General features: G+C 72.2%; 62 protein-coding genes and 3 pseudogenes. 13 read left to right on the plus strand and 52 right to left on the minus strand.

Annotation, left to right across the window (positions count from 1 at the left end):
* Positions 1–133 precede the first annotated feature (133 nt).
* On the minus strand, positions 134–295 hold the full coding sequence (locus tag ACIF6L_RS34025) for a hypothetical protein (RefSeq protein WP_396491533.1): 162 nt from the start codon (positions 293–295) through the stop codon (positions 134–136).
* Positions 296–677: 382 nt separating this feature from the next.
* Here ACIF6L_RS34025 and ACIF6L_RS34030 point away from each other — a divergent pair, with 382 nt between their 5' ends.
* Positions 678–1,688 carry a hypothetical protein gene (locus ACIF6L_RS34030; RefSeq protein ID WP_396491532.1) on the plus strand — a complete coding sequence of 337 codons (1,011 nt, stop codon included), beginning with the start codon at positions 678–680 and terminating at the stop codon, positions 1,686–1,688.
* Positions 1,689–1,959: 271 nt separating this feature from the next.
* On the opposite strand, the gene ACIF6L_RS34035 is transcribed toward ACIF6L_RS34030, so the two are convergent.
* The 8 genes and pseudogenes from ACIF6L_RS34035 to ACIF6L_RS34070 all read right to left on the minus strand — a co-directional run bounded on the left by ACIF6L_RS34035 (position 1,960) and on the right by ACIF6L_RS34070 (position 10,818).
* On the minus strand, positions 1,960–2,145 hold the full coding sequence (locus ACIF6L_RS34035; RefSeq protein WP_396491531.1) for a hypothetical protein: 186 nt from the start codon (positions 2,143–2,145) through the stop codon (positions 1,960–1,962).
* A gap of 326 nt (positions 2,146–2,471) precedes the next feature.
* A complete protein-coding gene (locus tag ACIF6L_RS34040) occupies positions 2,472–3,185 on the minus strand; it encodes a hypothetical protein (protein WP_396491530.1) in 714 nt (237 codons plus the stop codon).
* A gap of 64 nt (positions 3,186–3,249) precedes the next feature.
* Complete coding sequence (locus ACIF6L_RS34045; RefSeq protein WP_396491529.1) at positions 3,250–3,804, minus strand: hypothetical protein; 555 nt, start codon at positions 3,802–3,804, stop codon at positions 3,250–3,252.
* On the minus strand, positions 3,804–6,293 hold the full coding sequence (locus tag ACIF6L_RS34050) for a hypothetical protein (RefSeq protein ID WP_396491528.1): 2,490 nt from the start codon (positions 6,291–6,293) through the stop codon (positions 3,804–3,806). The genes ACIF6L_RS34045 and ACIF6L_RS34050 overlap by 1 nt, the downstream gene beginning before the upstream one ends.
* Before the next feature lie 13 nt (positions 6,294–6,306).
* Positions 6,307–6,945 carry a hypothetical protein gene (locus ACIF6L_RS34055; protein ID WP_396491527.1) on the minus strand — a complete coding sequence of 213 codons (639 nt, stop codon included), beginning with the start codon at positions 6,943–6,945 and terminating at the stop codon, positions 6,307–6,309.
* A gap of 255 nt (positions 6,946–7,200) precedes the next feature.
* Positions 7,201–7,437, minus strand: a complete 237-nt coding sequence (locus ACIF6L_RS34060; protein ID WP_396491526.1) for an endonuclease domain-containing protein — start codon at positions 7,435–7,437, stop codon at positions 7,201–7,203.
* Positions 7,438–8,483: 1,046 nt separating this feature from the next.
* Positions 8,484–9,041 (minus strand): annotated as a pseudogene (locus ACIF6L_RS34065) (IS5 family transposase); the annotation flags it as partial.
* 340 nt (positions 9,042–9,381) lie between these two features.
* Complete coding sequence (locus tag ACIF6L_RS34070; protein ID WP_396491525.1) at positions 9,382–10,818, minus strand: hypothetical protein; 1,437 nt, start codon at positions 10,816–10,818, stop codon at positions 9,382–9,384.
* A gap of 526 nt (positions 10,819–11,344) precedes the next feature.
* On the opposite strand from ACIF6L_RS34070, the gene ACIF6L_RS34075 reads away from it, so the two are divergent.
* Both ACIF6L_RS34075 and ACIF6L_RS34080 read left to right on the plus strand, forming a co-directional pair.
* Positions 11,345–11,953: a hypothetical protein gene (locus tag ACIF6L_RS34075; protein WP_396491524.1), complete on the plus strand. Its 609-nt coding sequence runs from the start codon at positions 11,345–11,347 to the stop codon at positions 11,951–11,953.
* A 261-nt stretch (positions 11,954–12,214) separates the two neighbouring features.
* Positions 12,215–12,337 (plus strand): hypothetical protein, encoded by a 123-nt coding sequence (locus ACIF6L_RS34080; protein ID WP_396491523.1) that lies wholly within the window; start codon positions 12,215–12,217, stop codon positions 12,335–12,337.
* Positions 12,338–12,416: 79 nt separating this feature from the next.
* Here the strand turns inward: ACIF6L_RS34080 and ACIF6L_RS34085 are convergent, their stop codons facing one another.
* On the minus strand, positions 12,417–12,809 hold the full coding sequence (locus ACIF6L_RS34085; protein ID WP_396491522.1) for a winged helix-turn-helix transcriptional regulator: 393 nt from the start codon (positions 12,807–12,809) through the stop codon (positions 12,417–12,419).
* 68 nt (positions 12,810–12,877) lie between these two features.
* Between ACIF6L_RS34085 and ACIF6L_RS34090 the strand changes: the two genes are divergently transcribed.
* The 4 genes from ACIF6L_RS34090 to ACIF6L_RS34105 all read left to right on the plus strand — a co-directional run bounded on the left by ACIF6L_RS34090 (position 12,878) and on the right by ACIF6L_RS34105 (position 15,479).
* A complete protein-coding gene (locus tag ACIF6L_RS34090; protein ID WP_396491521.1) occupies positions 12,878–13,549 on the plus strand; it encodes a nitroreductase family protein in 672 nt (223 codons plus the stop codon).
* Between the two features lie 55 nt (positions 13,550–13,604).
* The gene (locus ACIF6L_RS34095) at positions 13,605–13,796 is read left to right on the plus strand and encodes a hypothetical protein (RefSeq protein ID WP_396491520.1); all 192 of its coding nucleotides are present in this window, start codon (positions 13,605–13,607) and stop codon (positions 13,794–13,796) included.
* 475 nt (positions 13,797–14,271) lie between these two features.
* Positions 14,272–14,934 carry an HNH endonuclease family protein gene (locus ACIF6L_RS34100; protein WP_396491519.1) on the plus strand — a complete coding sequence of 221 codons (663 nt, stop codon included), beginning with the start codon at positions 14,272–14,274 and terminating at the stop codon, positions 14,932–14,934.
* Positions 14,935–15,272: 338 nt separating this feature from the next.
* Entirely contained in the window at positions 15,273–15,479 is a 207-nt protein-coding gene (locus tag ACIF6L_RS34105; protein ID WP_396491518.1) for a hypothetical protein, read from the plus strand.
* 124 nt (positions 15,480–15,603) lie between these two features.
* Here the strand turns inward: ACIF6L_RS34105 and ACIF6L_RS34110 are convergent, their stop codons facing one another.
* The 7 genes from ACIF6L_RS34110 to ACIF6L_RS34140 all read right to left on the minus strand — a co-directional run bounded on the left by ACIF6L_RS34110 (position 15,604) and on the right by ACIF6L_RS34140 (position 21,169).
* Positions 15,604–15,873 carry a hypothetical protein gene (locus ACIF6L_RS34110; protein ID WP_396491517.1) on the minus strand — a complete coding sequence of 90 codons (270 nt, stop codon included), beginning with the start codon at positions 15,871–15,873 and terminating at the stop codon, positions 15,604–15,606.
* Between the two features lie 196 nt (positions 15,874–16,069).
* Complete coding sequence (locus tag ACIF6L_RS34115) at positions 16,070–16,894, minus strand: pentapeptide repeat-containing protein (RefSeq protein WP_396491516.1); 825 nt, start codon at positions 16,892–16,894, stop codon at positions 16,070–16,072.
* The gene (locus tag ACIF6L_RS34120; RefSeq protein WP_396491515.1) at positions 16,891–17,241 is read right to left on the minus strand and encodes a hypothetical protein; all 351 of its coding nucleotides are present in this window, start codon (positions 17,239–17,241) and stop codon (positions 16,891–16,893) included. Before ACIF6L_RS34120 ends, ACIF6L_RS34115 begins: the two co-directional genes overlap by 4 nt.
* Before the next feature lie 674 nt (positions 17,242–17,915).
* Positions 17,916–18,638 carry a hypothetical protein gene (locus ACIF6L_RS34125; RefSeq protein ID WP_396491514.1) on the minus strand — a complete coding sequence of 241 codons (723 nt, stop codon included), beginning with the start codon at positions 18,636–18,638 and terminating at the stop codon, positions 17,916–17,918.
* Positions 18,639–18,643: 5 nt separating this feature from the next.
* Complete coding sequence (locus ACIF6L_RS34130; protein ID WP_396491513.1) at positions 18,644–19,270, minus strand: RNA polymerase sigma factor; 627 nt, start codon at positions 19,268–19,270, stop codon at positions 18,644–18,646.
* Between the two features lie 442 nt (positions 19,271–19,712).
* Positions 19,713–20,444 (minus strand): hypothetical protein, encoded by a 732-nt coding sequence (locus tag ACIF6L_RS34135; RefSeq protein WP_396491512.1) that lies wholly within the window; start codon positions 20,442–20,444, stop codon positions 19,713–19,715.
* Positions 20,441–21,169 (minus strand): hypothetical protein, encoded by a 729-nt coding sequence (locus ACIF6L_RS34140; protein ID WP_396491511.1) that lies wholly within the window; start codon positions 21,167–21,169, stop codon positions 20,441–20,443. Before ACIF6L_RS34140 ends, ACIF6L_RS34135 begins: the two co-directional genes overlap by 4 nt.
* Before the next feature lie 115 nt (positions 21,170–21,284).
* Between ACIF6L_RS34140 and ACIF6L_RS34145 the strand changes: the two genes are divergently transcribed.
* Positions 21,285–21,710 carry a hypothetical protein gene (locus ACIF6L_RS34145; protein ID WP_396491510.1) on the plus strand — a complete coding sequence of 142 codons (426 nt, stop codon included), beginning with the start codon at positions 21,285–21,287 and terminating at the stop codon, positions 21,708–21,710.
* Positions 21,711–21,837: 127 nt separating this feature from the next.
* Here the strand turns inward: ACIF6L_RS34145 and ACIF6L_RS34150 are convergent, their stop codons facing one another.
* The 5 genes from ACIF6L_RS34150 to ACIF6L_RS34170 all read right to left on the minus strand — a co-directional run bounded on the left by ACIF6L_RS34150 (position 21,838) and on the right by ACIF6L_RS34170 (position 24,970).
* On the minus strand, positions 21,838–22,197 hold the full coding sequence (locus ACIF6L_RS34150) for an STAS domain-containing protein (protein ID WP_396491509.1): 360 nt from the start codon (positions 22,195–22,197) through the stop codon (positions 21,838–21,840).
* 198 nt (positions 22,198–22,395) lie between these two features.
* Positions 22,396–22,641: a hypothetical protein gene (locus tag ACIF6L_RS34155; protein ID WP_396491508.1), complete on the minus strand. Its 246-nt coding sequence runs from the start codon at positions 22,639–22,641 to the stop codon at positions 22,396–22,398.
* Between the two features lie 224 nt (positions 22,642–22,865).
* Complete coding sequence (locus ACIF6L_RS34160; RefSeq protein WP_396491507.1) at positions 22,866–23,549, minus strand: hypothetical protein; 684 nt, start codon at positions 23,547–23,549, stop codon at positions 22,866–22,868.
* Positions 23,550–23,882 carry a PadR family transcriptional regulator gene (locus ACIF6L_RS34165; RefSeq protein WP_396491506.1) on the minus strand — a complete coding sequence of 111 codons (333 nt, stop codon included), beginning with the start codon at positions 23,880–23,882 and terminating at the stop codon, positions 23,550–23,552.
* 842 nt (positions 23,883–24,724) lie between these two features.
* Positions 24,725–24,970 carry a hypothetical protein gene (locus ACIF6L_RS34170; RefSeq protein ID WP_396491505.1) on the minus strand — a complete coding sequence of 82 codons (246 nt, stop codon included), beginning with the start codon at positions 24,968–24,970 and terminating at the stop codon, positions 24,725–24,727.
* Positions 24,971–25,137: 167 nt separating this feature from the next.
* Between ACIF6L_RS34170 and ACIF6L_RS34175 the strand changes: the two genes are divergently transcribed.
* The gene (locus ACIF6L_RS34175) at positions 25,138–26,238 is read left to right on the plus strand and encodes a Ku protein (protein ID WP_396491504.1); all 1,101 of its coding nucleotides are present in this window, start codon (positions 25,138–25,140) and stop codon (positions 26,236–26,238) included.
* Positions 26,239–26,456: 218 nt separating this feature from the next.
* On the opposite strand, the gene ACIF6L_RS34180 is transcribed toward ACIF6L_RS34175, so the two are convergent.
* The 16 genes from ACIF6L_RS34180 to ACIF6L_RS34255 form a co-directional block, all read right to left on the minus strand.
* Positions 26,457–27,371 (minus strand): hypothetical protein, encoded by a 915-nt coding sequence (locus ACIF6L_RS34180; protein WP_396491503.1) that lies wholly within the window; start codon positions 27,369–27,371, stop codon positions 26,457–26,459.
* Entirely contained in the window at positions 27,368–28,216 is an 849-nt protein-coding gene (locus ACIF6L_RS34185) for a ParA family protein (RefSeq protein ID WP_396491502.1), read from the minus strand. The genes ACIF6L_RS34180 and ACIF6L_RS34185 overlap by 4 nt, the downstream gene beginning before the upstream one ends.
* Positions 28,217–28,415: 199 nt before the next feature.
* On the minus strand, positions 28,416–28,859 hold the full coding sequence (locus ACIF6L_RS34190; protein WP_396491501.1) for a hypothetical protein: 444 nt from the start codon (positions 28,857–28,859) through the stop codon (positions 28,416–28,418).
* A gap of 107 nt (positions 28,860–28,966) precedes the next feature.
* Positions 28,967–29,725: a hypothetical protein gene (locus ACIF6L_RS34195; RefSeq protein WP_396491500.1), complete on the minus strand. Its 759-nt coding sequence runs from the start codon at positions 29,723–29,725 to the stop codon at positions 28,967–28,969.
* A gap of 43 nt (positions 29,726–29,768) precedes the next feature.
* Positions 29,769–30,104, minus strand: coding sequence for a hypothetical protein (locus ACIF6L_RS34200; RefSeq protein WP_396491499.1), 336 nt, complete (start codon positions 30,102–30,104; stop codon positions 29,769–29,771).
* Between the two features lie 115 nt (positions 30,105–30,219).
* Entirely contained in the window at positions 30,220–30,735 is a 516-nt protein-coding gene (locus tag ACIF6L_RS34205) for an AAA family ATPase (protein ID WP_396491498.1), read from the minus strand.
* Between the two features lie 25 nt (positions 30,736–30,760).
* Positions 30,761–31,252: a hypothetical protein gene (locus ACIF6L_RS34210; protein ID WP_396491497.1), complete on the minus strand. Its 492-nt coding sequence runs from the start codon at positions 31,250–31,252 to the stop codon at positions 30,761–30,763.
* Between the two features lie 113 nt (positions 31,253–31,365).
* On the minus strand, positions 31,366–31,830 hold the full coding sequence (locus ACIF6L_RS34215; protein ID WP_396491496.1) for a protein kilB: 465 nt from the start codon (positions 31,828–31,830) through the stop codon (positions 31,366–31,368).
* Positions 31,830–32,333 (minus strand): hypothetical protein, encoded by a 504-nt coding sequence (locus tag ACIF6L_RS34220; RefSeq protein ID WP_396491495.1) that lies wholly within the window; start codon positions 32,331–32,333, stop codon positions 31,830–31,832. Before ACIF6L_RS34220 ends, ACIF6L_RS34215 begins: the two co-directional genes overlap by 1 nt.
* Positions 32,334–32,457: 124 nt before the next feature.
* Positions 32,458–32,703 carry a hypothetical protein gene (locus tag ACIF6L_RS34225; RefSeq protein ID WP_396491494.1) on the minus strand — a complete coding sequence of 82 codons (246 nt, stop codon included), beginning with the start codon at positions 32,701–32,703 and terminating at the stop codon, positions 32,458–32,460.
* Between the two features lie 148 nt (positions 32,704–32,851).
* Entirely contained in the window at positions 32,852–33,091 is a 240-nt protein-coding gene (locus tag ACIF6L_RS34230; RefSeq protein ID WP_396491493.1) for a hypothetical protein, read from the minus strand.
* 81 nt (positions 33,092–33,172) lie between these two features.
* The gene (locus tag ACIF6L_RS34235; protein ID WP_396491492.1) at positions 33,173–33,979 is read right to left on the minus strand and encodes a hypothetical protein; all 807 of its coding nucleotides are present in this window, start codon (positions 33,977–33,979) and stop codon (positions 33,173–33,175) included.
* An 83-nt stretch (positions 33,980–34,062) separates the two neighbouring features.
* Positions 34,063–35,274 carry a DNA polymerase III subunit beta gene (gene dnaN / locus ACIF6L_RS34240; RefSeq protein WP_396491491.1) on the minus strand — a complete coding sequence of 404 codons (1,212 nt, stop codon included), beginning with the start codon at positions 35,272–35,274 and terminating at the stop codon, positions 34,063–34,065.
* 24 nt (positions 35,275–35,298) lie between these two features.
* Positions 35,299–35,697: an RRQRL motif-containing zinc-binding protein gene (locus ACIF6L_RS34245; protein WP_396491490.1), complete on the minus strand. Its 399-nt coding sequence runs from the start codon at positions 35,695–35,697 to the stop codon at positions 35,299–35,301.
* A 127-nt stretch (positions 35,698–35,824) separates the two neighbouring features.
* Positions 35,825–36,469 (minus strand): hypothetical protein, encoded by a 645-nt coding sequence (locus ACIF6L_RS34250; RefSeq protein ID WP_396491489.1) that lies wholly within the window; start codon positions 36,467–36,469, stop codon positions 35,825–35,827.
* Between the two features lie 148 nt (positions 36,470–36,617).
* Entirely contained in the window at positions 36,618–37,097 is a 480-nt protein-coding gene (locus ACIF6L_RS34255; protein ID WP_396491488.1) for a hypothetical protein, read from the minus strand.
* A gap of 122 nt (positions 37,098–37,219) precedes the next feature.
* Here ACIF6L_RS34255 and ACIF6L_RS34260 point away from each other — a divergent pair, with 122 nt between their 5' ends.
* Complete coding sequence (locus ACIF6L_RS34260; protein WP_396491487.1) at positions 37,220–37,435, plus strand: hypothetical protein; 216 nt, start codon at positions 37,220–37,222, stop codon at positions 37,433–37,435.
* Between the two features lie 7 nt (positions 37,436–37,442).
* Here ACIF6L_RS34260 and ACIF6L_RS34265 read toward each other — a convergent pair whose 3' ends face one another.
* The 10 genes and pseudogenes from ACIF6L_RS34265 to ACIF6L_RS34310 form a co-directional block, all read right to left on the minus strand.
* The gene (locus tag ACIF6L_RS34265; protein WP_396491486.1) at positions 37,443–37,637 is read right to left on the minus strand and encodes a hypothetical protein; all 195 of its coding nucleotides are present in this window, start codon (positions 37,635–37,637) and stop codon (positions 37,443–37,445) included.
* 72 nt (positions 37,638–37,709) lie between these two features.
* Positions 37,710–40,031 carry a hypothetical protein gene (locus ACIF6L_RS34270; protein WP_396491485.1) on the minus strand — a complete coding sequence of 774 codons (2,322 nt, stop codon included), beginning with the start codon at positions 40,029–40,031 and terminating at the stop codon, positions 37,710–37,712.
* Positions 40,032–40,122: 91 nt separating this feature from the next.
* Positions 40,123–40,539, minus strand: a complete 417-nt coding sequence (locus tag ACIF6L_RS34275) for a conjugal transfer protein TraB (RefSeq protein ID WP_396491484.1) — start codon at positions 40,537–40,539, stop codon at positions 40,123–40,125.
* A 14-nt stretch (positions 40,540–40,553) separates the two neighbouring features.
* Positions 40,554–42,989: a hypothetical protein gene (locus ACIF6L_RS34280; RefSeq protein WP_396491483.1), complete on the minus strand. Its 2,436-nt coding sequence runs from the start codon at positions 42,987–42,989 to the stop codon at positions 40,554–40,556.
* Between the two features lie 122 nt (positions 42,990–43,111).
* A complete protein-coding gene (locus ACIF6L_RS34285; RefSeq protein ID WP_396491482.1) occupies positions 43,112–43,333 on the minus strand; it encodes a hypothetical protein in 222 nt (73 codons plus the stop codon).
* Entirely contained in the window at positions 43,330–43,908 is a 579-nt protein-coding gene (locus ACIF6L_RS34290) for a hypothetical protein (protein WP_396491481.1), read from the minus strand. The genes ACIF6L_RS34285 and ACIF6L_RS34290 overlap by 4 nt, the downstream gene beginning before the upstream one ends.
* A gap of 259 nt (positions 43,909–44,167) precedes the next feature.
* Positions 44,168–45,889 (minus strand): DUF2637 domain-containing protein, encoded by a 1,722-nt coding sequence (locus ACIF6L_RS34295; protein ID WP_396491480.1) that lies wholly within the window; start codon positions 45,887–45,889, stop codon positions 44,168–44,170.
* Complete coding sequence (locus tag ACIF6L_RS34300) at positions 45,886–46,299, minus strand: hypothetical protein (RefSeq protein WP_396491479.1); 414 nt, start codon at positions 46,297–46,299, stop codon at positions 45,886–45,888. Before ACIF6L_RS34300 ends, ACIF6L_RS34295 begins: the two co-directional genes overlap by 4 nt.
* Before the next feature lie 126 nt (positions 46,300–46,425).
* Complete coding sequence (locus ACIF6L_RS34305; protein WP_396491478.1) at positions 46,426–46,554, minus strand: hypothetical protein; 129 nt, start codon at positions 46,552–46,554, stop codon at positions 46,426–46,428.
* 89 nt (positions 46,555–46,643) lie between these two features.
* Positions 46,644–46,784: pseudogene (locus ACIF6L_RS34310) on the minus strand (WhiB family transcriptional regulator); the annotation flags it as partial.
* 204 nt (positions 46,785–46,988) lie between these two features.
* Between ACIF6L_RS34310 and ACIF6L_RS34315 the strand changes: the two are divergent.
* From ACIF6L_RS34315 to ACIF6L_RS34325, 3 genes are read left to right on the plus strand one after another with little or no spacing between them, the layout of a single operon-like run.
* Positions 46,989–48,083 (plus strand): tyrosine-type recombinase/integrase, encoded by a 1,095-nt coding sequence (locus ACIF6L_RS34315; RefSeq protein WP_396491477.1) that lies wholly within the window; start codon positions 46,989–46,991, stop codon positions 48,081–48,083.
* Entirely contained in the window at positions 48,083–50,563 is a 2,481-nt protein-coding gene (locus ACIF6L_RS34320; protein ID WP_396491476.1) for a tyrosine-type recombinase/integrase, read from the plus strand. Before ACIF6L_RS34315 ends, ACIF6L_RS34320 begins: the two co-directional genes overlap by 1 nt.
* Entirely contained in the window at positions 50,560–51,111 is a 552-nt protein-coding gene (locus ACIF6L_RS34325; protein ID WP_396491475.1) for a DUF6262 family protein, read from the plus strand. Before ACIF6L_RS34320 ends, ACIF6L_RS34325 begins: the two co-directional genes overlap by 4 nt.
* A gap of 45 nt (positions 51,112–51,156) precedes the next feature.
* On the opposite strand, the gene ACIF6L_RS34330 is transcribed toward ACIF6L_RS34325, so the two are convergent.
* From ACIF6L_RS34330 to ACIF6L_RS34345, 4 genes and pseudogenes are all read right to left on the minus strand, one after another.
* Positions 51,157–51,978, minus strand: coding sequence for a hypothetical protein (locus tag ACIF6L_RS34330; RefSeq protein WP_396491474.1), 822 nt, complete (start codon positions 51,976–51,978; stop codon positions 51,157–51,159).
* Between the two features lie 736 nt (positions 51,979–52,714).
* A pseudogene (locus ACIF6L_RS34335) lies at positions 52,715–52,828 on the minus strand (WhiB family transcriptional regulator); the annotation flags it as partial.
* A 37-nt stretch (positions 52,829–52,865) separates the two neighbouring features.
* A complete protein-coding gene (locus ACIF6L_RS34340; protein ID WP_396491473.1) occupies positions 52,866–53,084 on the minus strand; it encodes a hypothetical protein in 219 nt (72 codons plus the stop codon).
* A gap of 73 nt (positions 53,085–53,157) precedes the next feature.
* Complete coding sequence (locus ACIF6L_RS34345; RefSeq protein ID WP_396491472.1) at positions 53,158–53,430, minus strand: hypothetical protein; 273 nt, start codon at positions 53,428–53,430, stop codon at positions 53,158–53,160.
* Between the last annotated feature and the right edge of the window lie 120 nt (positions 53,431–53,550).

The following is a 53,550-nucleotide window of genomic DNA, read 5'->3' on the forward strand; positions in this document are numbered from 1 at the left end:
CGGCCTGGCCTACTCGGTTATTTTGGGGCCCCCCCCCGCGCACCCCGGGCCCACCACCCCGCCCGGGCGGGGGGGGGGGCCCCCCCCCGGGGGGGGGGGGCGGGCCCCCCCCCCCCCCCACCCCCCTCCCGTCCTACGCCATCACGGTGTGCAAAAGGGTGATGACCGCCACGACCGTGCCGAGGCCGGCCAGCAAGCCCCCGGCCGCGAACGCGAGGACACCGGCACCGACGGCCACAGACAGGATCAGCGCCCAGCGCTGGGAGAGCCGCTCGGGCTCGTTGTTGTTGCTCATCAAGCGTTACGCTCCTGACAGTTCCATCCTGAAGCGGCCCCGGTTGCCCCCCGGGGCCGTTCGCGTTCCTGCGAACGGCTAGCCACCCGACCCTTTCGACGAGGTCGTAAGCCCATTCTGTAGACCCACGACAGGTGCCTGACGGGCTGCCAGCAACGTTCCAACCCGCACGAAAGACTCTTATATATTCCAAATATAGAAGTGTCTTATATGCGGGTTGGAACGTTGGGATCAGAACGTTGGGGGAACTGAGATGGGTGGAGCGCGTGAGGCAGCTGAGCGTCGGGCCCGCCGACTGAATGAGCTGCGCAGGAACGGATCCGTCACCGCCGCGAGTGCCGCCCTGGAGCGGATCTGGAGCGCCGGAAAGAGCCCCGTTGAGATGGACGTCATGAGGAGCCGCGGCATCGTGCTCCGTGCCCACATCCTGGTCCCGGTGAAGGGTCAGCAGCGGCTGCCGCCGCTGACCCAGTTGATCAGGTCCCGTGGTCTCGCGCTCCGGTTCTACCTGTTGGCAGTCTTCGACGCGCACTGCCGCCTCCCGGTGGGCGAGCCGTGGACGAGTACCCGTCCGCTCACCGGCAGGGGGTCCTGGTCGGATTTGGTGGCGATCGACGGGGCATACAGCGCCCCGGCGGACCAGTACATGCGATACGACACCAAGCAGGAGCGAACGTTGGCGGACCAGCGGCTTCGACAGGTCCAGGCCGCCCTTCGACTCCTGGAGGAGTTCGGCCCGGAGGACGAGCGGGTGCCGGGCCCGGGCGGCCCGCAAGCCCTGGTGTCAGTGCCCCGGGCAGGCAAAACCAGGAAGTACGAGCGGTTCTCACTGTTGCACGAGAATGGAAAAGGACTGCTCCAGACCCCGCGTGCATACCGTGTACCCCGCCAGACGTACAACGGCCAGACTCTGCGCATCCCGACCGACTTCTTCCTGGAAGGCTGGGTCCAGGTGCTGACCGACGCGGAGATCGCTGTGTGGCTGATTCTGCTGTGGCACAGCCAGAGGTACCCGAAGCGGCACACCGAGGAGGGCGTGTATCTCTACGCCAACCGCCGAGAGCAGCTCGGTCTGCGCCGCGACTCCTGGGAGGACGCCTGCGCGCGCCTGCTGGAGTTCGGGCTCATCCGGTACGCGGTTCCTCCGGAGCCGGTCACGGAAGGCAGCGAGCAGAACACCACCGACCAGGCGGCCGCGCCAGACGAGGCGGCTCTGATGGCCAAATTCGTGAAGGAGTCCAACGAGGCCTTCACATCGCCGTTCGACGAGCTGCCAGCGGAGGTCGCCCAGTACGAGCCCCACCGGTACCAGGTGCTCGGCAGCCAGCTCCAGGAGAAGGCGTTGGACAAGGTCATCAAGGAGACCACCCACCGAATCAAGAAGCTCAAGTGAGCGGCCCCCAGCGAGCAGCCAGCCCGGCACGGCGCGCGGTCGACCCGGCCCGGAGCTGGCCATCCACATCGTCCAGGTCCACCGCACCGAGATCGTCGGCGCCTGAGTCTTGCCCGGTGCCCCGAAGACCTCCTGACGTCCCTACAGGGCCGCTGACGACCCCTGAGGCCGCCGATCCTGACACCCGGGCGGGCGCACGGCGAAACGACAGAACGCCTTGTAGGCCCGTTCCCGGCGGCTGTGATGCGGGATGTTCTTCCCCTAGCCGGCGCTACGGCTCCATGCCGTCGGCCATGTCGAGCAGGTGATTGACGGCGTCGAACTCGGCGACCAGGGCGACGAGCTCCTCCGTCGGCGGCAGCGCGACCGGCCCGACGTCGGCGGCCAAGGCGCGGCGCAGCCGGTGCGCGGCGAGGCGGGCCAGCCGTTCGGTGTTCGGGTTGGTGATGTCGGTCATGGCGATTTCCGTTCCGTCGTTGGAATTCGGTCGGTTTTCCGTGCTCGGGTCGCCGGATATCGCTGTGCGATGCGCTTTCCTGGGCTCGGGGATTGCGGTTCGGGTAGTTCGAGAATTCGGTGGCCGGTCCGGATCTCGTTCGATCGGCCCGCTAAAGCGGCTGCTGATGCCCGGATCGGCCGGTCGTGAAGGGGCCGGACCGATCGCTGGTCCGGGCCCGCTCCCCGCACAGCGGCGATGCCGGACCTGGGGCTTGGTGACTCGAACTCGGCTTTCTGGTATATGAGTTGCCGGGTTGTGACTGGCCGCTCCGGAGGGTGGTGCGGTCAGCTGCGGCGGGGCCAGGCGGTGGCCATGTCGTCCAGGTGAATTCCGGGCGGGGTGTCCTCCATTGCTCCGGCGAGGGCGAGGGGCCGGTGGGTGAGCAGCTCGGCGAGGATCAGGCTCTCGGGCTGGCGGGCGAGGACGTAGCGGGGCCCGGGCCAGGCGTCGGGGTCGGTGTCGTGGGCGGAGCCGGGTCCGTAGTCGGCGTACAGCTGCCGCAGCTCCGGCTCCCGGTCGCGGGTGAAGGCGGCGAGTTGGTCGGGGTAGCCGGGTGCGGTGACCAGCCACCGCACCGCGTGCAGGACGTGGTCCGTGAGCTCGTCGTCGAAGGGCCGCTCGCCGACCAGGCCGTGGAAGAGCTCCTCCATCACGGCGTGCACGTCGCGCAGCTCGGGGCTGGGCGGGGGCGGGGAGAAGGGGATCGGCGGGTTCGGTGCGGACGGGACGGCGATGCCGCCGCGCTGGGCTTCGACGCGGGAGCGTTCGGCGAGTTCGGCCAGGCGGGCGTTGACCGCGATGCTGCTGCCGCGCCAGCCGTTGATGAAGGTCCTGCCGTCCCGGTCGTCGGGGAAGCGCCTGCCGGTGCTGGAGACGGTGCCCTGCACCGGGTCGAGGACGTCCCACTCGATCCGGGCGATGGCGGCGGAAGCCTGCTCGCGGGTGTGGCCGGCGGCCACCAGGAGGTCGGTCACCAGGTAGTAGCCGGGGCCGCGCATCCGGGCCTCCTTCGTGAGATGGGGGCGGCCCTGGTACGGGCCGCCCCGGGGAGTGGGTGGCGGGTCAGCTGAGGTCGAAGTCGTCGGGGTCGAACGTGAAGTCGTCCGGGCCGAACCCGCCGTAGGAGCCGCCGTTGAAGTAGTCGGCGAGGGCCTCGCCGATCACCCGGCGCACGTCCTCCTCGTCCTCGGCGCGGGCCAGGGCAGCGGCCTGCTCGCCGGTGAGGTTGAGGTGGACGTCGCGGGCCCGGACCGCGTCCGAGCCCTGGATCTCGAAGGTCATGGTCCGCCCGACCCGGGCGCTGACGCCGGAGATGGTGCCGCGCTGCGACAGTTGCTTGGCCTTGCGCTCGCGGCCGCGCTCCGTGGTCTGCACATCGAGCGCTTCGCGCCGCAGCTGCTGCTCGTGCGCGGGCTTGGTGGGGTGGCGGGTGCCGTCGATCCAGCGCAGCACAGTGCGCGGGGCGACGCCGTAGGCGGCGGCCATGGCCTTGGTGCTGCCGCCGTACTTGCGCTCCCGGACCTGCCCGGCCTGGGTGGTGGACTGCACGGGGGCCTGACGGGAGGGGAAGAGCGTCTCGCGGACCCGTCCGAACATGCCCCGGAGCTTGCCGGCCATCAGTTGTCGCCTTCCTGCTCGTCGGTGCCGGCCTGGTCGGGGCCGATGCAGGTGCCGTCGGTGGCGTAGTGGTGGACCAGCTTGGAGGGGTGCTCACGGCGCCCCAGCGCCTCGAGCACCGCGGGCAGCGGGATCGAGGACTCGTGCTTGTGGCTGCCCGGCGCGATCCCCAGGCGCAGCGCGCCCGGCACCGGGCTGCCGTCGTCCTTCACCGGGAGCAGCTCCAGCGGGGACGGCTGGTCGGTGGCGTAGAGGTAGGAGTCGACGTTGACGGCGATCGGGGCCCGGCCGGTGAGCAGGTAGGTCTTGCGCAGGCGGCGGTGGGCGGCGATGCGGGCGGCGTCGATGATGTGGAAGCGGATCTCGGGGCGGTAGGACCAGGAGGCGGCGACCTTCTCCAGCCAGGCGGCCTCGTCCGGGTGGGCGGTGCGGGCGGAGTCGGCCCACTTGCCGATGCCGCCCTTGTAGACGTTCTTGTAGAGCCCGGCGAGGACCAGTGCGTCGGCCCGGGCCGGGTCGCCCGCGACCTGCTTGTGGACGGCGTAGGCGCCGAGGAACTCGGCCGGTGCCTGGCCGTCGGTCAGGCCGAGCTCGGCGTAGGCCCGCTTGTACCCGCCCCGGATCCGGCCGGTCCACTCCTTGAGCAGCGGCACGGTGTGGGTGGAGATGTACGCCTGTGTGATGGTGGCCGGGTCGAAGCTGTAGGTGCTGGCCATGTAGGCCACCGTCGGCGTCGCGTACCAGCCGGGCCCGGTGGGCGGGCGGCCGTGGAAGGTCGCCGGGTGCGGCAGCAGCTCGTCCACCGCCGTGGTGGTGAAGTCGCACCACCACAGGCCCGCGTCCTTCCCGCCGTTCCAGTCCGGCCGCTGCACCAGCTTGAGCGGACCGGCGGGCAGGCGCAGGGAGTCGGTCACCGACAGGTAGGAGGCGCAGACGTCGACCGCGACCACCCACGGCCGGACGGCCTCCTGCTCGGTGAGCTCGCGGGCCCACCACTTGTAGTCCTCCTCCTCGCAGACCGTCTCGCCGGCGGCGAGCAGCTTGCGGGTGAGGGGGTGGCGGGCTCCGGCGGCCGGCGGCACCGACACGTCGCCCTTGGGGAGGGCGCCCTCGCGCAGGTGCGCGGTCCACTCGCCCGTCGCCGGGTCCTTCACCCACTCCTCGCGCGGGCGCACCGCCTCCAGCAGGTTCATGCCGGTGACAGCGGTGGTCGCGCCCGGGGCGACCCCCAGGTCGGTGGTGAAGGCGCGGAAGCGGCGCGCGAAGGTGGCGCCGTCCACGGTGCCGTCCGGGGCGGTGGCCAGCTGGACGGCCAGTGCGCTGGTGGCCTGCTGGCGGCCGTCGCCCTGGCCGAGCCACGGCGCGACCACGACCCGGACCGATGTCTTCTGGCCGCCGGCCGAACCGGCACGGCGGAACGCGTGGAACGCCGGGCCGACGTTATCGGACACCTCCATGCCGACCGTGGCCGCGGCCTTCGCCAGCTTGGCCTGCAGCGCGGCCAGCGCCTTCTCGGTGGCCGGGAGCGCGGCGGGCAGGCCGAGCTGCTTGAGCGCGCCGGCGGTCAGGCACACCGTGCCGTCGCCGCCCCTGCCGGACGGGTGGGCGCGCTCGATGCGCAGCGGCAGGCCGGTGCCCAGCCATGCGAACCAGTCGCCCAGCTTGGTGCCGGCCGGGGCCGGGATCTGCGGGACGTCCAGCGCCCAGGTGCCGTCCGCGGCGACGTCCAGGGCGACCATCGGCCACCACTTCGCGGCCGCCGTGGAAGCGGGAGCAGCGGGACGCGCTGTGGCCGCAGTGCCCGTGCGCGTCGCCGCCGGGCGCGCCGGGGTGCGGGAGACTGCCGGGCGGCGGGCGCCCGCTGCGGCGCCCGCGGGGGCCTGCGGCGGGGTGGGCGCGGGGCGGGCGGGCTCCGCGGCCGCAGGAGGTGCGGGCGGCGTGCTCGGTTCGGCCGGGGCGGGCTGCTGGGTCTGCGGGGCCCGGGCGGGCGCCGGCCGCTCGGGCCGGGGAGTGGGGGGGGCGGTTGCCGGGACGTCGGGGCGGCACCAGCCGCCGAGGTGCATCGGACGGCCCTGGGCCCGGTAGACGGACGGGTGGCCGCACTGCACGCACGGCACGGCCTCGCGCATCACCAGCGAGCCGTCGGGGTTCTGGTCGAGCATCACCACCTGGAGGCCGCCGGCGGGCTGCTCGGGCGCGGCCGGGACCGGAGCCGGGACCGGCGCCGGGGCGGGGGCTTCGGGGGTGGGGAAGCGGGCGGCCAGGCCGTCCAGGAGACGCACGTAGGCGGGGGTGATGTTCGGGCCGGGAACGGCGCTGCCGTCCTCCCAACCCTTCACCAGCGCGGAGTTCACCCGCAGGGCGACCGCGACCTGGGTGACGGTCAGGCCGGCTGCCAGGCGCAGCCGCCGGCGCTCGGCCGGGGCGGGCAGGCCAGTGCGTACGCCCGAGAGGAGGGCGTCGACCGAGTCGAAGAGCTCGTCGGACATCAGGCCGTTCTCCTCAGCGTCCGTTGGTTCGGGTCGGGTCGAGGCGGGGGTCACCGAACAGCGCGTCGAATACGCCCTCGGTGACGCAGGCGATCAGGCCCTGCCCAGCGTGGCGCAGGGTGTAGCCGGCGCTACGCCCGAGAGCGGCCACCGCGATCGGGACCTGCGGGCGGTAGTAGAAAGTCAGCTCCCGGTCGGCGAACTCGCGCGGTCCTGCCTGTGTCGGGGCGGGAACGAACGGCAGCGTGAACTCGGGCAGGCCCGCCACGTCCGGCTCGGCGGCCAGGTGCAGGATTCCGTCGTCGACCGTGCGGAACGCGACGACCAGGTCCACGCCGCCGGCGCGGCGGTCCCGCGGCAGACCGTGGCCTTCCAGGACCCGGCCGAGCTGGGAGGGTGCCATGGCCGCCGCGATGCCCAGGGAACGCCGGTTGGAGTAGCTGTCGGCGGCGTCCGCGCGGGACATCGCCAGCTCCTTCACCACGTTCAGGTGCTGGGTGACACGGCTGATCCGGGCGACCAGGGCGGTCAGGTCATCGAACTCGGACGCCTGCGGTGGCTCCACCAGGCGCTCGCCGCGCAGCGCGGCGAGCAGCGCCCGGCCCAGGTCGGCGGACACCTCAACGCGCTCTCCGCCGATGCTGATCCTCACGAAATTACTCCCAAACAGTAGAACATAATCAAAAGCTACGCCCGTCTACTTTGAGAGTCAAGCGTAAAAGGGCGCACGGTCCCGCCGCACACGCCCCCAACTCCTCTCCGCCGCGCGGAGAAGGGCACGCGTGTCCAAGGACCGGATGGCGCGTTGGCAGGGCGTAACAAAGATCGCCGCCGCCTCACTACCAGCCGCGCGCCGCCGCGGTCCCGACGGCCGGTTCCCCGCCTACCGCGGCCACACCTGCCAGCCCTACACGGGCGCCCGGTGCAGATCCCCCGCCAGGCTCTGGAACATCCCTGCGGGCAGGCGCAGCGCCGCCTCCAGCGAGCCGAGCCGAGAGTTGCACATCCGACAGGGCGCGCCCCTCGCCTCGTCCGTGGCGTGGTCGTGGTCGACCTCCTGGGACGAGCGGTCACACAGCGCGCACCCGGGCCGCTCGGCCAGGAACGCGGCCTTCGCCTCCGACGACATCTTGCGGTACTTCACAGCCAGCCCCTGGTGATCGTCGCCTGACTTCGCGTCACCACGATGGCAGTCGGAACCGACAGCGCCGCCGGACGATCGCGGACTCGGAACCGTCCCTGGGTTCCCGCCCGCGGCCCCCGGCTGGCGACGTAGCGTGTCGACGAGTGTGCCTTCCGGTCGGTGGCCCAACCCGATCGGAGAAGCCGGTACAGGGCCTCAGACAGGAACGATCCAGTGGAAACCAGTGGCGACGATCCCGCACTCGCAGTGCAGTGCCCCCAGTGCAGGGCCCAGCCCTGTGTCATGTGCTTCCGCTGCCGCTCGGCCCACGACCGGAGGAACGCGCGTGCCTCGTCCACCCGGACGTCCAGGGTGGCCGTGACCTCCGGCGCTGCGGATTGCCCGCTGGGGCACCGGGTCGGTGGTGATGTGGTGGCGGACCCGGACGGTGCTGTCTTCTGCCGTCCGTCGCCTTCGAACTCGTGAGCCCTGCAACTGCGCGCTCGGATGTCAACAGCACAAGGATTGCCAATCTCTGCCTCATTTGAGCCGCATACTCCTGAATTTCGAAATGAATGCGGTCGATGGGACGAGCCTGGGGTGAAGTCTCGAATCTCTCGTGAAAGAGGTAACGGTGAAGAAATCGATCACTTTAGTGGCTGCGCTGGCCATGCTGATCGTGCCCATGGCGGGCCAAGCTGCAGCGTCTTCCACCAGGGTCCAGGGGGCCACCAACCAGCGGTGCCCCGACGAAGTCTGGCGAGGGGGAGACTCCGAGTGCACGATCAGCTACACGGGGTCTCGGTGGTATAGCGGCGACTGGGTCGCGTTGCACTGGGATCCGCAGATCCCCGAACTCTGGGTCAACGGGTACACGCCCAACAACGTGGACTACAGGGTTCGAGTGGTCAATCAAGTTAGTGCGAAGTACTCGCCTTGGGGACGAGGCGGCACGGGTGTCGGGCTGGCAGTCGGAGGATTCGCCTGGACCGACGCTCGCTCTGGTGCTCTTATCTATGCCAGCGGAAAGACGCTTGAGGTTTGGCGCTAGGGATCGTCCTCAAAGATCAGATCCAGAGCAGGATCGAGGCGATGGTGGCAGCGGCCTGGTAGGACTCGCGGGTCTTGTCGTTGCGGGTGGCCAGGCCGCGCCACTGCTTCAGCGGTTGAAGCAGCGTTCGACGACGTTGCGGAGCCGGTAGGCCTGCCAGCCGGAGCCGGCGGCCGGCCCCCGCGCGAGCCCCGGTTGAGGCGATTCAGGGTCTGGTCGGCGCGTTCGGGGATGGTGCGGCGGATACCGCGCCGGCCCAGGTAGGCGCGGATCCGGCGGGAGCTGTAGCCCTTGTCGGCGATCACGTGATCGGGCCGGGTGCGCGGACGTCCCGGCCCGACCCTGAGGACCCGGATCGCCTCCAGCACGGCTTCGAGGCGGGTGCAGTCGTGGGCGTTGCCGCCCGAGAGGACGAAACCGAGCGGGCGGCCCCGTCCGTCGCAGGCCAGGTGGAGCTTGGTTCTCGGTCCGCCTCGGGATCGGCCCAGGGCGTGATCACCCGCTTCGTCCCGGTCGATGGCCCCCTTTTGCCGCCGATGGCGTGCTGGTGGGCCCGCACGATCGTCGAGTCGACCCGACACCAGCGAGTCAATTTCGCCGGCGGCGGCCTGGAGGGTGAGTGCCCGCAGGTCGAGCAGGTCGGGGTGGTCGACCTCCTCAAGGGTGGCTTCGACGTCCTCGACCACCTCCAGGCGGTGGTCGGCCAGGTACTGGCGCCGGCCCGCCGCGCTGGGCAAGGCAAGGAACGCGTCGACGATCTCGCGCGCGGTGCTGCGCGAGGGCGGCGTCCAGGGTCGAGCCGGCCTGCCAGGCCTCGGCGTGCACGACAGGCGCCGGGCGGCCGTCCGGGCCTGCTGCAAGGACGGTCCGGCCGCCGGAGAGGACGCGGAGGCCCAGCCAGGCACGGCATCCGCTCAGACGTACAAGTAGCGGTCCACCAGGCGCAGCAGCGCCTGGGTGTTCAGGAGCGCGGCAAAGGCGAACTCGCTGCGGTAGGTGTGGGTGGACGCCTTGTGCGCGCTCAGGTGCCGGTTGAAGGTGTGCTGGCGGTTGACGCCGTTCAGGAAGACGTTCTTCATCGCGGTGACCAGGAGGATGGCCGACAGCCTTCGCAGCTGGGAGCTGCCGGTGTAGGCGCCGAGGACCCCGATGATCACCTTATGGCTGCCGGTGTTCGGGTCGGCCGGGAACGTGCCCTGGGGGAAGTAGCTGCGCAGCCAAGCCCGGCCGTGCGTAGCCATGAGGGTGTCCAGTACGTTGCCCAGCAGGGCCTGCGCCGGTGCGTCGTGGCCGTCGCGGATGCAGGCAGCAGCCTGGAGGGTGAGCGTCCGCAGATCGAGCAGTTCGGGGTGGTCGACCTCCTCCAGGCTGGCTTCGACGTCCTCGACCATCTCCAGGCGGTGGTCGGCCAGGTACTGCCGCCGAGCCTCCGTGCTGGGCAGGGCGAGGAGCGCGTCGACGATCTCCGCACGCGGTGCCCAGGCCAGGCAGATGCCGTCCTTCGCGGCGACGCGCAGCAGCCACGTCCACTGCTTGGCGTCGAGGCCGGTCAGGTTGTCCGGCAGCCAGTCCTTGATCAGCTTTCGGACGCCGGCGAACCCTGCGAACAGATCCTTGGCGACGATGCGGTTGATCTCTTCTGCGATCCGGTTCAGCGGCGAGGAGTACGACGCCGCAAAGTCGTTCTGGATCAGCCGCAACGAATCGTTGAGGACGCTGGCCTGTACCTGGGCGGCCGCACCGACGATCTGCAGCGCGTCCTTCACTGCGGAGTTCCGCCCGGCGGTGGCTGCGGCCATCGCCTCCCGCAGGTCCTTGGACAGTACCGGCAGACCGGAGAGCAAGGCGGTCAGGTCTGGGCTCCGGAGTCCCAGTTGCGCGCTGAGGCCGGAGGCGGCGAAGTTGTTCTCGAACAGCCGCACCGAATCGCTGACGAAGCTGGCCCGCACCTGGGCGGCTGCGCCGACGTTCCGCAGCGCGTCCCTCAGCGCGGAGTTCTGCCCGGCGGTGATCGAGGCCGTCGCCTCCCGCAGGCTATCGGGCAGCACCAGTGAACGGATGGTCGAAGCGGTCACGGAGTCGATGATGTTCAGCCTCGGGTCCACCACGGCGTTCACCGCCGCCACGATCCGGGCGTTCTGCTGGGCCCTGATCGACGCCACGGCGTCGATCAGGGGCTGGTTCACGATCCGGTTGATGCCGGCCAGCTGCGCACGCAGAGGACCCAGCGGGTCGTAGTTCTGGGGCAGCAGCTGAATAATCCTCACCTGGTCGGCTGCCGCCTCCGCGCCTGCGGTTTCCCCGTCGTCCCGCACTTCGTGTTCGCTGGTCTGCTGCTCCGACTCCTTCATAGACGTCAGCATCCCTCACCCAGCCGACACCACTCCCGGATATTCCAGGGGCACCGGGGCTCAACACCGGCTGCGGAGCCGCTGACAGCAGCGCCGCAGAGGTGACCACCACGTCGGGAAGGCCGAGACGGGGCCAGAGCCGGGCGCCAGGCAGTGCCCGCGGCGGGGCGCAGGGGCACTGCCTGACCTGGAACGGCCCCGCCGGTCGGACGGGAGACGATGGCCAGTGACATCACGGGCGCGACGCAGTCCCACTCGGTGTTCTACGGCCGTCTCCTCTGGGAGTCAAAGAGGAAAGGGGCGCCGCGCGGCACTGCCGCGCACCCCGGGCCCGCCTGGTCCGTCCGGCGCCGCAGCCCGGGGCCGCCATGGAGCCCGCGCATCCGAACGCCGGGCGACGCACCGACACGGCGCGGCCGATGAGCGCCCCTGGACGCCAGAGTGATTTCACGTCAGGAAGTCCTGACGGATGCTATATTCGTCAGGACTTCCCGACGCATGATTGAATTCGGATCGAGGGGACGCTATGGGCTGGCTGTACGGCGAGGGTGCCAACGCGAGCGAGGGCGACAACCACGAGGGCTGGGTGATCGCCGTGCTCACCGACGGCGACGCCGAGCGTGACGCCTTCGACGAGACCGGCGAGGCCTACGACCGGGGCCTGAGCTGGGCATGGTCGTTCAAGTTCGACGGGGCCGGCGGCCGGCGCAAGGCCCAAGGCCTGCGGGCGATCTGCTCGTGCGGCTGGCGCGGGCCCCGGCGCCCGGCCGACTTCGGCGCCCCGCAGGCGTGCTCGGAGGCACTGCGGCCCGAGTGGGAGCGCCACTGCGAGAGCGCCCTGGCCACCACGTTCACGAAGCGCCTGGACAAGCTGCACCAGGAGATGCAGGACGTGCTCGAGGCGTTGCTCGACACCGGCCTGCCCCACGGTGAACCCGCACGCCCGCTCCTGGCCGCCTACGCCGCCACCATCCTGCGGGCCGAGGCCGAGCGCTACCAGCAGGCCGCCGTGGACGCGGCCCGCGAGACCCACTTCTCCTGGGACGACATCGCCCGCGCCCTCCAAATGAGCAAGCAGAGCGCCCACCAGCGGTTCACCCGCAACCCCGTCCCGGTACCCGCCGACCAGCACTAACAGCCGCGGACCCCGAGACAGCACACCAGGGGGATGGGGTGCCCGGCCCACCTGGAGCGGGCACCCCTTCCCCTCGTCCGCGAGTCCGCGATCGCGCTCCTTCGAGGCCCGGTCAGCAGGAGACGGTCGTCACCACCGAGGACCAGGGCCACTGGCCGGCCCGCGGGTCGTCCGGCGTAACACGCCCGACGGGCACCACACCCACGGCTGCCTCCGTTGTGAGCGGGCGACCCGAGCCCCGCCGCTGCCCGGACTGCGGCAGTGCCCGGGTCGACCGATCACCCCGGGGTCTCCACCTGCCGCAAGAGGAGGCTGCCGGACCTGGACGACTGCTGGGACTTCGGCGCCGAGCCGCCAGCCCTGCGGGACCCGTACGACGGCTGAACGAGCGTGCGGGCCGGCCACCCTAGACGAACAAGTCCTATGTCGGGGTGGTGAGTCACCGCGGTGAATTCGGAACGAGTCAGTGGGTCGGCGCTTCGGCGATGATGCGGGTTCGGGCCTGTTCGATCTCGTTGATGTGGGTTTCCGTCCATTGCCGGAGTGCGGTGATGGGTTCAGCCAGGCTCCGTCCGAGCGTGGTGAGGTCGTACTCGACACGTGGCGGGATGGTCGGGTGCACCGTGCGGGTGACGAAGCCGTCCGCTTCGAGGCTGCGCAGGGTCTGGGTGAGCATCTTCTGTGAGACGCCCTCGATGCGTCGGCTCAAGTCGGTGTAGCGCATGGTGCCTTGCAGGAGAGCATCGACGACCAGGATCGTCCACTTGCCGGCGATGTGGTCGAGGACCTGGCGCGTCGGGCATTTCGCGGAGTAGGCGTCGGCCGGCAGTCCGGAGGAGTCCACCACAGTATTCATGCCGGGAGAGTAACGCACAAAAAGGTGCCCTCTTCCGTCTGGAGAGCGACTCTCCAATAGTGAGTGGCATGACGAACCAGACACTCTCCGTCGCGGACGCGATCCGCACCCGCCGCACCGTGCGCCACTACCGGCCTGATCCGATTCCCGAAGCTGCCCTGTCCTCGCTGCTCGGACTCGCTGTCGAAGCGCCTACCAGCTGGAATCTCCAGGACCGGTCGATCGTCGTCGTGACCGGCGACGAGGGACGTGAAGGGCTCGCCTGGGCCACCGGCGGACAGCCGCAGCCGCAGGAAGCTCCCGTGGTCCTGGTCTTCGTCGCCGAGCCGCAGTCCTGGCGAGATGACCACAGCGACATCTACGACCAGGCCCGGCGGGCCGGGGCGTGGAGCGATGACTTCATCGCCATGTTCTCCGCGGCATCGACAGCCTTCCAGGAGGACCTCGACCAGCGGGGCCTGCTCCGCGAATACGCGGTCAAGGACGCGATGATCGCCGCCTCGTTCGTGATGCTCGCCGCCACCGAGATGGGCCTGGCCACCTCGCCAATGAACGGCTGGGACGAGGACAAGGTGAAGAAGGTGATCGGGATCGACGGCCGCGACGACCTGGCCATCGCCCTGCTCGTGTCCGTCGGCTACCCGGCAGAGGAACGACTCCATCCCGGCCGGCGCACCCTGGAGCACACCGTCTTCTACGAACGGCACACTGCACAACACAGCACCGCTCACCAGGAGTAGGCACTTGCCCAGTCCGCCCCGGGAGCGAGGCACACAGGGTGTCCAGGATCGTCCAGTGCAGGACGACCTGGACGCCCTCCTGACCGCGTTGTACGTGAAAATCGACGACGACCTGGAATCCCGGCCGACGACCATGACTGACCCGGCCGGCACCGGCCGCAGCTCCGGAGCCGACCAGGAGTCAGGGAACCACGCGCAGCGTTGCGGTGGCATGGCGATCAGCACCTCGGCCTCGGCCCGCGCGTAGGTGAAGGTCTTGGTGAGGGTGTCCTTGTGGAGGGCGCCGCTGGCCTGGGCGGCGAGAGCGGAGCGGATCCAGGCCCAGCGCTCGTCCTGGGTGCGCTGCTCCTTGCTCTTGCTCTGCCCGGGCCAGTGCCAGCCGCTGTTCTGCTCGACGTACTCCAGGGCGCCCCGCGCGTCGAGGATCGCGCCGTCGATGTCGTTGCCACCCAGTCGGCGCTGCGCCGAGCGCAGGTAGTCGACGGCCGCCTGGCGGGTGCCGCCGGGGTACCCGGTGGCCTGCGGCAGAACGGCGCCGAACGCGTCGGTGGCCGGGGGAGTGGTGCTCCGGTAGGACGATTTCCCTCCCAGGAGTGAACCGCGGCCGGGTGTGCCGCGCCGGCCGGGAGCTACCCGCTACGAAGATCAACGACAGGTGATCTTCAAGCGGAAGGCGACCCGGCATGGGCATCCAGCGACGCGGAACAGCGGGACGAGCAGGCGTGATCGCGGCAGCGACGGCGCTACTCCTGGGGGCGTTCGGGGCTCCGGAGGCGGCGGCCCGCTCGGGCACCGGCCGGGCGGCCGGCGATGTCGTCAGTACCACCTTCTACGCAGCGATCGACGCGCTGAGCGTCGCGGACGAGGACCGCACCGGCTACGTGCGCACCGCCTACCGCCACTGGACGGACGCTGACAAGAACGGCTGCAACGCCCGCAAGGACGTCATCATCAACGAGGCGATCGACGCGCCCGAAGTCGGCCCCGGCTGCTCCCTGAGCGGCGGGGTGTGGTTCTCCCCGTACGACGACGTCACCGTCACCGACGCCTCCGGCCTGGACGTGGACCACCTGGTACCGCTCGCGGAGAACTGGGACAGCGGCGGGTCCCGGTGGACGGCCAAGGAGCGCGAGCTGTACGCCAACGACATGGCCGACCCCCGTACGCTCATCGCGGTCACCGCTCGCTCCAACCGTCAGAAGAGCGACAAGGACGTGACGGACTGGCTGCCGCCCGCGATCGAGTACCGCTGCACGTACGCCACCGACTGGGTCGCTGTGAAGACCCGCTGGGGCCTGAACGTCGACCCCGCCGAGCTCAACACCCTGCACCGCATCGCGGCCGACTGCGACGACGTGCCCATCACTGTCACACTCGCACGCTGACCGCCGTATCCGCGTCACCGCGCCATCGCCCAGCGGGTCGGCGGGTACGGCCCGCACCCCGGGGCCCGCGGCCGGCCGCACGCCCAGACCTGTCGAACCTCCGTCTCGGCCTCGGGGTTGACCGGCCGTCTGAGCGGTGTACCGTTCGCCGGTTCACCACCCCCAGTAGGCCCCGGGGTCTCGGTGAAATCGGCACTCAACACCTCTTGACTCGCCTTCTGTCGTGCCTACCGTCCGGCACCACGGACCGCCAGAAGCGGGCCCGCGGCGCCCCATTGCGCCCCGGCCCACCTGCCCGCGGCCCGTGTTCACCGCACACGACGCAGAAGGAGACGGACATGAACGAGACGAGGCCGCACACCGAGGAGCAGAGCGCGGCGGGGTGGGACGGTGTCGAGCGGCGCCACGCGGCGGAGCCGACCGGGCGCACGGCCTGGTGGTCGCAGGACCGGTTGCCCGGCCGGATCCTGGTCCGCGTCACCGGGGAGCTCGGCGCGGCCACCGTGCTGAAGGCTGCACAGGCCTTGCTCGAGTACTTCCGCTGACCCCCGACTAACCGGTGCTGCCCGCCCCCGGGCACGGCAGGGCGACGCGCCCCCGGCCCTGGCGTGCCCCGGCCCCGGTGCCACCACTGTGGTGGCACCGGGGCCGGCAGGCCGGGCCGGGCGGTCAGGGGGTGTCGCCGGCCCAATCCCAGTAGCGCTGATCCGCCGGACGGGGCTCGTAGTGAGCGCGCCCGCCCACACCGTACGAGCCGATCTCGGTGGACAGCGCGGCGCCCTCGGCGAGTTGCTCAACGTCCCAGCCGGTGACGTCCAGGAGCAGCCCGTCGAGCGGGCCGGCGACCAGCTCCCGGTACTCGCGGCCCGGCTGCGGGCCGGTATCCGCGTCGTGGTCAGCCCCGTACACCCGGCCCCGCATCAGCGCCTCGTCGTCCATACCGGCCAGCCTCCCAGCCGCCACCGACAGGCCGGGAGTGACCAGTCCCCCCACGCTGTCCGAGCCGGCTGACTTTGGGCCCCGCGCATCGTGAACGTGGGCGGGGCCGGCTGGCGAAGCGATACCGGTGCCCCTAACCGTGAGCGAGTGGGGTTGTCCCGGCTCCCGGGGAATGGGGTTTCCTGAAGGCTGCAGCTCAGCCGGACGCAAGGAAGAAGGCCGGCCCGGTCCGGATCTGAAAGATCCCGGGGGCGATCTGTTCCGACCGTTCCCGAACGGTGTGCAGCACCGCGGCCGGCCAGGTAGTTCGCGTGGACCAGCGGGCTCCCCCCAGGCGGGCCCGGCCGAGCGAGGCCCCCAGGAGGTTGGCCCCGCTGAGGTCGGCGTCCTGCAGTTGGGCCTCGTGCAGGTTCGCGCGGTGAAGGTTCGCCTCACTGAGGCCACTCTGCGACAGGTCCGCGCTGATGAGGCGCGAGTCGGCCAGATCAGCGCGGGTGAGCGTGGCGGACACCAGCGAGCAGCCACTCAGCGTCGCGTCGCTGAGGATCGCGTCGCTGAGGTCGGCGTTGGTGAGCGTCGCTCCGGTCAGATCGGCCCTGGCCAGGTTCGTCATGGTCAGATCAGCGCCGGCGAGGACGGCATCGCGCAGAGTCGCTTCGGTGAGGTCGGCGCCGTGCAGGCGGGCGCGGGTGAGGTCGGCACGGGTGAGGGTCGCCCTCTGCATCAGGGCTCCGGCCAGGTCGGCCTCGACCAGGTCCTCGAAGGAGAAGTCCGTGTCAGCCAGTTCGTCGAGGAACCGGGTGATGCCGTGCCAGGCGATCGATGCCCGAAGCGGCGCGCTCTCCTGAGCGTGCCGCGGCCGCGGGGGCAGTTGTCCTCCGAGCAGGCCGGCGAGGAAGCGCTCGCGCACGGTGTAGCCGAGCGCCGCGAGTTCGCCGGGCAGCGGCCCGGCGACCGTACGAACGGGAGGCGGCGCGACCAGAGCGCGCCAGAAGCGGGTACCCAGCGGCGCGCCGGTCACGACGCGGCACTTCCGGTCCTGGTGGGGACTTGGTCATCCGCCGGCGCCAACGACGGCGCTGCCAGCAGTCCCGACTGCCCCGGCAGGTGACGGACCTGGGCCATCTGAGACAGGATCGCCGGCGCCGAGGCACCGACGACGAGCGTGGGGAAGACCCCGCTCACCTCCCCAGTCCCCGCGACCGCAAGGGCGGCCACAGCTCCGAGTCCGGCCCGCGCGACGGCAACCAGCAGGTCCACCCAAACGTCGAAGTGCTTCCCGAACGGATCGGGCTCCGGCCCTTCCGGACCAGGGTTCCACCGGGCATCGCGTCGCTGCTGCTGCCAGGCGATCAGCTGGTTGAACACGGCGAGGCCTTGAACGGCGAGTCCACCGAGACCCCCGAAGAGCGCGACCCTCCCCCACTCCCACCCCTGCACCGCATCCCCCACCCGATCACCGACAGACCTGCCCCACCAGCCTCCCAGAGCCTAGGGATCCTGTCCGGCGAACACACTCGTCAGGCGCCCCCTATCAGGCACTCGAAGCATCGCTTCCCGAGTGCGCGGCCCGCTGTTTCGCATCCGCCCTCCTGTCCCCGCCTCGCTCGGACGAGGCCGGCCCACGATCGTGGAGAGACTCGTGGCCGGCCGGTTTCGGCGGCGGGCGCCGACCCCCGCGTGTTCGCGTGGAAGGCCTCACCCTCTGCGGGCCGAGAGCCCTGCGGTGAGGCCTTCCACGCGGTCCGACCGGCCCTGCGGGGGGATCAGCCTGCCGGTGCTGCTCTCGCTCGACTGTCAGGCACGGAAGGCCTCCAATACCAATCGGACGAAGTTGATCACGGCGCCGACGACCGCCCACTTCGTCGCCAAGGTGCCGCCCGCGCCGGTCGAACCGGGCTCCCCCGTCGAGCCGGACTTCCGCTTCCCGTTCTCCGGGCAGTGGGTCGCCATCCTGGTACCTCTTCCTGTAGTGGCTGGGGCGGCGCGGCTCCTGCCGGCGGTCCGGCGCCGCGCTGAGCCTGGCCGGTGCCGATGTCGGGTCAGTTCGCGGCGGCCAGTTCCTGGAGCTGGTGGGCGATGTCGCCGGTGGGCAGGCTGAACGGCCCGCACATGTCGTCCTGGCGCTCGGGAAGGCCGTCGATGGCCTCGCGCAGCGCGTTGTCCGGGCTCCGGAGGCCGGCGGTGTCGGGCAGCGGCGGCGCCAGGCGGCGTCCCAGGTGCGGGTAGCCGGGCAGGTCCGGGAGCGCGGGCGCGAGCGGGACGCGGGTGCCGTCGTCGAGGCGGGCGGCCTGGTGGAACCAGTGCTCGGCGTCACGCAGTTCGCCCATGCGGACGTGGTGCAGGTACAGGCAGTAGGCAGCCGTGAGGTCCCCCGCGCCCGCGGAGAACTGCCACCACCACTGGGCGTCGTAGGGCTGGCCCGTGAGGTCGAGGAGGCAGCCGAACACCAGGCCGCCGCGCGGCTCCCACCGGTCCACCAGCGCGTCCAGCCACTCGTAGGCGTCGGGCTCGTTGATGACCAGCTTGGCCAGGGCCCGCAGGTCCCGGCCGGCGTCGTCGAACATCGGGGCCTTCGCAGTGCTCGCGCCGGGCGGCGCGGCGGGCCCGGGCACCCGGGCGCGGCAGCACGCGGCGGCCGAGGCCGCCCGGCGGGCGGCCTGCTTCTCGGTGATGTAGCGGCGGCCGGCTTCGAGGTCGTAGCGAGGGCGGTCGCCGGGCCTGGGTCCGGCGGCCTTGAGGAGGCGGTCGAGGTCATGGGTCACCGGGATCACTCCTGGTCGTCGTGCTGGGCGGGCTCGGGGCGGAGAAGACGGCGGGGCGCGAGGCGGGCACGGAGCTTGGCCTTGGCCTGCGAGGTAAGCGAGCGCACCGTGCCCTCATCGACGCCCATCGCCCGCGCCGTCTGCGCGATGGTGAGCTTGTTCAGGTAGCGCAGCACCACCACGTCGAACTTCGCGCCCGACAGCTCCGAGATCGCCGCCCCCAGCGTGATGCCGGCCTCCAGGTCCGCGACGCTGGACTCCACCTCGATCGCGTGGTCCCGGAAGCCGTCGAGCAGCGAGTCGTGGTCCCGGTGCAGGGCGATGGAGAACGCGACACGCTCGATCAGGATGCGGTGCTCGGCGTCCCGGGCCCGCTCGGCCTCGACCGCGCGGCGCAGCGCGGCCCAGGCGTGGGCGGCCGGGTTGGGGTGTTCGAGGACGCGGTCCCAGTGGTCGCTGAGGGCGAGGAAGGTCTCGTCGACCACGAGTTGGACGAGGGCCTGGTCGCGCAGGACGGTGAGCGCGTAGTCGAAGTAGGCCTGGGCGTGGAGTTCCTGGAAGCCGAGGAACGTTATGGGCAGCTCGGTCCTGGGGGCGGTGCCGGCCGCGTCGGTGAAGGGGGTCTCGCTCATCACTCCTCCCCTGCCGGGTCCGGGACGCTGCCGCGCGGGCGGGGGGAGCAGCTGGCGCCGCGGGAGACGGGCACGGGCCCGGGGTTGGGGCGGCTGTGCCGGCGGGCGGCCCGGGGATGGAGGGGGATGGGGATGTACATGGGTTGAGGGGTCCTCACTCGTGCGGTGCGGGGCACGTTGTGACGTTCCGTGGGGGCGGATGTTCAGAGCGTGCTTATGGACTGCATCTAATCGGTCGAACACCGGGATCGTTCACGGTCCGAAGGTAAAGACTTGCGGAGGGTCACGTTCCGATGTTTGGACGGCGCCCTTCGCTCAGAATCGGGCATCTCACCCCAGAACCCGACGGCTGCGCCCGCGTGACCGGCGGCCCGGGTTCAAGTCCTGGAAGGACGGCGGATTCACCTCGAACATCCGGCGCACCGGAACGACGCCCGACGAGCTACCCGAACGCGGCGGCCGCGGTGCCCTCAGGCCGCGCGACGCCGAAGGCGCTCTCCTCCACCACGGCGACCGCGCCCGTCCCGTCCGGCAGCCACAGCTCCGCACTCCGCGACCGCGCCGCCGATCCTCGCCCAGACACCGCTACCCGCGCCCGGCGGCCGGTCAGCTGCCCGTGCCCCTCCCCCAGCCCCGACCACCGGCTCTCCGACACCGTCAGGCGTAGCTGGGCGCCAGGCCAGGGGCCCGGGGTGAGCAGGATGGTGCCGGTGCGGCGCAGGTGTGCGGCGAGGCGCTCCAGGGCGCGGGGCGCCAGGGCGGTGGGGGCGGCGGCGAGGACGACGGGGCAGGCGGCGGCGAGCGCCGTGACGACCTCGGTGTAGTGGTCGCCGGGGTGGTCGGCGACCAGGAGGCGTTTCAGGTCGAGGCCGTAGGCGGCGGCCGCGGCGAGGCCGAGGTCGGGCAGGCCGACGGCGGCGGTCCAGGCGTAGGGGTCGGTGGTGGCGGGGCCGGCGGCGAGGGCCAGGAGCAGGCTCGTGTCGGTGGCCTCGGTGACGGTGCCCTTGGCCAGGCCGCCGTGCGGCAGCAGGCGGCGCAGTGGCTCCAGGACGGGGAGCACGGTGGCCTGGGCCTGGCGGGCGCGGGTCTCGGGGGACGTGGCGGCGAGGAGGTCGGCGAGCCGTTCACGCCGGTCCGCGGCCAGTTCGGGAGGCGGGCCGGCGGTCAGGCTCACACGGACTCCCCGGGGGCGGCCGGCATGACCGGCGCGGACGGGACCGCCGCTGCGGCGGGCTCGGGAAGAACGTCGGCGTCGGCCTGGACGCCGGGGACGTCCTCAGCGTCGGCGTCGACGTCGACCTGGACAACGGGGACGTCCTGGGTGAGGGGGCGCAGGGCGGTGCCGTCGGCGATGACCCAGCCGGCTTGTTTGTCCTCGCCCCAGCGGGCGTGGGCGATCCAGGGCATCTGGGGGGCGGGGCGGCGGCGGGCGGTGACCAGGACGGAGCGCCACGCGTCGTCGGCGCGGAGCCAGGCCAGGCGCCAGCACCGTTCGGACGGGTCGGTGCCGGCGGGGCCGGCGAGCTCGGCCGGCACGCGCACCGCGTCGCGCCAGGTGCCGAGGTAGGGGGCGGCGGTGGGGGCCGGGTCGGTGGGTTCGGGCAGCGGGCGGATCCGGTCCTTGTCGAACAGGAACCAGCCCCAGGCCTCCTCGCCGGGGCCGGTGCCTTCCGGGCCCCAGGTGACGTGGACGACCCACACCGCGCTGCCCGGCGGGCGGCGCCACACCGTGAGCAGGCCCGGCCGCCAGCGTCCGCCGAGACGGATCTCCACCAGGCGCCAGCGCCGCTCGTCCCGGTAGAAGCCCGGCAGCGTCATCAGCTCACGCGGCGCCCGCTCGGCGTCACCCGGCCGCTCAGGCGAGCGGACGGGACGGGAGAACGGCACAGCGGACGTCATAGAACTATTGTTCGATAAGCTGCCGGAGTGATCAAACGTCAGCTACACGCCCGCCCGGCACCCGCCGGCGGTCGCGGCCGGTAGCGTGACGCCACCCCCACCGAAGGACACCCCCATGCGCCCTGCCCGCGTCCAGCAGCTGCTCCTCGACGCCGCGGCCTCCCTGCCAGGGGTCTCAGCGAAGGCCTTCGCCGACGCCGGCCACACCCGCCACCCCTTCGGCGTCGTCATCGAGGCCGAAGGCCGCACATCGAAGTGGCAGGTCGCCCTCATGAGCGCCCCGGGCGAGACCTGGGGCGCCGAGAGCGACGAGCGGGCGCCGGTCCTGGGCGAGAAGCCGCCGGCCATGGAGATTCCGGCGCTGACGAACGACGTCGCCACCGTCGAGCGGGCCCTCGTCGCGCAGCTGCTCGCCCAGGATCCGGGTGAGATCGCCTCCGTGGACCTCTACTCCGCCCGGCCCACCCCGCCCGCCGTCGGACACGGAGCCACCATCGACTTCCACGACGGCTCCCGCGCGTTCCTCAACCACGTCCGCTGAAGCTCTCCCACCGGACTGGTCCACCGTGGGCAGGACTGATGGGGCCGGTCCGCCGACGACGGTCTCCGCGGGCCGCTGAAGCGAACGGCACCCGGCCGACCCGCTTGCCGGCCCGGCTCTCGCACGGTCAGTCAGCGAGAGAGGCCGGCGGCACGTCCTGCTCGACGGGGAAGACCCTGTCGGCGCCGGTCATCTCCAGCACGCGAGCCACAGCGTGGGAGGGGCGGGCGAGACGGACCACGGTGCCCTGACGGGCGGCCTCTCGGCGGGCGACCAGCAGGGCGTTGAGGCCGGTGGAGTCCATGAACGTCACAGCGCCCAGGTCGACCAGCAGCATCGGCGGCACCGGCCGCCCGGCGAGGGCTCGATGCAGGGCCCTGTTCAGCACCGGAGCCTCGTCGAAGTCCAACTCTCCACAGCACTCCAGGACCGGCCCGGCCAGGCTGTCGTGAGCGGTGACGGTGAAGGCGTACTCGTGCTCGGACATGGCGATCGGGCGGCTCCCTCGAACTCCCCGTGCGGTTGGCATGACCACCCTATGACCGGCGGGAAGCCGCCCGCACCGAAGTACCGGAGTATTCACCCGCCCGACCGCCTGGGCGGTCCGGGGCGGCTACGCCCAGTCGTGAGGCCGCCCCAGGCCGCTCCCCGCTCTTGGGAGCGGCCCGCGGTTGCGCCCTTCCCTTCAGTCCGCTCCCCGCAGGCCGGGCCGGTCGGCGTGGAGCCCGACCGGCCTGGTGGCCGCCTCGCATCCCGCGTGCGCCCACGCGCTCTCCCTGGGCTCCAGATCCGGCCGCCCCGGAACCGACGGGTCGAGACGCCGCACCAGGTACGCCTCCTCCCCCACGGCCACGACCAGCAGCCGCCGACCCGGCCGGCCGGTCTCCTCGACAACGTCCTCGGCCCGGTAACGGCGGCTGGCGGCGGTCACCCCTCCATGCTCCCGCGCGCACCGGCGCAGTGCGCCGCGGCGCTGCCGTGGCGCCGGACGGGCCCACTCCGCGTGCGTGCCGACGAGGCGGCGGCACTGGCTGGACCCGCGCCAAACAGCGCGCGGCGAACCGCGATGCTCGGCCACATTGAAGGCGGTACGCTCCCGCCGGGAACACGCGGAGGCCCGCCCGGTGCTACCCAGCGGGCCTCGATGGCCAGGCTCTACGGTTGCTGCTTGCGCTGCTGCGGCCGTCGTCGGTCTCGCAGCCAGATCACCACCCCGATGCCGAACCCGCAGAAGGAGACCGCTACGCCGAGTCCTCCCACGATGTAGGGGATACCGACGCCGGTCTCCTTCGCCACGGTGTGCACCAGGGAGACGGAGGCGGTGGTGATGTTGGTCAGCACCGTCCACGACCTAAGGCGCTCGAACCGGCGGCGTGTCGGTTGCGCCGGGGTCTGTGTCTGCCGGGCCGCACGGATCGCACCGCCGAGCACTAGGGCGAGCGAGAACTGCAGGCCCTTGAGGTAGCGGGCGAACGCGGTGTGGTGGGTGTCGGTGAGGAGGTTGTGCAGGTCCGGGTACCACTGCCGCTCGTACAGCAGGCGGAACTTCTGGCGGCTCGTCGTCAGCCGGGTCAGTCTCAGCAGCAAAACCGGCAGCATCAGAGTGACCTGTTTGGTCCCCTTGAGGACCTTGATGGTCAACTCGTAGGCGATGGCCGCGATCACTGCGCAGACCAGGGCCACGATCCATTCGCTCACGGGTACCGCGGCGAGCTCGTGGAGCAGGCCCAACAGGCCCGCACCTGGCTGCCCTGCGTGCTCGCTGTCTACGAACTGCGGCATGCCCGAGTACCCCGAGCCGAGCAGGCGATCGGCCACGCCCCCCTGGAACTTGCTCATTCATCCTCCCTGTGGAGACAGGCCGGGCTGCCAGGTAGTGCCGGGCACCCGGGTGATTTCGTGAAGCTCGGCGAGGGCTTGGCGGGCGATCCGCAGCCCCTCGCCCGTGATCGTGTAGAAGCGACGCGCGGGCCGTCCCTCGGCCTTCGGGTCGATGTCCTCCTGCGCGCCGGCGATGACCCCTTCCCGCTCCAAGCGGGCCAGGATCGGGTACAGGCTGCCGCTCCCCAGCGCGGTGGCCTGCATGATCTCCCAGCCGTACCGCTCGGCCGTTGGTTCTTCGACGAACAAGCGCAAGACTTTCGCCGTCGCCATCGTCACTTTGATCTTCATGTCTACCGCCTCCGGTGGTGATGTGGGTGTCGAGCTGTCGCAATGCCTCGCAACGCCATGTTGGATGTGACAGTCAGGGCTCTGGCGTGTCTCGACATAGGGTAATACACCTGAGTGTCGCTCCTCGACATAGGGGCGATGGCAGCTCGGCGCCGCAGAGCCGCCCACGCCCGGGAAGGAGCTCTAACGACCGCACCTGGACGCCTAGGCCACCCTCGCCCACGTAGTCGCCGGCCTCCACCAAGACGACGACGAAGACGGCCTCAACGACAAGGACGGCCAGGACGAAGTGCCCGGCAAGCCGGACGCCGCGCAGGAGTGGGCCTGCGCCGGGGTGTGCGCCCTCCAGCAGTCCCTGCCCTGGCCGTTCACCGACGCCCTGCCCCCCGGCATCCTCTACTGCTACGCCGCCCTGCTGCGCCGCAACGACCTGAAGGCGGCCGCGGCGTGGTTCACCGCGCTGGTCTACCTCAACCCGAACGACAACCTGGGCGCCTGCTTCATCGCCCCGGGCGGCTCCCAGTACCCGGCTTCTGAGCAGCGCGGAAGGCCGTCACCCTGCGCGCGGGGTGACGGCCTTCCGCGTGCTCGGCTTGGATCGGGACGGCCGGTGTGTACGGCCGGCCGCCCCGGCGGGCGATGCCCTTGCCGGCTCGGCGCCGTGGGGGTGTACGTACCGGGCCGTGTGAAGAAGGGCATCTCCGCACGCCCTGGTCGGGGCGCTCACCCGTTCGACGAACGGCAGCGACCTCGGTCACCAGCACGACAGCGAAAGCCCGAACGGGCCCCGGACGGCCTCGCGCCAGCGGGGACGCGGCCGGGCCTGGCGTCGGGTGAGCGAGTCAGTCCACTCTCCGCCGGGAGGCCGGCTCGTCGAGGTGCCCGACCGCACGGGTGGCGGCCTCGCACCCGGCGTGCGCCCACGCGCTCTCCCGCGGCTCCAAGCCCGGCCGCCCGGGTGCCGGCGCGTCGAGCCGTCGCACCAGGTAGGCCTCCTCGCCCACGGCCACCACGAGCAGGCGCCGACCCGGCCGGGCGATCTCCTCGACGACGTCCTCGGCCCGGTAGCGGGGGCTGGCAGCACTCACCCCTCCATGCTCCCGCGCGCACCGCCGCGCTGCGCCGCTGGCGCTGCCGTGGCGCCAGACGGGCCCACTCCGCGTGCGCGCCGGCGAGGCGGCGGCGACGCTGGCTGGACCCGCGCCCATCAGCGGGCGGCGAACCGCGATGCTCGGCCACGTGCGAGGAGGAAGTCATGGCTCGACCGGTGTGGACCGGGGTGCTGACCTTCGGCCTGGTCACCGTGCCCGTCTCCCTGTACACCGCGACGCAGTCCCACGACGTGCGCTTCCACCAGCTGCAACGCGGCACCTCCGACCGGGTGCGCAACAAGCGGGTCAACGAGCGCACCGGCCAGGAGGTCGGGTACGAGGAGATCGTCAAGGGCTACGAGGTCACCGCCGGCGAGTACGTGGTCGTCGAGCCCGACGAGTTGGAGCAGCTCTCCCCCGGCCGCTCGCGCACCATCGACATCGCCGGCTTCGTCGACCTCGACCAGGTGGACCCGATCTTCTTCGACAAGACCTACTACCTCGGCCCCAAGGGCAGGGAGTACCAGAAGGTCTACGCCCTCCTCGTCGAGGCGCTCGACCACGCGGGCAAGGCCGGCCTGGCGATGTTCGCTATGCGCGGCAAGGAGTACCTCACCGCCATCCGCTCCCATGGCGGCCTGCTGGAGCTGCACACCATGCACTTCGCCGACGAGGTCCGCGACCCCCGCACCGAGATCGACAATCTCCCCGAGAAGACCGACCTGTCCACCCAGGAGGTCAAGACCGCCGAACAGCTCATCGGCATGCTCGCCCTCGACTGGAAACCCGACGAGTGGCACGACACCTACGAGGACCAGGTCAAGACCCTCATCCAGGACAAACTCGCCGGCCGCGAGAGCGCCGTCTCCAGCGGCCCGGCCCCCGAGGCCACCAACGTCGTCGACCTCATGGACGCCCTGCGCCGCAGCCTCGACACCGCCCGCCAGAGCCCCGAGACCGAACCCGCCCCGGAGACGAAGAAGCCCGCCGGACGCCGGGCCACGTCATCCCGCGCCGCCGGCACGCCCAAGCCCACCGGCGACAAGAAGACCACCTCGGCTAAGGCCACCCCGCACAAGAAGCCGGCCAAGCGCGCCAGCGCCACCGGCAAGCAGCAGCTCTCCGAGCTCACCAAGACCGAGCTCTACCGGCGCGCCACCGACCTCGACATCCCCCACCGCTCCACCATGACCCGCGACGAACTCCAGCACGCCCTCGAACAAGCAGCGCCCGTCACCAAGCGACGGCATCTACGTAGTGCGTGACGCGGTACTCACATGCTGATGACTCGCCCTCGCCCCGGACCGAGTGCGGCCGCCCATCCGCGCATGATCTCGACCAGTCGGCCGCTCCCGCCGTAGAAGTGGCGGGGCAGGCGCGGTGGGCGTGAGCGCAGCCGTCGGGGGGCTCGGGTAGGGTGCGGTCCGTAAGCAAGAGGGCGCCCGGCCACCACAATTGGCCGGGCGCTCTCTTCGTGCTGTGCTCAGCTGGCAGTCTTCTTCATCCGGTCGAAGACCGCGTCGAACACCCTGCTGTCGCCCTCGTCCGCGAACGCCGCGAGCAGGTGGGCGAGGACCACCTGGCGGTCGATACGCCCGCGGTCGAGCCGGTCGGCGAGGGCGACGGCCCGGCGGTCGACGTCCCGCTTGAGCTCGGCTGGCAGGGCTGCGGACGGCTTCGGCTGCGAAGGCTCCGCCGACTCGATCGCGCTGTTCAGGGTCTGGGCAATGATCTGCGGGTCGTCCTCGTCGCTGAGGGCCAGATCGCCGGGCAACAGCTTCACGGTCTCGCGGATGCGTTCGGCGGTGACCTTGTCGGCGCCGACCGCGTCGACCACCAGCTGGTAGACGCCCACGGCGGTCATGAGGCCGTGCCGGTTCTTGAGCGGCACCAGCTCGCGGACCTGCCCCTCGGGGGCCCTGTGGCCGCTGGCATTGAGGACCTCACCGAGCTCCCACCCGGCGCGCAGCTTGCTGGCCCGTGACTGCTTGATGCCGTGCTCGACGTTCGCCCACTCCTCGATCGTGGCGTAGCAGCGGGTCGGGTCCAGCTTGTGCGGGAGTCGGCGGAACAGCCGGCCGACCGCCATGGTGTCCAGGGACTTGCCCGCCACCCAGTAGGCGGTGGACAGCAGCTCGACGCCCGCGACGCAGGCAGCCAGGCGCTCCTCTTCTTCCGGGGTCAGGTCGCCGTCGCCGGAGGGCTCGACCGGGTCGGGGACCTTGTCGAGGCCGGGACGGGCGGCGTCGACGGCCTTCTTGATGCGCTCGGCCACTTCCTGGTCGGCTGCGGACCGGCGCTCCTCAGTGGCGCGATGGGAGGTGCTCTCCAGGCTCTTGACGGCGGCCTCGGTGGCGTCGTCGTCGTCCCACCCGTCGATCTCGTATTCGCCGCTCATGCCGCCCTCACCAGTCCGGCGTTGACGGCGATGGTGCGGAAGAAGCCGGCGGTGTCCGTGCGGGGCCGGTGCTGGATGACCGGCAGGCCGACGGCGCGGGACTCCTTGAGGTCGGTCGACCGGATGGGCACCTCGCCGATGCAGCGGATCCGCGGGTGATTCTGGAGTTGCCGGTAGATCTTGGTGTCGATGTCGCCCATCGGCTTGACGATGCGCCCGATGACCAGGCCGAGAATCGTGAGGTCGTGGTCGGGGCGCTCGGCCCTGCGCATGACGGCGATGTGCTGTGCCTGCTGCATTTTGACGGCCTTCATGGCCCACTCGTCCACGTCCACCAGGATGATCGCCCCGTTGGCGGCGGCGGTCTGCGCGTCGGTGTCGGTGTCCAGGGCCGGGCGCAGGTCGAGCAGGATGACGTCGTAGAGGTGGAGCACGTGGGACAGCATCCGGCGATACAGGCTGACACTGACGCCTGATTCGCGCATCCGGGACGGCAGGAAGCACATGTCCATGCTGGCGGGCAGGACGTGGATGTTCGCCACCTTGGTCTCGGCGATGATGGGTCGCGGGTCGCCCATCTCCAGGAGCACGGTGGCCTGAGTGGGGCCCTTGTCCTCGTCCAGCAACGCCACCTTGCACGCCATGGTGGCATTGCCCTGCGGGTCGCAGTCGACGATCAGGACGCGCCGTCCGTGCTCGGCGAGGGCGCCGGCCAGGTTGATGGTGGTCGTCGTCTTGCCGACGCCGCCCTTCTGGTTGCACATGGCGATGATGTACGCCTCGCCGGCTCGCGGGGCTGGCAGGTCTGGGGCGCCGAGGAGGGGCGCCGGTGTCGTTTCGGTCATGCAGGGACCATAACCACCGACGCCGCCGCCGAAGGGAGGGCCCTCCGGGTAGCCCCCTGATGAGTGGTCCTCTGGCACCGGCACCCAACCGACCAAGATCATTCTTGTACAATTGGGCAAGAATGATCTTGGTCGGCCCATGGGGCCCGGAAACACAGAAGGGCCCGCCCGAGGGGCGGCCCCTTCACCGTGTCAAAGATCAGGCAGAGGCGAAGACATCCGTACGGTCCAGGCCGATCGCTCGGCTGACGGTGGCGAGGGTGGCGGTCCAGTCGCCGGCGTGGTGAACAGCGCGGTCGTCGACGTACGCGGCCGCGCCGAGCTTGGTGTTGGTGACGAGGATCGGACCGCCCACCACGGTGTAGTACGCCCGCTCAGGATCCGGGTCGACGAACGCCGCCAGGCCGGAGTACCAGGTCACCCAGTCAGCCACCTCAGGCAACCACCGGCTTCCCCGCGCCGTGTAGACGAACACCGCCCTGTGCGCGGCGAGCAGGCGCAGCGCTTCGATCGCTCCGGGCTGTGGCAGGCCGATGCGGCCGCCGAGCCAGGGTCCGGGCTGGGTGAGTGTGCCGTCCAGGTCCAGGCCGACGGCCTGGCTGGCGGGGCTGTCGGGGCTGGGGGCGATGACGGTGCGGGGCATGCGGTCCTCCGGGTCGGCGGTGGAAGTGTTAATGGGGAGCAGCGCGGTCCGGCCCCGCTGGTGGGACCGGACCGGGGCGCTGCCGGGTTCGTCGGGCGCAGCGGGTGTTAGAAGGGCGGCTCCTCCGAGTAGCCGCCGACGAAGAGGACCTCGCGGGCTTCGGGGTCCTGGTCGTCCTCGTCGTCCAGGTCGCGGTGGTCGTCCGGGTCGCCGTACTGGTCCTCGTCGCGGTAGTGCTCGGCCTGGTCGGCGTCGGCGTCGGCGGTGTCCGGGTCGAGGGTGCCGGCCTCGGCGAGGCGGTCCAGGAGAGCGACGAGTTCGGCGAGGGTGTGGACCTCGATCGGGCGCTCGCCGTCGGCGACCAGGTAGTAGGTGCGGGCGCCCGTGCCGTAGCGGTCGGTGGGGGCGGGCAGGCACAGCAAGTGGGCGTCCGGCGTGAGCCCGCAGGTGGCGCTGCCGTCGCTCGCGCCGACCCAGTTGGCGGCCTGGGTGAGACTGCCGGAGCCGTGGTCGAGGGCGTGGGCGCAGGTGGCGGCGCGGTGCGCGGCGTCGGCGGCGGCCTCGGTCGTGAGCTGGGCCAACGAGGGGGACGTCGCCGGGGAAGCGGTCGCCGGGACGGTGCAGCCGTAGGCGGGCAGGCCGAGGCGGCCGCGCAGGGGGCGGCGCAGCAGGGTGGTGGCCTGGTCGGCGAGGCACAGGGCGAGGGCGCCGGCGGCGGCGGTGAGGGTGAGGCGGGTTTCCATCGGCCGGTGGGCGAGGGCCCGGTAGGTGGCGAGGCCGGCGGCGGCTCCGGCGACGACGGTGGCGGCGCTGTCGGCGGTGTCCAGGGCGGTGGCGAGCATGCGGGTGCGGGCGGTGTCGGTCATCGGGGGTGTCCTTCCGGTGGGTGGTGCGCGGGGTGTGGGGAGGTCAGATCCAGGCACCGGTGGGGTCGTCGCTCGCCGGCTCCGGCCCGGCGGCGTCGGCCGGGGTGGGGGCCGGCTGGTTGAGGAGGGCCAGGAGGAGGTCGGCGACCTGGGGGACGCCGACGCGGATCCACGGCTGGGGGCAGCAGTCGTACAGGCCGTCGACGCCGGGATGGATCGGGGCGCGGCTGAGGTGGTCCTGGTCGCAGGCCGGGGCGATGGCGGGCAGGTCGTCCAGGCAGACCAGGCGCCAGGTGCCGGGCAGCGGCCGGTCGGCGTGCCGCTCGATCTCGCGCTGCGCTGCGGCACGCAGGGCGGCCAGGTCGGGGGAGGAGATCATCTGGGGTGGCTCCGTGGTTGCGGTGCGGGGCTCGGCCGGGTGGCCGCGCCGCGCACCAGAGCGCCCCGCCGATCCGGCTGGGTGCCGGTGGCGGGGCGGGCGCTGGTGGGCAGCGTCAGGACCCGGAGAAGCGGTGCAGTCGGATCTCGTCGAACCCTTCGCCGGCGAGCAGCTCGCGGGCGGAGCGGACCATGCGGTGCTGCCAGCGCATGATGTCCTCCGGCACCCGCCGCTCGGCCGGCCGCTGCGCGTTCCTGGCCAGACACACCGGCAGTGGCGTGTCCACCCACGTCGCCACCACACGGCGGCCGTGCTGGTGGCCGAGCTCGACCAGCTGCGCCCTGTGGTGTGCCTCGGCCGACGTGTTGTCCACCCAGGTCGTTAGGCCACGTCGCAGCCTCATGGCGAGGATCTGGTTCTGCAGCAGGACGGCGTCGGCGGTCGCCTCCTGCTGGCCGGCCGAGTCCGCGACGACGGCGCGCAGGCTGTCCAGGCTGATGACCTGGGTGGGCGGGAGGTGGCGCAGCAGGGTCGACTTGCCCGAGCCACTGGCCCCGATCATGACGACCAGGTCGCCGGGTTCGGCCGGTGTCAGGACGTTGTCGAGGGCGGAGGACTGGGTGGAGAGCATGGGCGATCCCTTCGGTGGGCGGGTGTCAGTGGGAGAGGACGGCGGCGGCGATGGTCTCGAAGCCGTGGTGGACGGCGGCGTCCATCCGCGCCGCGCCGTTGATGCCGTGGTCGGCCAGGCGGTAGAAGTTGCCTTTGCCGGTGGCCTCGGCGAACCGCTCCAGCAGCCCGCCCGAAACCCTTCGATCAATGGCGTAGTGGGTGAGTCCCGAGATGGCGAGCGCGGCGGCGAGGTGCCGGGGGCGCAGGCGCAGGCCGAACGCGCGGGAGCCCAGGAGAAGGGCCGCGGCCTGGGTGGCGGAGTAGGTCAGGCAGTGAACCGCGCACGCCTTTCGGCCGGCCTTCGTGCCGTGGACGGTGCCGTCGTCGCCGACGGCGGGAGCGTCGTCGGTGGCGCCCTTGGTGCGGGCACAGAAATCCGACTGCACGAGGTGGTCCCCGATGTCCGCTGCGGCGCGCAGCAGGGCGTAGGAAGAGGCGAAGCGGGCGGCGCGGTCCGTGCGGGCGGTGGTCTTCACGGCGGGTTCCTCCGTCGGTGGCGAGTGTGCGGCTCTCCGCCGCTTCGCCCCAGGGCCGGGGTGGCACCTGGGGCGAAGCGGCGGAGAGCCGGGTGGGGGCACGGGCTGGTGGGTCAGGCCAGTTGCTCGGCGGCGGCGGCGACCAGGCGCTCGCTGGTGGCGGCGGCTTCGGTGCGGGCCTGGTCGAGGGCGCTGTGGTCGGCGGCTGCGCGCATGGCGTAGGTGGCGTGGGCGGCCTCTTCCGCGGCGGGGGCGAGGCCGGGGGCGAGGATGGAGAGGGTGACGAGCGGGGCGGTGATGTCGGAGCGGGTGCGGTGGCTCTCGCTGCGGGCCTCGGCGTACACGGCGTCATCGGCGCCGGTCAGGCGCAGTCGCTCGCGGGCCCACATGGCGCGGCGGTGCGCGGCGAGCGCGGTCACCAGGGCGGTGACGGCCTGGACGAGTTCGCGGCGCCGGTCCTGGGCAGTGCGCTCGGTCCGCTCGGCGCGGGCGGCACGGTGCTGGAGCGCGGTGACGGTCAGGGTGCCGGCGAGGGTGCCGACGACCCCGACCAGGGCGATGGCGAGCTCGGCGGCCATCAGGCACCGGGCCGGTGCGCAGCGGTGCGGGCGGGGCGGTGGCCGGTGATCGCCTCGGGCTTGCGGGACCACCGCACGTAGTCGACGGAGCCGGCGGCGTAGGTGGTGGCCATCATGCTGCCGGAGTGGTCGATCGCGTCGTGGAGGCGGTCCAGGCGCTGCCAGGCCAGGCGCAGTTGGTCGAGCACCCAGGCCCGGTCATCCCCGGTGAGGGACGGGCCGGCGGCGGCGAGGGCGTCCAGGCGCTGGCTGTCGTGGACGCCCGCCGCGAGGAATCGGTCGACCCGCTCGGCCTCCTCGGCGGTGAGCTTGTCGGCGAGGCGCCGGCCCTCCTCGGCGCGCGGGTCGTCGTGGTAGCCGGCGAAGCTCCGCTCGGAGAGGGCGAAGCGGGCCAGCTCCCAGTCGGACGCGCCGTCCGCGACGCTCTCCGCGAGGAAGACGCGCTCGGGGCGGGCAAAGGGCGCGTGGACGGGCTGGGTGGGCGGGGTGGTGTCGGTGTTCACGGTGTCCTCCCGTGGTCGGTGCCGGCCGGGCGGCCGCGCCGCGCACCGGAGCGCCCCGCCGATCCGGCTGGATGCCGGGGGCGGGGCGCGGGCCGGTGGGCAGCGTCAGTGCCCGGGACGGCGGTCAGTCCAGGCCCGCGCGCAGCTCGTCAGCGCGGGCCTGGGCGCGGCGGGCCATCTCGGGGTTGGCGCCGGCGCCTCGGGCCGCGGCTTCGGTGAGGGTGCGGATGAGGGCCTGGCGGCTGGCCTGGTCCAGGGACGGCATGGGTCGGCCGTCGCGCCTGGCCGCCCACCGTGCGGCGAGGGGTTCGAGGTCGCGCAGGTCCATCCGGTGCTGCGGTTCGGCCGGAGTGCTCTCGTTGGTGGCCATCGGGGTGTCCTTCCGGTCAGGAGGGTGCGAGCGATCTCGCCGGGATGGTTCGGCCGGACGGCCGCGCCGCGCACCACGACGCCCGCGGCCCCGGCCTGGCTGGCCGGGTACGGCGGGCGTCGTGGTGGGCAGCGTGAATGCCCGGAGATCAGTGGAGGGCGCTCCAGACGATCAGCAGAAGCACGGCGGCCGCGATGAGGACAGCCTTCGGCGAGATGCTGGTGGAGGCCTCCAGGCGCCGTATCTCGGCGTAGATGGCGTCGCATTCGGCCTGGAGTCCGGCGTGCGAGGTGGTGCCGGGGGTGAGGCCGGACAGGGTCGCGGAGCGGGCGTGGAGCTTCTCGTAGAGGGCGGCGATCTGTGCGTCACGGGACATCCCCCAGGACACGGGTTCTCCTTCAAGTAGCGGTGCTCGGCAGGTTCGGTCGCCCGGGTGGCGGCCCCTCCCGGGCCGCCACCTCGGGGGCGGTCAGTGGTCGTCGGGGCGGCTGGTGCGCCGGCCGTCCCGGTCGACGACCAGGACCGTTTCGATGCGGGGCTCGGGGACGGTGACCTGGATGGTGACCGGCACCGGCTCGGGGGCGGCCACCGAGATGTCCGACGCGGGGGACGGCTCGACGGTGACCTCGTTGACGACCGTGGTGTGGGTGGTGATCCACGACCCGGTCAGCGCGAGCGCCACCAGCGCGGCCCACAGCAGCGCGGCCAGGCCGGCCGCGACCGGCCGCCCCGGCCCGGGAGTGCCGTCCCACACCATGACGGCGGTCACGGCGCCGAACGTGACCGCGCCGAGCTGCGCCCCAGCGGAGCCTGCGGTGCGCAGGCCCCGCCACAGGATCAGCAGGCCGGTCGCGGCCCAGGCGGTGTAGAGGGTGGCGGGTCCGGCGGGCAGGCCCTGCCCCCGTTCGGCGAGGCTGCGGTGGATCGGATCGTCGACGGTGTGCCAGACCTGGGCTGCCGGGGTGGCAACGTTGGCCGGGTCGAGGAGCCAGTGCCCGGTGGCCAGGACGTACGGGCCGACCGCGAGGACCAGGAGGACAACGGAGGCCAGGACGCCGAGGGCGGCCAGGCCGAACCCAGCGTCGGTGAGGTACGGGTAGCGGTCGAGCAGCGGCACGATGTTGCGCAGTCGGCGGCGCGGCTCGGGGTGCCAGATCAGGTCCGGCCGCTCGTTGGGCTCGTCCGGGCCGAGCGGGGGCACCGGGCCGAGCGTGGGAAAGACCAGGTCGCCGTCGTCGTCGTGGCCGGCGGGCTGGTCGGGGGCGTGGGTGGTCATGGGCTGGGGCTCCTCGGCAGGGTGAGCGGATCGGTGAACAGGCGGCCGGTGCGCCCGAGTGCGGGGCGGGCCGGCCGGGCGGGTCAGGAGCTGAGCCGGACCGGCATCAGGGTGTGCCGGTATTCCAGGTCGGTGCTGTCGCCGCCGGCCCCGGCGAGGGCGGCGGGCTTAGTCGGCTCCGTGATGCCGATGCGGACCTCGGGGGCGGCGATGGCGCGCAGCGCGTCGGCCAGGAAGCCGGGGTTGAACGCGATGGTGAGACCGTCGCTGACGGTGCCTTCGAACTGGGCGGGGATGCGCTCGGTGGCCTGGGCGTCGTCGCCGCTTCCCGCCTCCAGGCGCAGGTGCTGGCCGTCGGCGACCAGGCGGATCGGGGTGTTGGCGGCGGCGACCAGGGCGACGCGCTTGATGGCGTCGGCGGCGTGGGCGGTGTCGACGGTGATGGTCACCTCGGCGTCCGCGAGGTCGGGGAGCATGCCGACGAAGCGGGGGAACTCGTAGCCCTCCAGCAGACGGCACAGGAAGGTGCGGCGGCCGGCGGCGAGCACGAGCTGTCCCTGTGACCAGCCGGCGCGCAGCGGGTGCTCGCCCGCGAGGGCCTTGGCGGCGTCGGCCAGCGAGGCGGCCGGCACCAGCGCGGTGAACGCGGCCCGGCGCTGAGCCTCGGCGTCGGTGGCCTGGTCCTGCGCGGCCTTGCCCTTGGTCTTGGGGGCGGCCTTGCTCGCGGCGGGGACGGTGCCGGTGGGGTGGACGGTGAGGTCGCGGACGCCGAAGCGGTAGCGGTCGGTGGCGGCCAGGGTCAGCACGTCGCCGTTCAGCTGGAGCTGGATGCCGGTCATGGCGGGGGTGGAGTCGTCGCGGCCGGCGGCGATGAACGCCTGCGCGGTCGCGTCGGCGAAGTCGTCGGCGGTGACGGTGAACACCGTGTCCGGGGCGGCCGGAAGGGCCGGGTACTCCTCGACCGGCAGGGTGGGCAGGGTGAAGCGGGCGGCGCCGGAGGTGACGAGCAGCCGGGAGGCGGTGAGCTCGATGTCGACCTCCGCGTCCTTGGGCAGGGACTTGGCGATCTCGTTGAGCAGCCGCCCCGAGACGAGGGCGCGGCCGTCGCCGGCGATCTCGGCGTCCAGGCGGGTGGCCGCGGCGACCTCGTAGTCGAAGGCGGACACGTGCGGGCCGTCGGTGTCGGTGGCGAGCAGGATGCCGGCGAGGACCGGCACGGCCGGCTTCGCGGGCAGGGCACGGGCGACGAAGGCGACGGCGTCGGCGAGCGGTCCGGCGAACAGGCGCATCTTCATGGTGGTGGCCTTTCTGCGGGCGGGTCAGGACGTGGTGGCGGTGAGGGCGGTGAGTTGCTCGCGCTCGGCGTCGGTGAGCTCGGAGCACGGGAGGCAGCTGCCGAGGGTCTTGAGCGGCAGGCAGTGGTCGTAGCGGGTGCGGCAGATCGGGCAGGTCTGGCGGGCGGCCATCGCGCGGTCCAGGGCGGCGGCGCGGCCCGGCGTCATCGGCCGGACCGGCAGCGCCTGGGCGGCGCGGTAGAGGTAGGCGATGCGCTTGCCGTACCTGCACACGACCTGTGCGGCGGGCTCCTGGCCGCCCGGCCGGAGGCCTTCGGCGCGCAGCTGGCGGCGGGTGCGCAGGCCGGGGTCGGCGTAGCGCCAGGGCCAGGTGGGCAGGCCGCCGTGGTGCTCGCCGGTGGGGTCGAGGTCGGGTGCGCGCACGGCGGCGTCTCCTGTCTGGTCGGTGGCCGGTCGGCCGGTCCCGTCTCCGGACGCGCCGCGCCCGCCCGGCCGGGGTCGGCGGGGCGGGCGCTGTGCGGGCCGGCGGCGAGGCCGGTGGACCGGCCGGTCAGCCGTTGTTGTTGGTGATGCCGCCGCGGCCCCAGGCGGTCTGGCGGCCGATGCTGGTCTGGTGGGTGCGGTGGACCAGGGCCAGGACGGTGCCGGTCGCGGAGGCTCCGTCGCCGCTCGCGGACGCGCCCGCGCCGGAGGTCCCGGTCGCGACGGAGCGGAGCTTGCCGAGCAGGCCGGCGACGCCGAGCATCACGGCGGCGACCAGGACGGCGGCCCACTTGAGGAGGTCGCCGAGCTGGTCGGCGTGCGGGGCGACCTCGGCGACGGCCGCGCCGAGCATCCACACCGCGCCGCCGGCGGCGAGCGAGGCGATCGAGCCGTAGAGGACGTACTGGCGCACCGCGAGCGGCAGGCCCGGGTCGGCCGCCGGGGCGGTGCTCCGGGCGGCCCGCGCGGCGTTGTGGGCGGCGAGCTGGGCGGTCATCGCCTTCACGTGAGCGATCGGGTCGTGGACCGGGACGGCGGCGGCCTGGCCGTCGACGAGCGCCGGTACGGACGTGGTGTCCCCGTTGTCCACGCGCATGGAGACGGCGACGATCTCGCCGTCGACGAGGGCGGGCACGTAGCCGCTCTCCAGGAGGATGACTTTCTGCGGGTCGAGGGGCTGGCTGGTCTCGTGGGTGCGGTCGCTGCCGGTCACGGCGGGCTCCTTCGGGGCGGCGGTGCGGGCGGGGGGAAGCGTGCTGTGCGCGGCGCCGGGCGCCTTCTGAGGCCGCCGGGCCCACCCGGTGGCGGGCGGGTCCGGCGGCCCCCGGAGAGGCCGGGAGACGGGCTGTCAGAGGGTGGGATCAGTCCTCGTCGGCTTGGCGGCGGTCGGGGAGGATCTCGGTGTGTCCGGGCAGGTCGAAGTGCAGGCGCAGGCCGACGGGCCAGGCGTCCAGGTGGGTGGTGGAGGCGGTGAGGACGGTGTCGACGGCGGCCTTGCGGCCGGTGACGAGCAGGCGCTTGAGCAGGTGACCGAACTCGTCACCGCCCAGCAGCTCGTGGACGAGTTCGACCCGGTCGACGACCAGGCGGACGCGCGGCTCGGCCTCGGTGGGGGTGTGCTCCCGGCCGGTGGCGTGACGCTTGTCGACCTCGGCGAGCAGGTCGGTGAGCAGCTGCTGGGCGCCGTCGGGGCCGGTGTGCCGGTCGGCGCCGGCCAGCTCCTTGGTGGGAGTGATGGCCCAGACGGCGGTGGTCGGGTCGGCGGCGTGGGCGGCGATGAGCTCCTGGAGGCGGTAGGTCTTGCCGGAGCCGGTACGGCCGATGATGAGGTGGTTGGTCACGGGGTTCCTTCCGAAGTGGTGCGCCCGCATCCCGGGGCGGGAGTGCGGGCGCGTTGTGGTGGGAATCGGCCCGGTGGGGCCTGGTGGGGCGTCAGGCTGGTGCGGACCGGAGGGGAGGCGTTGTGGGCTGGTTGTGGGACAGCGGGCCGCGGGTGACGGAGTTCGACGCGGTGGTCGACGAGGACGGCACGATCTGGGACGCGTTCACCGACGAGGACGGTGTGCTGTGGCTCGACGCGGACGAGTCGGTGGAGGTGACGGTGACCGGCGTGATCATCGGTAACCGGATCTACGACGCCTGGGTGCTGGACGACGGGTCGCTGTGGATCCCGGACTGAGCGGTGGTCAGGGCTTCACGGAGCTGGTGACCTGGGCGCCGCCGTCCAGGGCGGAGCGGATCGGCTCGGCCAGGCCGGTGGAGGCCAGCAGGAACCCGAACAGGACGGCGACGACGGCGGTGCCGATGCTGGCGCGGCCGTTGCGGACCAGGACGACCAGCAGGATGCCGAACAGGACGACGCCGGAGACGGACACGATCACGGAAGTGCTCCTTCGGGAGTGTGCAGCGGGCCCGGCCGATTCGGCCGGGCCCGCTGTCGTGGTGGTTGCCGGTCAGTGCCGGACGGGCTGGGGGACGATCTGCCACCAGCCGTGGCGGACCTTGGCGACCAGGCCGAGGTCCTTGAGGTCGGTGAGCTCGTTGGCGACGGTCTTGGTGGGCAGGCCACGCGCGGCGACGGCCGTGCGGATGTCCTTGGCCTGCATCGGCTCGCCCGCCGCGGCGAGGACGTCGAGCACGCTCTCGCGCACGGTGGCGGCCTCCGGCGCGCTCTCCTCGGCGAACACCGCGTCCAGCGGGTCCACCTCGTCCTCTCCCGTCTCCGCTCCGGCCGGGGCGGTGGCGGGCCGGGGCGGTGCGTACACCGTGTCGCCGTCCTCCCCGTCGGCCTCGCCGCGCAGTAGCCGCTCGGCCTTGGCGAGGGCCCGGACGTACTCGGCCTGGAAGATGGCGTCCTCCTGCGGGCTGAGGACCGGGATCGGCGCGGACTCGTACAGCTCGATCAGGCCGGGGAAGGTCTTGCCCTCCTTGACGGCCTTGAAGGTGCGGGCCTTGTAGAGCTGGCCGCCCTGGATGAGCCAGGCGACGCCGGCGGTGACTGGGCCGCGGGCTGCCTCCTCGCCCTTGAACGCGGCGTCGATCGCGTCGGCGGCGCGGAAGTAGCGCGGGATCGGCTCGATCCGCATGCCGGGCGGCAGGACGCCGTCGGCCGCCATGTGCTGGGTGGTCGAGCTGTTGGTGCGGCCCAGCGAGACGGTGCCGTTCTTTGCGTTCGCGCGGATCTTGTCCTTGTCGCCCAGGTCCTCCAGGTGGATGGACTGGGCGGCGAAGCGGATGCCCTTGCCCATCTTGCGCCCCGTGGACTGGAAGGCGGAGATGTTGCCGACGACCCACTTCTTGAAGTCCGGCTGCACATCCGCGTCGGCAGCGAGGATCAGGTTGAGCTCGTCCAGGGTGAGGTTGACCAGCCGCCAGGGCTTGCCGATCTCGAACGCGCCCCAGCCGTTCTCCGAGCTGACCTTCTGCCGGTACTTGGCGACCGCGTACACGGCGGCCAGCGTCGCACCGACCGCCGCGATCCCGGCCCCGAAGTGGTAGACGCGGCCGTTGGCCTCCGGCAGCGACATACCGTCCTGCGCGTCCGCGACGATCGACACGACGCCGGAGATCCGCTCGGAGGCGATGATCGTGTTGAGGGTCACCGACTTGCCGGCACCCGGCGCGCCGACGAACAGGTCGGTCACCGCGCCCAGCGCCGGGTCGTACAGCGGCAGGCGGGCCGGGCGGCCGTCGTGGCGCAGCCCGAGCTGGATCCGCCCGTCCGCGTCCATCGTCAGGTCCTCGACGGTGGCACAGCGGATGTCGATCAGCGGGTGCTCCTCGTAGAAGGAGACGACGCCGTCGCCCAGGCCGTCGGTCTCCACCACGACCAGGTCGTGGTCCTTGATGCCGAGGGCGCGGGCGATCGGGCGCTGCGGCAGCTCGACCAGGCGGCCCTCGGCGGCCTCGACGCGCACGACGATCCGGTTGGGCTCGGTGCGGTGGTCGACCAGGTGCATGCCGGGGGCGGCGCCGCCGTCGGCGGCGACCTTCTCCGCCCACAGCCGTTCGAACGTCCACGCCTGCTCTTCGGCGGCGAGGGTGGGGCGGGCGGTGAGCAGCATCCGGCCCGGCCCGGAGCCGTTGATCGGGGTGAGGGTGACGGTGCCGGCCGGGAAGTCGAAGGTGCCGGCGAGCTTGGCCTCGTCGACCTTGGGGACGACCTTGCCCTGCTGCGCGACGATGACGGCCTGGAAGTCCGGGCGGTCGTCGGCGTACTGCCTCACGGCGGTGAGGCGGGTGCCGGTGGCGTGGCCGGCGGTGTCCCACATCCGGGCGAGCAGGCCCGGGTAGCCGGGCTCGTACACCGTCCCGGCCGGTGTGGGCGGGGCGGCGGGCTGCTGCGGGACGGGGGCGGGCGGCAGGGCTTCGGGGACGAGGCCGGCGGCGCGCGTGATGGGTGCCCACCAGGCCATCAGGGCGCCCCAGGCCGCGGGCCCGGCGAGCTCCCACCAGGAGGAGCCGGACTGGACGACGCCTGCGGTGTAGAGGCCGGCGTAGCCGAGCAGCGGCAGGGCCCGCTGGCATGAGCGCAGGAGGCCGAACTCGTCGCCGTCGCTGCTGGTGGCCTTGCGGTAGAGCCACCAGCAGCCGGCGCCGAGGGCACCCCAGGCGCCGAGGTGGGACCACGGGCCGTCGTCGAGCTGGGGGCCGATGGCGGTGGCGACGGCGGCGGTGGCGTGGGCGAGGCGCTCGGTGGTGGCACGGTGTCGGATGACGTGGGCCGGCACCGTGCGCGCGGTCGTGGGGGGCGGGGTGTGCTGGGCGGTGGCCACGGGGCCGGCCTCCTTCGTGATCGGGGCGGGTGCAGGTGTGGCCGCGCCCGGGGTTCGGGCGCGGCCACAGGGGACGTTGGGTGGTGGGTGGTCAGCGGCGGAAGAAGCCGGGCTTGGGCTGCCGGTAGGCCGAGGACTGGTTGACTTCGTAGATGCCGCGGTACTCGCCCTGGTGGGCGTCGCGGAAGGCCCGGGACTCCTGCTCGACCTGGTCGGCGGTGCGCGACAGCTCGCCGGAGGCGGTGGCCACCTGGTCGAAGGCCCGCCCGACCTCCTCGATCATGGCGGTGTGGCGCTGGTCGACGTCGGCCTGCCCGGCGAGTTCGGAGACCCGGCGGGCGGTGCCGGCGTTGTCCTCCATGTGCCGCTGCAGCTTGGCCATCTCGTGCTTGAGCGCCAGGGCGGCGGCCGCCAGGCGCACCGTGCGCGCGGACAGCGCCAGGAACCCGGCGCCGCCGCCGTCCCCGGCAGCGACCTCGCCGCCGGGGACGTGGGTGATCTCGGTCATCGGCTGTTCTCCTCTCAGCTCTCGTTGTGGACGCGGGCGCTGGGCACCGCCAGGCCGGCGTCGATGGTGGCCGTCTCGTAGGGCTGGTACGCCTCGCGGACGGAGTTCTCGGCGCTGTCGGCCGCTTCGGCGGCGTTCAGCGACTCGCTCTGCATCTCCTGCGCCTTGCGGGCCAGCAGGTCCATCTGCTCGGACAGCTTGGCCATCGCGGCCTGCGTCAGAGTGCCGATGACGTTGTGGTGCACCGCCAGGTCGGCGGCCAGCTGGTCCAGAGCGCGGCGGATCTGCTGCGCCTTGGCGGCCAGGACCACGCACTGGTCGTGCGTGGCGAAGCCGTCGGCGGACAGGACCTCCATCGCGGCGAGGACCTCGGTGAAGCTGATCTCGGTTTCGTGCTGGGCGTCCATGCCCTGCACCTGGGCGCCGCGGGACTGCGCGGGCAGCGACACGGACCCTCCTCTCGTGGGTGACGTGGCCGGCACCGGTGCGGGCGCCGGGCCGGTGGCGGGGGTGGCCGCCGCGGGTGCGGGCGGCATGGGGATCGGGCGGGTCGTGCCCGGGCGGGCGGTGTGCTTCTCGGGGGCCGCGCCGAGCGGGGCCGGGCCGGTGGCGGCCAGGCCCGGCGCGTTCGCGTACCGGGCGCGGGTGCGGGCGTCGGGGCGGCCGTTCACCCAGATCCCGGTGATCTCCTCACCGCCCGCGGCGGCCGTCCCCGCCGACTGGAACGGCGACTGCCGACCCGACCCGGTGGTGGAGCCGGTCCCGGTCGGGCCGGGCGGCGGGGGTCCGGCGTTGCCCTGCGCCTTGGCGTGGGCCCGGCTGCGGGCCTTGCCCCACCAGGCGCGGGGCCCGCCGCCCGTCTTCTTCCCGCCCTTCTTCGCGCCCGGCCCGGTGGACGAGCCCGTGGTGGGCGTGCCCGCGGCTGCGGACGAGCTACCCGTCGTGGCGGAGGCCGGGCCTCCCTTCCCCTTCTTCCTCTTGTTCTGCACCGGCGGCTTCCAGACCGGGGTGAAGTTCTTGCGGCGGGCCCGGAGCCGGGCGGCAGCCCTCTTGTTGATCGCCTCGCCCAGCGTGACCCGGCCCTGTGCCTTGCGCTTGAGGAACCGCCGGCACCGGCGGCACCGGCACTTGTCCCTCATGACCCCGCCCCAGGTGCCGTGATCCGCACCGGACACGCGCGTCTTCGACGGGCGGCGCGACCCGGGGCCGGGCTGCGCACCGGCGGCGCCGTTCGGGCCGCCGGCGGTCTTGTTCTTGCCTTTGCGCAGGGTGCCCTGCCCGGTAGCGCCGGACGCCCCGGCCGGGGCCTTCACCCGGCCGCCGCCCTTCCCGCCCGGAGCACCCGGCCCCTGGGCGGGACCGTTCGTGCCCTTGTCGCCCTGCTTGCCGCCGCCCTTGCCCAGGGTGGATCCGCCGCCCTGAGAAGGCCTGCGGACCGCACCCGGCCCCCACTTGCCGGGCTGCGGCGGCTTGTCCGGGCCGGTGCCGCCCGAACCGCCCGCGCCCTTGGACCGGCCACCGGCGCCATCGCCGCCCTTCGACCGGCCGCCCGCACCGTCCGTACCCTTGGAGCGGTCCGAAGCGGAGGGGCCCTTGGACCGGCCGCCAGCACCATCGCCGCCCTTGGAGGGGCCACCGCTGGTGTCGCCGCCCTTCGACCGGCCGCCCGCACCGTCCGTACCCTTGGAGCCGTCCGGACCCGAGGGGCCCTTCGACTTCTGCCCCGAGGACCCGCCGGCACCGGCCGAACCGCCGTTGCCCCGGTCGCTGGTGCTGCCGGACCCTCCCGCCCCACCCGTACGGCCACCGCCGGAAGAGCCGGAGCCGCCCGACCGTCCACCGCCCGAGCCGCCGGAGGAACCGGAGCCGCCCGACCGTCCACCGCCGGAGCCGCCTGCACCGCGCGACCCGCCGCCCGCACCGCTCGAGCGGTTCAGCTGCTGGCGGCCCCACTCATGCGAGGGCTGCACCCGGTCCTTGCCCTTCCCCTTGCCCGGGGAGGACTCCTTCTCCTTGCCAGTGCCGTCGCTGTCTGCACCGGCGGCGTCCTTCACCGCCTGGCGCTGCTCGCGGCTGGCCCGCCAGCCGGTGACGGCCGAGTGGATCCCGCGCAGCGCCGCCACGGCGACCGCCAGAACGGCGGCCGCCGACAGGGCGCCCAGGCCCGGCGCCGCCTCGCCCTCCGGGCCCGGTGCGGCCTCGGCGCGGAACGCCGCCGGGACCTCTCCGGGCACCGGCGCGGGTGCCGGTTCGATCACTGCCACCGGCGCGGTGGCGGGCACCGCGAGGGCTGCCAGCACCTCCATCGGGGAGCGCCGGCGGCCCGGCTCGGGCTGTGCGAAGGGGACCGGCTCCGGCTCCGGCGTAGCCGGCTCGGGGGCAGCGGGCGGGGCCGGCGCGTACCCGATCCGGGGGAAGTGGATCACATTGTCGTCGTCGTTTTCGTCCACGGCACGCCTCCTTTCAGGGTTGACAGAGAGTCACGGATTTGGGAGCCTCACGCGCGCACGCGTCGAGCGCGCGTTGGCCCCTGCGATCTGCGTCCCGGGCCGGGTGAACATGAAGATGAACTTCACCCTGCGTGGTCGAGGAAGAACTGGTGCAGCTGCGCTTCGAGCTTGCGGAACAGCTCGACGCTGCCCTGCTTCTCGGCCTGCGCGGCGAGGGTGCGGCAGGCGTCGAACCACACCGCCGCGCGGTCCGCCGGCGTCGTCGCCGAGGCCTGCTTGGCGTTCCAGTGCTTCGCCTTGTTCTGGGCCCGGCGGCTCCCGCCGGGCCCTGCGGCGGTCGTCACCGGGCCTCCTTCCGCAGGAAGAAGTCAGCGATCGACGGGGGCGCCGCGGGCTCGGCGGCGGGCGCCTGAGCGAACGGCGCCGGCTGCGGCGGCAGATAAACCGGCGCCTGCTCGGCCGCCTCCGCCCCGACCTGCACGGTCGAGTCGACCGGCACCTGGCCCCCGAGCTGCGCGGCCGACTTGTGCAGCGACTTCGCCGCCCACGCGGCCGTCTGACCAGCCGTGACCTGCTTGCGCTGCGCCCGGCGGTCCTTGCGCTCCAGGCGCTTGGCCTCGGCCGCCTCCCGGCGGCCGGGCAGCTCCAGCACGTCGTTGAGGTACACCGCGTACAGCGCCTCGGCCGCACCTGCCGCCCGCTTGGACGCCTTCTCCATCTTCCGCAGCTTCCCGGCGACCTTCCGGGCCCGGCGCTGCCCGGCCATGAGGCGGTCACCGTCGATCGTCGTGCTGCGCAGGCGCTGCTCGACGACGTCGGCAAGCTGCCCGTACTGGCGGGCGTCCTCCAGGTGCTGGTCGCGCTGGGCGGCGGTGAAGCCCCGCATCCCGGAGTTGGTGAACAGCTGATTGAGGTCCATGGTTCGGCTCTCCTTTCGAGAGCGTGCGGTCAGGCAGCATGTGCCGACTGACCTGGGGTGATGGGTTTTCGGACCCGGGCTCCGGCCGGATGGCCGGGTCGTAGAGTGGTGCTCGGCGCTGCGGCGCCTTCGGCGGTCACCAGGGCATGACGAGTGCCCTGGTGGCCACCGGAGAGGCCGTGCTCCCTGTGGTGCGCTGTCCGCTCGGGCCGGTCAGGGCCGGTAGCCGGTGCGGATCAGCTCGTGGGCCCGGCGTGGCTCACGCGGCGTCGGCGTAGCCCTCACGGCCCTCGGCCGCCTGGGTACGGCGCTCGGCGAGGATCTGACGGGCCCGGTTACGGCGGTCCTGGCGGGTGCCGCCGGTAACGCCGAGGGCATCCTCGATGTAGCTGAGCGTGACGACCTCTTCGCCGAACTTCTCGATGAGGTCAGCGACGATCAGGGCCTGCCGCTCGGCCGGGCTACGGGTCGCGGACTCGTGGGCTACGGCCGCCGCCTCCAGGGCTACGGCCATCTCCTTCTCCAGCTCGGCGGCCTCGGCCTCGGCCAGCGCGGCGAGGCGCTTGTCCTCGGCCGCGCGGCGCTCGGCCTCAGCCTCGGTCACGACCGCCTGAGCCCGGGTTACGGACGCGGCCTCCAGGGCTACGGCCGCCTCCCGCTCCGCCTCCGCCTTCTTACGGATGGCCTCGGCGGCGGCCTGCTCGGCCAGCGCCTTCGCCTCGGCCAGGCGGGCCTGCTCGGCGTCGGCCAGGGCCTGCTGGCGGGCCTGCTCGGCCGCCGCCTCGGCCTGCTGGCGGTTGGTCTCCAGCTCGGCCAGACGGGCGTCCTCGGCCGCCTGACGCTCCAGCTTGTCGCGCTCGATCTGCGCCATGAGCTGCGCCTCTTCGGCACGAGCGCGGATCTCGGCGGCCTCGGCCTCCGCCTGGGCGGTGGCCTTCGCGGCCTCGGCGGCGGCCTCGGCGCGCAGCCGGTCGGCGTCCGCGTCGGCCTTCGCCTTCTGGAGCTGGAGGGTCAGTTCGTGGTTCCGTACCACCGCGTCGGCGGCCGTACGGGCTTCCTGCTCCGCCCTGATCCGCTCGGCCTCGGCGAGGAGGCGCTCCGCTTCGGCGCGGGCCTTGGCGGAGTCGATGGCGGCCTGGCGCTCGACCGCGGCGAGGGCTTCCGTAGCCTCCTCCTCGGCCATCCGTAGGGCCAGCGCCCGCGTCCGTACCTCAGCCTCGTGCACCCGTACGGCGTCCCGCTCGATCCGCTCGGCGGGCCGGTTCAGCGCCGCCTCCACCGTGATGCCGTAGGGGGCGAGCGTGAGGGGCATCAGCTCCTGTCGTGAGGCCTCCTTCTTCCACTTCTTGCCGTAACGCTGGGTGAGCAGCTCGCGGTAGACGATCCGCTCCTGCTGAAGGCGCAGCGCGGTGTCGTAGGAGCGGATCTCCCACAGCTTCATCTGCCGGGCGATGCGGGTGGTGGAGAGCGGGGAGAGCAGCCAGCGGGAGAAGCGGACGCCCTCCATGCGCTGGCGGCCGCGCAGCCGGCCAATGTGCCCGGCGTACAGGTGAGCGGCGATCTCCGAGAACACCACCCAGAGGGCCGCGAGGCCGGCGTGCCCGGCGGCCGCGGTGCCGGACGCGCCGGCCTGCCAGTTCAGCCAGATCGTCAGGCCGGTGAGCGCCCGCGGCACCCACTTCACCCAGGCGGCCTCCCGCTCCCAGCGGATCAGCAGCAGGTTGACGATGCCGAACGCCAGGATCGCCAGGTCGACCGCGACCGGGAGCATCCACGGCTCCTCCCAGCCCCAGCCGCCCTCGGCGACCGGCATGGCGGCCTTGGCCTCGACCGCCTTGTAGGAGGCGACCAGGCCGATGGTGGAGACGCCGACCGCGAGCGCCGCGCCGGCGCCCGCGAGGCACTTCTCCCACGTCGCCAGCACGATCCGCTGCGCCGCCGGCGCCGCCTGGTCGTCCTTCACGTACACGCTGTCGCTCACCGGAGCGCCCCTTCCGTCTTCTTCGCGGTGGTGGTGCCGGGCTCGGCCGGGACGCCCCGGCAACCGGCGGCGTGCTTCTCGGCGCGGGCCCGCTCCAGCTCGGCGAGCAGTGCGGCGACCGTGCGCTCGTGGGTGGCGAGCAGGCGCTGCGCTCCGGCGCCGGCCTCCGCAAGCTCCTCGCGGTGGAGGCCGGCGCCGGAGCGGAGCTCGTCGGCGGTGCCGCGTGCCGCAGTCAGCTCGGCCCGCACCGCGGTGAGGTCGCTCAGCGCGGAGACCAGGTTGCTGGCCAGGCGGCGCCGCTTGTCCTCACTGATCTCCAGGCGGCGGGCGTGGTCGGTGAGGGCGGTCTCGGCCTGGTCAGCGCGGTGGCGCAGCGCGTCGAGCCTGCGGGTGGTGGTGATGGTCAGCACGGAGGATCTCCTTCGTCCGGCGATGCAGGGGACAGTGGGTGCGTCGGGCACCGACGAACACCGCCGCGCCCGGCCCCGGATGGTGCTGGGGCGGGCGCGGCGGCGAACGACAGCAACCGACGGCGGTCAGTGGGCGAGCAGGACGACGAGCAGGACGATGACCGGGCTGGCCATGCCGAGCAGGTAGAGGAGGTCCATGGGGTTGCGCATGAGGGTTCCCTTCGGGGGTGGGTGGGTGGGTGGGTGGGGTGTCACGGGCCCCGGATCGCCATGCCGGCGGTGCCCGGGGTTGACGGCGCCTGAGCGGGCTCCGTCGATCGTGGGCGGGGGTCGGGTCGCGCCGGTCAGGTGGCGCGGGCGCGGTTGCGGGAGGCGCGGCGCTTCATCGCCCGGCGCTCGGCCTCGCTCATGCCGCCCCAGACGCCGGCGTCCTCGCCGGTCTCCAGGGCCCACTGAAGGCAGTGCTCCATGACGGGGCAGCGGCGGCTTCTCTGGGGTTTGAATCGGTGTGGTGTGACGTGGTGTGAGGGGTGTCGTTGAACCCTTGGGGACTCGTTCTCGGGGGGTGTGGCTCTGTGGCGGGTCGTTGCACAAACCGCCTGATCATGGAGTTGCATATGCGGGCCTTTCCTGTGGTTCTGCCCTCGGGTGTGAGGTACTGGACGGTCGTTGACGATGACGTTCAGGTCGTGCCGTTGGCCGACCAGTGGCTTCGGTTTCTGCGGCTCGGGCGGAGCCGGGCCGAGCTGACGACCAGGGCGTACGCGGGCGGTGCCGCGCTCTACCTGCGCTGGTGTCAGGTGACAGGGCGGCGGTGGACGGCGGCGGCGCCGCATCTGGGGTTGTTCATGCTCTGGCTGAAGCACACGCCCTCGCGTCCGGCCGATGGCTCGGCGGCCGTGGTGCCTGGGCCGGGGGCCAAGCCGGCGCGGTTCGAGCGCCGGGTGAACGGGGTCCTGACGGCAGTGCGCGGTCTGCTGTCGTACGCGGTGTCGGTCGGCGAGGCGCCGCGGTCGGTGCTGGGGCAGATCTACGAGCTGGCCGACAGCCGGGACTTGCCGCTGGAGGCCCAGGGCGAGGACAGCGGATTGTCGTATCGCCTCGCGGTCCGCCACCGGGTCCAGGAACCGGAGACCGAAGTCGACCGAGCCTCGGACGAGGAGATGGTGGCCATGTTCCTGGCCTGCCGCAACGCCCGGGACCGGCTGATCGTGCTCCTGCTCGGCCGGGTGGGACTGCGGCGCGGACAGGTGGCCGGCCTTCACCGCACCGACTGCCACCTGCTGGCGGACTCCAAGGCGCTCGGCTGCGATGTCCCCGGGCCGCACGTCCACGTTCAGCGCCGGGACAACGCCAACGGAGCGTGGTCGAAGTCGACGAAGCGGTGGGCGATGCCCGTGGACTTCCTGGTGGTCCAAGCCTTCGACCAGTATTTCGACGAGCGGTTCCGGGTCCTCGGGGCCGGCGGCAGCGACTTCCTGCTGGTGAACCTGTTCCGCGCGCCGCTGGGTGCGCCGATGCCGCCGGACGCGGTCGGCGACCTCTGCGAGCGTCTCACCAAGCGTGCGAAGCTGACCCGCAACGTCGGCCCGCACATGGCCCGCCGCGCGTTCGGCAGCAACGTCTCGGATTCCGGGGGTTCCCCGGACGAGGTGCAGGCCCTGCTCGGGCAGAAGCACCCGGCCTCGGTCCAGCCTTACCTGATCCCGGACAAGTCCCGGCTGCGGGAGGCGATCGAGCGGGTTCCCTCGCCGCGGGCCTTCGACTGGCGCGGTGAGAGCTGATGGCGACTCCACGGCCGCTGCTCGCACAGGAGCCGGACCCGCGCACCCACGAGCTCATCGATGCGCTCGACACCACATTCCTGAACCTCCTGAGCTGGGACTGGGAGAGGCGGGTGATCGTCTGGCCGAAGATCCACCCGATCCTGGGTATGCCCGACTGCCAGGTCCCCGACTGCACGAAGGGCACCCAGTTCGGCAGGCCGATCTGCGAGGGCTGCTTCAACCGCCGCCGGGACTCGGGGCTGAGCCCCGAGGAGTTCATGAAGATCGCGCGGCCTCCGGTGTTCCGCAACGTCAGCCAGGAGCTCTGCTTGGTCCGCGAGTGCCAGCGGCCCTGGCACTCCGTGCTCTCCAAGCTCTGCGACGCCCACCTCTACCAGCGCCGCCGCCTCAACCTGGGCCTGGAGGAGTTCGTGCTCCGGCCCTCGGTCCAGCCGCTGCCCGGCTTCGGTGAGTGCCGCGTCGCCGCGTGTTACCGGCTGCGCTACAGCGGGCGGCTCCTCTACTGCACGTCGCACCAGAACCGGCGGAGCAGGGACCTGAGGCTCGGGTTCGACGGCGACGAGCGCACCTGGCAACTGACCACCTCGGCGATCGCGGTCGACCGGGAGGTCAGCCTGCGGGGCCTGCCCGACCGGCTGGCGGCCGAGCTCCTCTACTGCCTGCAGGTCCGCACCCTGGCCGGGGCGAAGACCGCCGACCACAGGCTGCGGGTGATCGCCGACGTGTTGCGGGTGCTCGGGGCGGTGAGCCTGGAGCCGCTCGACGAGGAGGCGATGAAGGCCGGCGGGATGTCCCCGGACTCCCGAATGATTGTCCGGGGCGGGCAGAAGGCCCTGCGCCGGCTCGGTGCCACTCCGGAGACCGAGTCCCTCAAGGACGTCTGGGACCTGGCAGTCTTCGGCCACAGCGGATCGTTGGACTTCACCAAGATCCATCAGCGGCCTCTGCGCGAGGCGGTGAAGATCTGGGCCACCGACGAGCTTCCCCGGCGGCGCGGGAAGTCGGTCCGCCATGCGATGCAGAACATGCTCGCGGGCATCGTGGCCCTGTCGGAGAGCCTGCGGCTGCAGCGGCCCGATGGCGGCCACCTGCCCGTTCTCCTGGGCCGTACCGACATGGTGAACTTCCTGAACCGGCTCGCGTTCCTGACCGAGACCGGCAAGATCAGCCCCTACACGCGGATCAACCTCGTCCGGTACGCCCGGCAGATCACGAACCGGGTCCGCGTCCTGGGCCTGACCGGCCCTGGCCAGCCCCTGGAGGGCATGCCCGCCGGCTTCGGCCTGTCCCTGCAGGACATCCCGGACGAGCCGGAGGACACCGAGGCCGGCCGGGACCTGCCCGATGAGGTGATGCGGCAGCTCTGCGACAACCTCGACCTTCTGGAGAAGTCCAGCAGCCGCGAGGTCAGGATCGCCGTCGAGCTGCTGATCGACACCGGCCGGCGCCCGGACGAGATCGCCACGCTGAGGCTGGAGTGCCTGCGCAAGGACCCGGACAGCAAGCTCACCCTGGTCTATGACAACCACAAGGCCTACCGGCTGAGCCGGACCCTGCCCGTCTCGAAGGCGACCGCGGCCGTGATCACCGCCCAGCAGGAGGTGGTGCGGCGCCGGTTCCCCGACACCCCGGCCTCCGAGCTGAAGCTGCTGCCCAGCCCGGTCGCCAACCCGGAAGGCAAGAAGTCGATCACCACGATCGGCGATCCCCACCGGGCCTGGGTCGATTCCCTGCCCGACTTCCTGGTCCCGGCCGTGGTCGAGGAGGACGGCCAGCCGAAGCTGGTGATGCTGCCCTTCGACAGATCCAAGATCTTCCTCTATGCCTATCGGCACTCCTTCGCCCAGCGTCACGCGGACGCGGGCGTCAAGCCGGAAGTCCTCCAAGTCCTCATGGATCACCGGGAGTTGGCAACAACGCAGGGCTACTACCGGGTCAGCGAGGAGCGCAAGCGCGAGGCCGTGGACCGGGTGACGGCCCTGCAGTTCGACCGACACGGCAACCGGGTCTGGCGCAAGGTGAAGGGCCTGCTCGACTCCGAGCACGTGCGCCGCGCGATCGGCGAGGTCGCCACCGCCTACGGCGTCTGCCTGGAGCCGAACAACGTCTCCGCCGGCGGCCACGCCTGCCCGCTCCGGTTCCGCTGCGTCGGCTGCGACCACTTCCGCACCGACGTCTCCTACCTTCCGGACCTGGAACGCTACCTCGCCGACCTGCTGCGGAGCCGGGAACGGCTGATGTCCGCCTTCGAGGCCGACGACTGGGCCCGCTCGGAGGCACTGCCCTCCGAGGAGGAGATCCGCCGGGTCCGGCGGCTGGTCAGCCGGGTCAAGGCCGACCTGGACGACCTCACCCCGGAGGACCGGGCACAGATCGAGGAAGCCGTCGCGGTGGTCCGCCGAGGCCGCACCATCATGCTCGGCCTGCCCAAGATCGGCCAGCCCGAGCCCGACGTTCGCCCCTGGAGCAACAGGTGATCCCTGCGATGCGCGACGGCCGCCAGGCCGACACCGAACGAAGGCGACAGCGTGTCGCCACCGCGGTCATGAACGCCGCCAAGGACGGCACGCCGATCAGCGTCTCGGCGATCGCCCGGCAAGCCGGTGTCGACCGCACCTTCCTCTATCGGCACCGCGACCTGCTCGCGCTGGTCCACGCAGCCGAACTCCAGCCCGCGGGCCAGGACCCAGACGGAAGCTCGCCGGTCAGTCGGGCCTCGTTGCAGGCCGACCTCGCCTACGCCCAGGGCCGCAGCGTCCGCCTGACCACGCGCATCCAGCAGTTGGAGAAGCGGTTGTCCGAGGCGCTGGGCGAGCAGGCGTGGCGCGAGTCGGGCCTGGGCGCCCCTGCCGACATCGACGAACTCCAGCGGACCATCACCCGTCTAGAGCAGGCGAACGTCGAGCTGGCTGCCGCTCTGGACGAGGTCCGGGGCGAGCTCAGCGCCGCAAGGGAGGCCAACCGGGACCTGACCCGGGCCCTAAACCAGCAAGGCCGATCACGGGACCAGGTGTCCTCTGGCTAGAGATCTTGAGGGAACGGCAGCGGACCGACCATCCGGCGGCCGAGGTCAGCGTCGTATGGCCGCTTCCAGCTGCTTGGCCTCTTCTGCTGTTCTGAGTTGAGCGAAGACCCGGAGTAGACGAAGTCTGTCGGCCTCCTGCAGGTGCAGAAGGAGTCCGGCGACTTCTTCTACGGTCCGGAACGCGGCAACCGCCGTGATCAGCCCGTCAAGCCGCCAGCCTTCCTTCATGAAGAGCATTGCGAGCTCGGCAATCTCCCACATTCCAATGGAGGCGGCCGCTTCCTGAATGATGCGCGTCGCCTCCGCATGCATCCCACCCCTCCGGAGCCCCTCAATAACCTCAATCAGATCATGCGGACTGCGCACCTTTCCAATGGCGGATAGAAATTCCTCCGCCTCGCCCAAGTTCTCCTCCCGAAGTTGCCGATACGCATCCACCAACTCTGCGGTCGAACCCAGAGCCACAGCACGGCGCAGCGGTTGCCGCCCGATCGGAATAGAACTCATTTCACCTGAATGCTCCAGGGTCAATTCGGCATTTTGAGGATCAAACATGATCTGCCAAAGCCGAAGGAATCGCTGCACCTCGGCTTCAACATCATGGTGATCGTGGCTAGCTGCTGCAAGCGCGCGAACTAGCGACTCCATCGTCTTCCACCGCGCGCTGGCCACATCCCCATGGAGGATCTTCCTGATCGCCTCGTGGGTCAACGTCGCCGGCAGATCGTCATCCTCGGAGATGGCCGCACTGATGTCACGCAAGCTCGGCCGACCAGCACCGGCGTAGAGCTCATGGAGCGCAACGGTCAGGTCACGCCCCGGCCCTGGAGGTAGTTGTTCTTCCGTCGGACACTCGATTCCCGGCATGTGGCCCTCGCTCGTCAATTCGCGTCAACTCACGTCAACTAACTTTGCCAATTTCGACCCATGGATCAAAATTCGTCAACTAGCGACACATTTCGTCCTCCCGGATTCGCCGCCTCGGATGCTTAATCCCGGGAGGCTTTTCCGGCCTCTCGAATGCAGGACGGGATAGGTGGTCGCCATGGGTGTCAAGCTTCGCCGGTTCTGGTGCGGTACGCGCGGGGCATGCCGGTCGATTTATTCGCGAGCCTCTCGGATCTCCAGGATCTGCATCGCCTGGGCAGGTTCGCCACAGGGACGTGCCGCGCTCTTTGCAGTGCGTCTGATCTGGATGATCGTGGAAATTTTCCTCCGCTAACTCTGCACTTGCAAGGACCTGGGATCCGATCAGACCCCAGTTCTCCCCGCCGCCAGGGCCGCACGGTCGATACGCAGCCCTGGCGGCTTCATTCCCCCGCATGGTGCTCGTACTCGTCCGGGCCAGTGCTGATTGCAAGCTGCTGGTCACACAGCTCTTCCGCAGCGGGCCGGTGCGGAAGCCACCGGCCGGCTCGCACCCCGCTCCGCCAGCCGCAACCCGCCGATCTGTACGCTCATGACGTTCTTGATCACCGGCAGACTGTCACTCTGACGAGGGATGCCGCCACACCTGTTGCACGCGATACCGTCCTAGGCACTGGCGCTGAGCTGCACAAACTGGCCCAACTTCGACTCACGCCACACTTCTCCCCCAGAGAAGGCGGCACACGGCCTTGGCCTCCTCGGTCTGCAGCAGGGCGGGGCCGGTGTTGCCGATCGGGAAGAACAGCTCGGGGTCCTCTTCGCGGCACACCGCGCGGTGGCGCCAGTCCATGACGGCCTCTCCTCTTCTCTCAGGGGTGGTGGTGAACTCAGGCGATCTCGGGGTTCCGGGCGGTGCGCGCCAGCACGAGCAGCGCGGCGACCGTGTCGGGGTGGGCAGCCTCGTCCAGGACGTGCCGCTGCTCCAGGAGCGCACCGTCCTGGACGGGCCGGTCGAGGACGATGTCGGCCCAGGCGGCGAGGACGCGCGGGCCGAGCCCGTCCAGGCACGTCTGGTACTCGGCGTGATCGGCTTTCTCGGTCGTCATCACGATCGGGTCCTTCCTGGTGGGGCGCCGCCGGACCGGCCGGCGGCGCAAGCAGATGTTTGAGAGGGAGGGGCTACTGCCGGGTGACCGGGGCTTCGGCCACCACGTAGCCGAGCGGGGCGAAGTCGGCGCCGTCCCGGATCGCGGCGGCATCGGCGCGCAGCCCGGCCGCCTCGTCGGCCAGCAGCGCGGCGGCGGCCCGCGCCGCCGACCGCACCGCAGGCGGAGCGGCCGCGTCGGCGGCGGCCGCCCGGCTGGCGGCCGCTCCGACCTCGGCGTTGGCGGCGGCGAACTCCAGGTCGTCAGCCAGCCCCGAGCGGGCCCCGATGTTCCAGAGCTCGCTCACTTGCCGGCCCCCGCCTTCTCCACCTGGGCCCGCTGGTGCATCTCACGCGCCCGCCGCAGCAACTCGTCCATCTGCCGCTGCGTCCAGGCCTGGTCCTCGGGGCTGCTCACCGGCCACCGC

Origin of the sequence: Kitasatospora sp. NPDC086009 (assembly GCF_044540385.1) — a bacterium.
GTDB lineage: Bacteria > Actinomycetota > Actinomycetes > Streptomycetales > Streptomycetaceae > Kitasatospora.

What these genes read in the sequence shown, in the direction of transcription:
- ACIF6L_RS34025 (WP_396491533.1), bottom strand. Translation starts at nt 295, where the DNA reads ATGAGCAACAACAACGAGCCCGAGCGGCTCTCCCAGCGCTGGGCGCTG.
- ACIF6L_RS34030 (WP_396491532.1), top strand. Translation starts at nt 678, where the DNA reads ATGGACGTCATGAGGAGCCGCGGCATCGTGCTCCGTGCCCACATCCTG.
- ACIF6L_RS34035 (WP_396491531.1), bottom strand. Translation starts at nt 2,145, where the DNA reads ATGACCGACATCACCAACCCGAACACCGAACGGCTGGCCCGCCTCGCC.
- ACIF6L_RS34040 (WP_396491530.1), bottom strand. Translation starts at nt 3,185, where the DNA reads ATGCGCGGCCCCGGCTACTACCTGGTGACCGACCTCCTGGTGGCCGCC.
- ACIF6L_RS34045 (WP_396491529.1), bottom strand. Translation starts at nt 3,804, where the DNA reads ATGGCCGGCAAGCTCCGGGGCATGTTCGGACGGGTCCGCGAGACGCTC.
- ACIF6L_RS34050 (WP_396491528.1), bottom strand. Translation starts at nt 6,293, where the DNA reads ATGTCCGACGAGCTCTTCGACTCGGTCGACGCCCTCCTCTCGGGCGTA.
- ACIF6L_RS34070 (WP_396491525.1), bottom strand. Translation starts at nt 10,818, where the DNA reads ATGAAGGAGTCGGAGCAGCAGACCAGCGAACACGAAGTGCGGGACGAC.
- ACIF6L_RS34075 (WP_396491524.1), top strand. Translation starts at nt 11,345, where the DNA reads ATGGGCTGGCTGTACGGCGAGGGTGCCAACGCGAGCGAGGGCGACAAC.
- ACIF6L_RS34085 (WP_396491522.1), bottom strand. Translation starts at nt 12,809, where the DNA reads ATGAATACTGTGGTGGACTCCTCCGGACTGCCGGCCGACGCCTACTCC.
- ACIF6L_RS34090 (WP_396491521.1), top strand. Translation starts at nt 12,878, where the DNA reads ATGACGAACCAGACACTCTCCGTCGCGGACGCGATCCGCACCCGCCGC.
- ACIF6L_RS34105 (WP_396491518.1), top strand. Translation starts at nt 15,273, where the DNA reads ATGAACGAGACGAGGCCGCACACCGAGGAGCAGAGCGCGGCGGGGTGG.
- ACIF6L_RS34110 (WP_396491517.1), bottom strand. Translation starts at nt 15,873, where the DNA reads ATGGACGACGAGGCGCTGATGCGGGGCCGGGTGTACGGGGCTGACCAC.
- ACIF6L_RS34130 (WP_396491513.1), bottom strand. Translation starts at nt 19,270, where the DNA reads ATGAGCGAGACCCCCTTCACCGACGCGGCCGGCACCGCCCCCAGGACC.
- ACIF6L_RS34140 (WP_396491511.1), bottom strand. Translation starts at nt 21,169, where the DNA reads ATGACGTCCGCTGTGCCGTTCTCCCGTCCCGTCCGCTCGCCTGAGCGG.
- ACIF6L_RS34145 (WP_396491510.1), top strand. Translation starts at nt 21,285, where the DNA reads ATGCGCCCTGCCCGCGTCCAGCAGCTGCTCCTCGACGCCGCGGCCTCC.
- ACIF6L_RS34150 (WP_396491509.1), bottom strand. Translation starts at nt 22,197, where the DNA reads ATGTCCGAGCACGAGTACGCCTTCACCGTCACCGCTCACGACAGCCTG.
- ACIF6L_RS34160 (WP_396491507.1), bottom strand. Translation starts at nt 23,549, where the DNA reads ATGAGCAAGTTCCAGGGGGGCGTGGCCGATCGCCTGCTCGGCTCGGGG.
- ACIF6L_RS34165 (WP_396491506.1), bottom strand. Translation starts at nt 23,882, where the DNA reads ATGAAGATCAAAGTGACGATGGCGACGGCGAAAGTCTTGCGCTTGTTC.
- ACIF6L_RS34175 (WP_396491504.1), top strand. Translation starts at nt 25,138, where the DNA reads ATGGCTCGACCGGTGTGGACCGGGGTGCTGACCTTCGGCCTGGTCACC.
- ACIF6L_RS34180 (WP_396491503.1), bottom strand. Translation starts at nt 27,371, where the DNA reads ATGAGCGGCGAATACGAGATCGACGGGTGGGACGACGACGACGCCACC.
- ACIF6L_RS34185 (WP_396491502.1), bottom strand. Translation starts at nt 28,216, where the DNA reads ATGACCGAAACGACACCGGCGCCCCTCCTCGGCGCCCCAGACCTGCCA.
- ACIF6L_RS34190 (WP_396491501.1), bottom strand. Translation starts at nt 28,859, where the DNA reads ATGCCCCGCACCGTCATCGCCCCCAGCCCCGACAGCCCCGCCAGCCAG.
- ACIF6L_RS34195 (WP_396491500.1), bottom strand. Translation starts at nt 29,725, where the DNA reads ATGACCGACACCGCCCGCACCCGCATGCTCGCCACCGCCCTGGACACC.
- ACIF6L_RS34200 (WP_396491499.1), bottom strand. Translation starts at nt 30,104, where the DNA reads ATGATCTCCTCCCCCGACCTGGCCGCCCTGCGTGCCGCAGCGCAGCGC.
- ACIF6L_RS34205 (WP_396491498.1), bottom strand. Translation starts at nt 30,735, where the DNA reads ATGCTCTCCACCCAGTCCTCCGCCCTCGACAACGTCCTGACACCGGCC.
- ACIF6L_RS34215 (WP_396491496.1), bottom strand. Translation starts at nt 31,830, where the DNA reads ATGGCCGCCGAGCTCGCCATCGCCCTGGTCGGGGTCGTCGGCACCCTC.
- ACIF6L_RS34225 (WP_396491494.1), bottom strand. Translation starts at nt 32,703, where the DNA reads ATGGCCACCAACGAGAGCACTCCGGCCGAACCGCAGCACCGGATGGAC.
- ACIF6L_RS34235 (WP_396491492.1), bottom strand. Translation starts at nt 33,979, where the DNA reads ATGACCACCCACGCCCCCGACCAGCCCGCCGGCCACGACGACGACGGC.
- dnaN (WP_396491491.1), bottom strand. Translation starts at nt 35,274, where the DNA reads ATGAAGATGCGCCTGTTCGCCGGACCGCTCGCCGACGCCGTCGCCTTC.
- ACIF6L_RS34275 (WP_396491484.1), bottom strand. Translation starts at nt 40,539, where the DNA reads ATGACCGAGATCACCCACGTCCCCGGCGGCGAGGTCGCTGCCGGGGAC.
- ACIF6L_RS34290 (WP_396491481.1), bottom strand. Translation starts at nt 43,908, where the DNA reads ATGGACCTCAATCAGCTGTTCACCAACTCCGGGATGCGGGGCTTCACC.
- ACIF6L_RS34320 (WP_396491476.1), top strand. Translation starts at nt 48,083, where the DNA reads ATGGCGACTCCACGGCCGCTGCTCGCACAGGAGCCGGACCCGCGCACC.
- ACIF6L_RS34330 (WP_396491474.1), bottom strand. Translation starts at nt 51,978, where the DNA reads ATGCCGGGAATCGAGTGTCCGACGGAAGAACAACTACCTCCAGGGCCG.
- ACIF6L_RS34340 (WP_396491473.1), bottom strand. Translation starts at nt 53,084, where the DNA reads ATGACGACCGAGAAAGCCGATCACGCCGAGTACCAGACGTGCCTGGAC.